At 65.3% G+C, this 57,319-nt stretch carries 54 protein-coding genes (2 of these 54 cut by a window edge); 31 read left to right on the forward strand and 23 right to left on the reverse strand.

The window, feature by feature from the left end; genetic code table 11:
- The 5 genes from MYCSP_RS06005 to MYCSP_RS06025 all read left to right on the forward strand — a co-directional run.
- Nucleotides 1–473, forward strand: partial view of a TIGR03564 family F420-dependent LLM class oxidoreductase gene (locus MYCSP_RS06005; protein ID WP_083013827.1) — the 3' portion only. The gene continues 466 nt to the left of window position 1, outside the view; only the last 473 of its 939 coding nucleotides appear in the window; the start codon falls outside the window, past its left edge; it ends in the stop codon at nt 471–473.
- A 27-nt stretch (nt 474–500) separates the two neighbouring features.
- Nucleotides 501–1,253, forward strand: a complete 753-nt coding sequence (locus MYCSP_RS06010) for an LOG family protein (protein WP_070913329.1) — start codon at nt 501–503, stop codon at nt 1,251–1,253.
- Entirely contained in the window at nt 1,250–1,792 is a 543-nt protein-coding gene (locus tag MYCSP_RS06015; RefSeq protein ID WP_083013826.1) for an LOG family protein, read from the forward strand. The genes MYCSP_RS06010 and MYCSP_RS06015 overlap by 4 nt, the downstream gene beginning before the upstream one ends.
- A gap of 103 nt (nt 1,793–1,895) precedes the next feature.
- Complete coding sequence (gene fadD6, locus MYCSP_RS06020) at nt 1,896–3,686, forward strand: long-chain-acyl-CoA synthetase FadD6 (RefSeq protein WP_070913331.1); 1,791 nt, start codon at nt 1,896–1,898, stop codon at nt 3,684–3,686.
- Between the two features lie 25 nt (nt 3,687–3,711).
- Complete coding sequence (locus MYCSP_RS06025) at nt 3,712–4,044, forward strand: HNH endonuclease (protein ID WP_083013825.1); 333 nt, start codon at nt 3,712–3,714, stop codon at nt 4,042–4,044.
- Here MYCSP_RS06025 and MYCSP_RS06030 read toward each other — a convergent pair.
- A complete protein-coding gene (locus tag MYCSP_RS06030; RefSeq protein WP_083013824.1) occupies nt 4,041–5,018 on the reverse strand; it encodes an NAD-dependent epimerase/dehydratase family protein in 978 nt (325 codons plus the stop codon). The two genes, MYCSP_RS06025 and MYCSP_RS06030, sit on opposite strands and share 4 nt — an antisense overlap.
- A 132-nt stretch (nt 5,019–5,150) precedes the next feature.
- Between MYCSP_RS06030 and folP the strand changes: the two genes are divergently transcribed.
- Both folP and MYCSP_RS06040 read left to right on the forward strand, forming a co-directional pair.
- Complete coding sequence (gene folP, locus MYCSP_RS06035; protein WP_083336294.1) at nt 5,151–6,026, forward strand: dihydropteroate synthase; 876 nt, start codon at nt 5,151–5,153, stop codon at nt 6,024–6,026.
- Nucleotides 6,023–6,946: a glucosyl-3-phosphoglycerate synthase gene (locus tag MYCSP_RS06040; protein WP_083013823.1), complete on the forward strand. Its 924-nt coding sequence runs from the start codon at nt 6,023–6,025 to the stop codon at nt 6,944–6,946. The genes folP and MYCSP_RS06040 overlap by 4 nt, the downstream gene beginning before the upstream one ends.
- Before the next feature lie 62 nt (nt 6,947–7,008).
- Here the strand turns inward: MYCSP_RS06040 and MYCSP_RS06045 are convergent, their stop codons facing one another.
- Nucleotides 7,009–7,500, reverse strand: a complete 492-nt coding sequence (locus tag MYCSP_RS06045) for a pyridoxamine 5'-phosphate oxidase family protein (protein ID WP_083013822.1) — start codon at nt 7,498–7,500, stop codon at nt 7,009–7,011.
- Nucleotides 7,501–7,519: 19 nt separating this feature from the next.
- Here MYCSP_RS06045 and MYCSP_RS06050 point away from each other — a divergent pair, with 19 nt between their 5' ends.
- The 3 genes from MYCSP_RS06050 to MYCSP_RS06060 all read left to right on the forward strand — a co-directional run bounded on the left by MYCSP_RS06050 (nt 7,520) and on the right by MYCSP_RS06060 (nt 8,733).
- Nucleotides 7,520–7,864 carry a DivIVA domain-containing protein gene (locus MYCSP_RS06050; protein ID WP_162266209.1) on the forward strand — a complete coding sequence of 115 codons (345 nt, stop codon included), beginning with the start codon at nt 7,520–7,522 and terminating at the stop codon, nt 7,862–7,864.
- A complete protein-coding gene (locus MYCSP_RS06055) occupies nt 7,854–8,444 on the forward strand; it encodes a DNA-3-methyladenine glycosylase I (RefSeq protein ID WP_070913337.1) in 591 nt (196 codons plus the stop codon). The genes MYCSP_RS06050 and MYCSP_RS06055 overlap by 11 nt, the downstream gene beginning before the upstream one ends.
- A gap of 121 nt (nt 8,445–8,565) precedes the next feature.
- Nucleotides 8,566–8,733, forward strand: a complete 168-nt coding sequence (locus MYCSP_RS06060) for a DUF3117 domain-containing protein (RefSeq protein WP_005059648.1) — start codon at nt 8,566–8,568, stop codon at nt 8,731–8,733.
- A gap of 19 nt (nt 8,734–8,752) precedes the next feature.
- Here MYCSP_RS06060 and glgA read toward each other — a convergent pair whose 3' ends face one another.
- Nucleotides 8,753–9,916, reverse strand: coding sequence for a glycogen synthase (gene glgA, locus MYCSP_RS06065; protein WP_207547429.1), 1,164 nt, complete (start codon nt 9,914–9,916; stop codon nt 8,753–8,755).
- A 207-nt stretch (nt 9,917–10,123) separates the two neighbouring features.
- Between glgA and glgC the strand changes: the two genes are divergently transcribed.
- On the forward strand, nt 10,124–11,338 hold the full coding sequence (gene glgC / locus MYCSP_RS06070) for a glucose-1-phosphate adenylyltransferase (protein ID WP_083013820.1): 1,215 nt from the start codon (nt 10,124–10,126) through the stop codon (nt 11,336–11,338).
- A 4-nt stretch (nt 11,339–11,342) separates the two neighbouring features.
- Here the strand turns inward: glgC and MYCSP_RS06075 are convergent, their stop codons facing one another.
- The 5 genes from MYCSP_RS06075 to MYCSP_RS06095 all read right to left on the reverse strand — a co-directional run bounded on the left by MYCSP_RS06075 (nt 11,343) and on the right by MYCSP_RS06095 (nt 15,929).
- Entirely contained in the window at nt 11,343–12,017 is a 675-nt protein-coding gene (locus tag MYCSP_RS06075) for a methyltransferase family protein (RefSeq protein WP_070913339.1), read from the reverse strand.
- A gap of 12 nt (nt 12,018–12,029) precedes the next feature.
- Nucleotides 12,030–13,652, reverse strand: a complete 1,623-nt coding sequence (locus MYCSP_RS06080) for an ABC transporter permease (RefSeq protein WP_088413398.1) — start codon at nt 13,650–13,652, stop codon at nt 12,030–12,032.
- A complete protein-coding gene (locus tag MYCSP_RS06085; protein WP_083013818.1) occupies nt 13,649–14,554 on the reverse strand; it encodes an ABC transporter ATP-binding protein in 906 nt (301 codons plus the stop codon). Before MYCSP_RS06085 ends, MYCSP_RS06080 begins: the two co-directional genes overlap by 4 nt.
- A complete protein-coding gene (locus tag MYCSP_RS06090; RefSeq protein WP_070913342.1) occupies nt 14,551–15,195 on the reverse strand; it encodes a TetR/AcrR family transcriptional regulator in 645 nt (214 codons plus the stop codon). Before MYCSP_RS06090 ends, MYCSP_RS06085 begins: the two co-directional genes overlap by 4 nt.
- Nucleotides 15,196–15,317: 122 nt before the next feature.
- Nucleotides 15,318–15,929 carry an O-methyltransferase gene (locus MYCSP_RS06095; RefSeq protein ID WP_234795600.1) on the reverse strand — a complete coding sequence of 204 codons (612 nt, stop codon included), beginning with the start codon at nt 15,927–15,929 and terminating at the stop codon, nt 15,318–15,320.
- Between the two features lie 209 nt (nt 15,930–16,138).
- Here MYCSP_RS06095 and sigE point away from each other — a divergent pair, with 209 nt between their 5' ends.
- From sigE to tatB, 4 genes are all read left to right on the forward strand, one after another.
- Entirely contained in the window at nt 16,139–16,909 is a 771-nt protein-coding gene (sigE, locus tag MYCSP_RS06100; RefSeq protein WP_083013816.1) for an RNA polymerase sigma factor SigE, read from the forward strand.
- 110 nt (nt 16,910–17,019) lie between these two features.
- On the forward strand, nt 17,020–17,463 hold the full coding sequence (rseA, locus tag MYCSP_RS06105; RefSeq protein WP_083336295.1) for an anti-sigma E factor RseA: 444 nt from the start codon (nt 17,020–17,022) through the stop codon (nt 17,461–17,463).
- Between the two features lie 9 nt (nt 17,464–17,472).
- Complete coding sequence (gene htrA / locus MYCSP_RS06110; RefSeq protein WP_070913345.1) at nt 17,473–18,951, forward strand: serine protease HtrA; 1,479 nt, start codon at nt 17,473–17,475, stop codon at nt 18,949–18,951.
- Nucleotides 18,951–19,361, forward strand: coding sequence for a Sec-independent protein translocase protein TatB (gene tatB, locus MYCSP_RS06115; RefSeq protein WP_070913346.1), 411 nt, complete (start codon nt 18,951–18,953; stop codon nt 19,359–19,361). The genes htrA and tatB overlap by 1 nt, the downstream gene beginning before the upstream one ends.
- Before the next feature lie 28 nt (nt 19,362–19,389).
- Here tatB and MYCSP_RS06120 read toward each other — a convergent pair whose 3' ends face one another.
- Both MYCSP_RS06120 and MYCSP_RS06125 read right to left on the reverse strand, forming a co-directional pair.
- Nucleotides 19,390–20,526 carry an Mrp/NBP35 family ATP-binding protein gene (locus tag MYCSP_RS06120; RefSeq protein WP_088413399.1) on the reverse strand — a complete coding sequence of 379 codons (1,137 nt, stop codon included), beginning with the start codon at nt 20,524–20,526 and terminating at the stop codon, nt 19,390–19,392.
- 23 nt (nt 20,527–20,549) lie between these two features.
- Nucleotides 20,550–21,833, reverse strand: coding sequence for a lytic transglycosylase domain-containing protein (locus MYCSP_RS06125; RefSeq protein ID WP_070913347.1), 1,284 nt, complete (start codon nt 21,831–21,833; stop codon nt 20,550–20,552).
- Between the two features lie 327 nt (nt 21,834–22,160).
- On the opposite strand from MYCSP_RS06125, the gene MYCSP_RS06130 reads away from it, so the two are divergent.
- Both MYCSP_RS06130 and MYCSP_RS06135 read left to right on the forward strand, forming a co-directional pair.
- Nucleotides 22,161–23,111 carry an oxygenase MpaB family protein gene (locus MYCSP_RS06130; RefSeq protein WP_083013815.1) on the forward strand — a complete coding sequence of 317 codons (951 nt, stop codon included), beginning with the start codon at nt 22,161–22,163 and terminating at the stop codon, nt 23,109–23,111.
- A gap of 36 nt (nt 23,112–23,147) precedes the next feature.
- Nucleotides 23,148–24,107 carry an HpcH/HpaI aldolase/citrate lyase family protein gene (locus MYCSP_RS06135; protein WP_088415475.1) on the forward strand — a complete coding sequence of 320 codons (960 nt, stop codon included), beginning with the start codon at nt 23,148–23,150 and terminating at the stop codon, nt 24,105–24,107.
- On the opposite strand, the gene MYCSP_RS06140 is transcribed toward MYCSP_RS06135, so the two are convergent.
- The gene (locus MYCSP_RS06140) at nt 24,104–24,745 is read right to left on the reverse strand and encodes a DUF4190 domain-containing protein (RefSeq protein ID WP_070913350.1); all 642 of its coding nucleotides are present in this window, start codon (nt 24,743–24,745) and stop codon (nt 24,104–24,106) included. The two genes, MYCSP_RS06135 and MYCSP_RS06140, sit on opposite strands and share 4 nt — an antisense overlap.
- A 157-nt stretch (nt 24,746–24,902) precedes the next feature.
- On the opposite strand from MYCSP_RS06140, the gene MYCSP_RS06145 reads away from it, so the two are divergent.
- The 6 genes from MYCSP_RS06145 (at nt 24,903) to MYCSP_RS06170 (ending at nt 30,545) form a co-directional block, all read left to right on the forward strand.
- On the forward strand, nt 24,903–25,412 hold the full coding sequence (locus tag MYCSP_RS06145) for a general stress protein (RefSeq protein WP_070913351.1): 510 nt from the start codon (nt 24,903–24,905) through the stop codon (nt 25,410–25,412).
- Between the two features lie 187 nt (nt 25,413–25,599).
- Complete coding sequence (locus MYCSP_RS06150; protein WP_088413400.1) at nt 25,600–27,015, forward strand: ABC transporter substrate-binding protein; 1,416 nt, start codon at nt 25,600–25,602, stop codon at nt 27,013–27,015.
- Nucleotides 27,012–27,911: a carbohydrate ABC transporter permease gene (locus MYCSP_RS06155; protein ID WP_088413401.1), complete on the forward strand. Its 900-nt coding sequence runs from the start codon at nt 27,012–27,014 to the stop codon at nt 27,909–27,911. Before MYCSP_RS06150 ends, MYCSP_RS06155 begins: the two co-directional genes overlap by 4 nt.
- The gene (locus tag MYCSP_RS06160; RefSeq protein ID WP_083013813.1) at nt 27,908–28,750 is read left to right on the forward strand and encodes a carbohydrate ABC transporter permease; all 843 of its coding nucleotides are present in this window, start codon (nt 27,908–27,910) and stop codon (nt 28,748–28,750) included. The genes MYCSP_RS06155 and MYCSP_RS06160 overlap by 4 nt, the downstream gene beginning before the upstream one ends.
- Before the next feature lie 2 nt (nt 28,751–28,752).
- The gene (locus tag MYCSP_RS06165) at nt 28,753–29,928 is read left to right on the forward strand and encodes an ABC transporter ATP-binding protein (RefSeq protein ID WP_088413402.1); all 1,176 of its coding nucleotides are present in this window, start codon (nt 28,753–28,755) and stop codon (nt 29,926–29,928) included.
- Nucleotides 29,929–29,939: 11 nt separating this feature from the next.
- Nucleotides 29,940–30,545, forward strand: coding sequence for a suppressor of fused domain protein (locus MYCSP_RS06170; RefSeq protein ID WP_088413403.1), 606 nt, complete (start codon nt 29,940–29,942; stop codon nt 30,543–30,545).
- A gap of 68 nt (nt 30,546–30,613) precedes the next feature.
- Here MYCSP_RS06170 and corA read toward each other — a convergent pair whose 3' ends face one another.
- Nucleotides 30,614–31,708 carry a magnesium/cobalt transporter CorA gene (gene corA / locus MYCSP_RS06175; protein WP_083013811.1) on the reverse strand — a complete coding sequence of 365 codons (1,095 nt, stop codon included), beginning with the start codon at nt 31,706–31,708 and terminating at the stop codon, nt 30,614–30,616.
- A 93-nt stretch (nt 31,709–31,801) separates the two neighbouring features.
- Here corA and MYCSP_RS06180 point away from each other — a divergent pair, with 93 nt between their 5' ends.
- The 5 genes from MYCSP_RS06180 (at nt 31,802) to MYCSP_RS06200 (ending at nt 37,259) form a co-directional block, all read left to right on the forward strand.
- On the forward strand, nt 31,802–32,413 hold the full coding sequence (locus MYCSP_RS06180) for a MarC family protein (protein WP_070913358.1): 612 nt from the start codon (nt 31,802–31,804) through the stop codon (nt 32,411–32,413).
- Nucleotides 32,414–32,497: 84 nt separating this feature from the next.
- On the forward strand, nt 32,498–33,640 hold the full coding sequence (locus MYCSP_RS06185) for an NAD(P)-dependent malic enzyme (protein ID WP_070913403.1): 1,143 nt from the start codon (nt 32,498–32,500) through the stop codon (nt 33,638–33,640).
- Nucleotides 33,641–33,646: 6 nt separating this feature from the next.
- Nucleotides 33,647–34,507 (forward strand): glycine betaine ABC transporter substrate-binding protein, encoded by an 861-nt coding sequence (locus MYCSP_RS06190; RefSeq protein WP_235629526.1) that lies wholly within the window; start codon nt 33,647–33,649, stop codon nt 34,505–34,507.
- 88 nt (nt 34,508–34,595) lie between these two features.
- Nucleotides 34,596–35,867 carry a serine hydrolase domain-containing protein gene (locus MYCSP_RS06195; protein WP_088415479.1) on the forward strand — a complete coding sequence of 424 codons (1,272 nt, stop codon included), beginning with the start codon at nt 34,596–34,598 and terminating at the stop codon, nt 35,865–35,867.
- A gap of 111 nt (nt 35,868–35,978) precedes the next feature.
- Entirely contained in the window at nt 35,979–37,259 is a 1,281-nt protein-coding gene (locus MYCSP_RS06200; RefSeq protein WP_083013810.1) for a serine hydrolase domain-containing protein, read from the forward strand.
- A gap of 26 nt (nt 37,260–37,285) precedes the next feature.
- Here the strand turns inward: MYCSP_RS06200 and MYCSP_RS06205 are convergent, their stop codons facing one another.
- From MYCSP_RS06205 to MYCSP_RS06215, 3 genes are all read right to left on the reverse strand, one after another.
- The gene (locus MYCSP_RS06205; RefSeq protein ID WP_088413404.1) at nt 37,286–38,119 is read right to left on the reverse strand and encodes an SDR family NAD(P)-dependent oxidoreductase; all 834 of its coding nucleotides are present in this window, start codon (nt 38,117–38,119) and stop codon (nt 37,286–37,288) included.
- Between the two features lie 45 nt (nt 38,120–38,164).
- Nucleotides 38,165–38,995 (reverse strand): SDR family NAD(P)-dependent oxidoreductase, encoded by an 831-nt coding sequence (locus tag MYCSP_RS06210; RefSeq protein WP_088413405.1) that lies wholly within the window; start codon nt 38,993–38,995, stop codon nt 38,165–38,167.
- A 97-nt stretch (nt 38,996–39,092) separates the two neighbouring features.
- Nucleotides 39,093–39,734, reverse strand: a complete 642-nt coding sequence (locus MYCSP_RS06215) for a class I SAM-dependent methyltransferase (RefSeq protein WP_088413406.1) — start codon at nt 39,732–39,734, stop codon at nt 39,093–39,095.
- Nucleotides 39,735–39,976: 242 nt separating this feature from the next.
- Here MYCSP_RS06215 and MYCSP_RS06220 point away from each other — a divergent pair, with 242 nt between their 5' ends.
- Complete coding sequence (locus tag MYCSP_RS06220; protein ID WP_088413407.1) at nt 39,977–41,131, forward strand: PucR family transcriptional regulator; 1,155 nt, start codon at nt 39,977–39,979, stop codon at nt 41,129–41,131.
- Nucleotides 41,132–41,138: 7 nt separating this feature from the next.
- On the opposite strand, the gene MYCSP_RS06225 is transcribed toward MYCSP_RS06220, so the two are convergent.
- The 4 genes from MYCSP_RS06225 to MYCSP_RS06240 form a co-directional block, all read right to left on the reverse strand.
- The gene (locus MYCSP_RS06225) at nt 41,139–42,455 is read right to left on the reverse strand and encodes a lipase family protein (protein ID WP_088415481.1); all 1,317 of its coding nucleotides are present in this window, start codon (nt 42,453–42,455) and stop codon (nt 41,139–41,141) included.
- Between the two features lie 335 nt (nt 42,456–42,790).
- Nucleotides 42,791–44,107, reverse strand: a complete 1,317-nt coding sequence (locus MYCSP_RS06230; protein WP_088413408.1) for a lipase family protein — start codon at nt 44,105–44,107, stop codon at nt 42,791–42,793.
- 99 nt (nt 44,108–44,206) lie between these two features.
- On the reverse strand, nt 44,207–47,899 hold the full coding sequence (locus MYCSP_RS06235) for a multifunctional oxoglutarate decarboxylase/oxoglutarate dehydrogenase thiamine pyrophosphate-binding subunit/dihydrolipoyllysine-residue succinyltransferase subunit (protein WP_083013807.1): 3,693 nt from the start codon (nt 47,897–47,899) through the stop codon (nt 44,207–44,209).
- 175 nt (nt 47,900–48,074) lie between these two features.
- A complete protein-coding gene (locus MYCSP_RS06240) occupies nt 48,075–48,830 on the reverse strand; it encodes a hypothetical protein (protein WP_083013806.1) in 756 nt (251 codons plus the stop codon).
- 287 nt (nt 48,831–49,117) lie between these two features.
- Here MYCSP_RS06240 and MYCSP_RS06245 point away from each other — a divergent pair, with 287 nt between their 5' ends.
- Together MYCSP_RS06245 and MYCSP_RS06250 are read left to right on the forward strand one after the other, a co-directional pair.
- Nucleotides 49,118–50,401, forward strand: a complete 1,284-nt coding sequence (locus tag MYCSP_RS06245; protein WP_083013805.1) for a Bcr/CflA family efflux MFS transporter — start codon at nt 49,118–49,120, stop codon at nt 50,399–50,401.
- A gap of 22 nt (nt 50,402–50,423) precedes the next feature.
- Nucleotides 50,424–51,890 (forward strand): DHA2 family efflux MFS transporter permease subunit, encoded by a 1,467-nt coding sequence (locus tag MYCSP_RS06250; RefSeq protein ID WP_088413409.1) that lies wholly within the window; start codon nt 50,424–50,426, stop codon nt 51,888–51,890.
- On the opposite strand, the gene MYCSP_RS06255 is transcribed toward MYCSP_RS06250, so the two are convergent.
- The 4 genes in view from MYCSP_RS06255 to MYCSP_RS06270 are tightly spaced (at most 36 nt apart) and all read right to left on the reverse strand, a layout consistent with a single transcriptional unit that may run on beyond the window.
- Nucleotides 51,840–52,193, reverse strand: coding sequence for a YybH family protein (locus MYCSP_RS06255; RefSeq protein ID WP_083013804.1), 354 nt, complete (start codon nt 52,191–52,193; stop codon nt 51,840–51,842). The two genes, MYCSP_RS06250 and MYCSP_RS06255, sit on opposite strands and share 51 nt — an antisense overlap.
- Nucleotides 52,190–53,518 (reverse strand): FAD-binding oxidoreductase, encoded by a 1,329-nt coding sequence (locus tag MYCSP_RS06260; RefSeq protein ID WP_088413410.1) that lies wholly within the window; start codon nt 53,516–53,518, stop codon nt 52,190–52,192. The genes MYCSP_RS06255 and MYCSP_RS06260 overlap by 4 nt, the downstream gene beginning before the upstream one ends.
- Before the next feature lie 5 nt (nt 53,519–53,523).
- A complete protein-coding gene (locus tag MYCSP_RS06265) occupies nt 53,524–56,964 on the reverse strand; it encodes a TM0106 family RecB-like putative nuclease (protein WP_088413411.1) in 3,441 nt (1,146 codons plus the stop codon).
- A 36-nt stretch (nt 56,965–57,000) separates the two neighbouring features.
- Nucleotides 57,001–57,319, reverse strand: the 3' portion of a protein-coding gene (locus MYCSP_RS06270; protein ID WP_083013801.1) for an LppP/LprE family lipoprotein. The gene runs 236 nt beyond the window's last position; the window shows 319 of its 555 coding nt (coding positions 237–555); its start codon lies off the right edge, out of view; the stop codon is at nt 57,001–57,003.

The following is a 57,319-nucleotide window of genomic DNA, read 5'->3' on the forward strand; positions in this document are numbered from 1 at the left end:
GCGGCGAAAACATCCCGGTGCTGGTGGCGGCCATGGCGCCGCAGGCGCTGCGTGCCACCGGGGAGCTGGCCGACGGCACGATTCCGTTGCACGCCGGACCGCGGGCGCTCGATCGGCAGATCGTGCCGGTCATCAACGAGGCCGCCGAACGCGCCGGGCGGCCCCAGCCACGCGTCATCGCCGGGGTCGCCGTCGTCGTCACCTCCGATCCGCAACGGGTGCGAGCACTGGCCATCGAGGACATGGCCTTCTACGAGAACATCCCGTCATATCGGAAAGTGCTTGATGCCGAGGGTGTTCAGCACACCGGCGAATTGGCCATCATCGGCGACGAGCAGCACGTGGCCACCGAACTGCAGCGGTACTTCGACGCCGGGGCCACCGAAGTCTTCGCCAGCCACACCGAGTTGGGTGGTCCGCAGGACGAGGCGCGCACCTTGGCGTTACTGGGCGAGCTGTCCCGCGGGAATTGAGTTGCCGGCGGCCCCTAGGCTGGCAACGTGCCCGAAAGTACCGAACCCCAGCTACACGGACCGGTTCAACTGCGCCGTGACCGCTGCGAGAACACCACCGCCGACCAACGTTTGTTGGACACCCGAGACACCACCACCTGGACGCACACCGACCCGTGGCGGGTGCTGCGTATCCAGGGTGAATTCGTGGAAGGATTCGACGCACTCGCGGAAACCCCCAAGGCGGTAACGGTTTTCGGTTCAGCCAGGACCAAGCAAGATTCACCCGAATACCGATTGGGGCAGGCACTCGGGACTGCCCTGGTGGATGCCGGATACGCCGTCATCACCGGTGGCGGACCCGGTGCCATGGAGGCCGCCAACCGCGGCGCCAGCGAATCGGGCGGCTATTCGGTGGGCCTGGGCATCGAGCTTCCCTTCGAACAGGGCCTCAACGAGTGGGTGGACCTGGGGATCAACTTCCGCTACTTCTTCGTCCGCAAGACGATGTTCGTCAAATACGCGCAGGCCTTCGTCTGTCTGCCCGGCGGATTCGGCACCCTCGACGAGCTCTTCGAAGCGCTCACCCTGGTGCAGACACGCAAGGTCACGCGGTTCCCGATCATTCTGCTGGGCACCGACTACTGGTCCGGACTGCTCGACTGGATCCGCGGCACGATGTTGCCCGCAGGCAAGGTCGGCGAGCAGGACATCGCGCTCCTCTCGGTGACCGACAGTGTCGAAGAAGCCGTCCAGATCATCGTCAAATCCGCCGTCAACGGGAACGGGAGCCACCGATGAGTTGGTCGGTTTGTGTGTATTGCGCATCGGGGCCGCGTCATCCTGAGCTGCTGGATCTGGCCACTCGTCTGGGCACCGCCATCGCCGAGCGCGGATGGACCCTGGTGTCCGGGGGCGGCAATGTGTCGGCCATGGGAGCCGTCGCCCAGGCCGCGCGGGCGGCCGGTGGACGCACCATCGGTGTCATCCCGAAAACGCTGGTTCATCGCGAAGTCGCCGACACCGACGCCGACGAACTGGTCGTCACCACCACCATGCGCGAACGCAAGCAGATCATGGAGGACCGCTCGGACGCGTTCATCACCTTGCCCGGTGGGATCGGCACCCTTGAAGAGGTTTTCGAGACCTGGACGGCCGGTTACCTGGGCTTACACGAGAAGCCTGTGGTCCTGCTGGACCCCGATGGTCACTACACCGGACTGCTGCGCTGGCTCGACGAACTGCAGGGCAAGGGCTACGTGGCGGCACCCGCCCGGGACCGGCTGCTGGTGCACACCGAGATCGCCGCAGCCTTGGATGCGTGTAAACCGACGGATTGACGGGGCCTTACCGTTCGTCAACAATGCGGTGAGCCAATTGCCTACTGGGCGGTAAGAACGTGGATGAGCCGCTAGCGGGAAGACCGAGTACAGGGAGAACCAGATGTCCGCAAGCAGCGCCATTCCGTCGAATCCCCGTGATCGGGTGCACCTGACCGAGGTTCTGGCGCAGCTACCGGGCATGGCGCTTGACCTGCCGATCCTGGCGCGCGGCATCCTCAGCGGCATCAAGTCCAACCCGAAGGGGCGTTGGTCGATCGGCGCGCTCTTCGCCGAGCGGGCCGCCAAGCACGCCGACCGTGTGTTCTTGCGTTTCGAGGGCAACGACATCACCTATGCGCAGGCCAACGCCACCGCCAATCGGTACGCCGCCACGCTGGCCTCACATGGCGTGGGGCGCGGTGACGTCGTCGGCATCATGTTGCGTAACTCGCCGCAGACCGTGCTGCTGATGCTGGCCACCGTGAAGCTCGGCGCCATCGCCGGAATGCTCAACTACAACCAGCGCGGCCACGTGCTGGCGCACAGCATCGGGCTGCTCGATTCCAAACTGTTGATCAGTGAGGCCGAGTTCGTCGACCCCATCAACGAATCCGGTGCCAACGTGATCTCGCTGCTGACCGGCGACGAGTTGGACCGCGCCTCGGTGCTGGCGCCGACCACCAACCCCGCCGCCACCGACGCCGTGATGACCAAGGATCGCGCGTTCTACATCTTCACCTCGGGCACCACGGGACTGCCCAAAGCCAGTGTCATGACGCACTACCGGTGGCTGCGCGGCATGTCCGGTGTCGGCGACATGGCGCTGCGGCTGCGTCCCAACGACGTGCTGTACAGCTGTCTGCCGCTGTACCACAACAACGCCCTGACCCTGGCCGTGTCGACCACCATCAATGCCGGTGCCACGCTGGCGATCGGCAAGTCGTTCTCGGTGTCGCGATTCTGGGACGAGGTCATCGCCAGCCGCGCAACCGCTTTCATCTACATCGGTGAGCTGTGCCGCTACCTGCTCAACCAGCCGGCCAAGCCCACCGACCGGCAGCACAAGGTGCGCGTGATCATCGGCAACGGGTTGCGGCCCGAGCTGTGGGGTGAGTTCACCCACCGCTTCGGTATCAAGCGAGTCTGCGAGTTCTACTCGGCCAGCGAGTCCAACACCGCATTCGTCAACGCCCTCAACATCGACCGCACCGTCGGCATCTGCCCGATGCCCATCGCGTACGTCAAGTACGACGTGGAAACCGGTGAACCACTGAGGAACTCGAAGGGCTACCTGACGAAGGTCGGCGCCGGAGAAGCCGGCCTGCTGATCAGCAAGGTCACCAACCTGGCCCCGTTCGACGGGTACACCGATCCGACTGCTTCCGAGAAGAAGCTGGTGCGTGACGCCTTCAAAAAGGGTGACACCTGGTTCAACACAGGCGATCTCATGCGCAACCTGGGCTGGGGGCACGCCGCCTTCGGCGATCGGCTCGGCGACACCTTCCGGTGGAAGGGCGAGAACGTCGCGACCACCGAGGTGGAAGGTGCGCTCGATCACGCCGACGCCATCGAGGAGGCCACGGTCTTCGGTGTCGAGGTACCCGGCACCGACGGTCGCGCCGGTATGGCAGCCATCAAGCTGCACGACGGCGCCGAGTTCGATCCAAAGGCATTGAGCGACATCGTGTACCAGTACCTACCCGCCTACGCGATGCCGCTGTTCGTCAGGATCGTGGACAGCCTGGAGCACACCACCACCTTCAAGAGCCGCAAGGTGGAACTGCGCAATGAGGCCTACGGCGAGGAGATCACCGATCCGCTGTACGTGCTTGCTGGCCGCGCGGAGGGCTACGTCCCGTTCTACCCCGAGTACGCCGGCGAGGTCGCCGGCGGCCAGCGTCCCAAGGGATAGGGGTTCGGCGGGTTAGTGTTCCCGCGTGGGAGTTAGCCGACGGGTTCGTGCGTCGCGGCGTCGTCAACGTCGGGTGAAGCTCGCCGACAACGACCTCACCGACCAGGAATGGTCTGCGCTGGTGCAGGCGTGGGGTGGCTGCGCCTACTGCGGCGCGACAGACGCGGCGCTGCAACGGGACTGCGTGCAGCCGATCTCGCGCGGCGGGCGCTACACCCGCTCCAATGTGGTGCCGGCGTGCCCGTCGTGCAATTCCAGCAAGTGCAACGCCGAGGTGACCAGCTGGATGCGGCGCAAGCGACTGGACGAGACGGCGTTTCTGCGTCGCTACCTGGAGATCAGCCGGGCGCCGGCTTAGGTGGTGTACACGCCGGTCGGCTCGTCGTGGTAGCCCTTGGCGCCGATCTCGCGGGCCAACGGACTGCGAAAATCCTCCTCTGCGGCAAGGCAATCGAGGATATGGCGATAGTCGTAGCGTGGCGTCCAGCCCAGTTCGGTGCGAGCCCTGGTGTTGACGTAGACCCGGTCGATCGCGGGAAACATGGACCATCCGCGCGCCGCGTACAGATTGGGCTGTTCGGGGAAGTGTTGAGCCACCACCGCCGGTGCATCGGTGCGTAGTTGCGCGATATCGGTGCGGGAGAAAGGCGTCGTCGCCGAGACCACGTACTTGGCCCAGCCGAGGTCGGGGGCGCGTTCGGCCGCCAGTAGGTGTGCCTCGACGACGTCGGCCAGATCCACCCGGCGATAGAGGTACTCGTTGGCCTTCAGGTTCTGGTCGCTGTAGGCCGCCCGCGCCTGGGTGTTGTCGTCCTGTTCGGGAAAGAACCGCGAGGTGCGCAGCACGATGACCGGCAGGCCGCTGCCTTGATGGACCACCTGCGCGATGTCCTCGGCGGCGGTCTTGGTGGCGCCGTAGATGTTCTTGGGCACCGGTGCTACGTCCTCGGTGATCCATGCCGCCTCCTGGGCGCCGATGAGGGCATGGCCGAACGCGCTGGTGGTGCTGGTGTAGACGAAGCCGCGCACCTGCGCGGCGACCGCCGCTTCCAGCAGCGTCAGCGTGCCCGCGATGTTGGTCTCTACGAAGTCGGCGCGTGCATGCGATCCGACATGCGGTTTGTGCAGGGTCGCGGTGTGCAGCACCGAGGTCACCCCGGCCATGGCGGCGCTCACCAGCTCAGGGTCGGTGATCGAACCGACGAAATCGGTGACCGGGCCCGCGGCGATGTCGATCCCGGTCACGTCGGCGCCACCTCGGCGCAGCGTGCGCACCAGGGCCTCCCCGAGATGGCCTGAGGATCCGGTGACCAGGAATCGGTTCTCGCTCATGTGCTCATACTGCCCAGGCTGGCAAGTCATTTCGCTCGCCCAGGGTGACGCGGCTGCGCGCAATGGGGCCAGATTTCGCTGTGGCCTCACACTCGGCGCGAGCAGGGCCGGATCGGCCTGCACAATGAGAACGTGCTGGAGACGTTCTGCGGGCGACCCGTCCGCACCGATCGTGCCCTCATCATGGCGATCGTCAACCGCACACCGGACTCCTTCTACGACCGCGGGGCCACCTTCACCGATGAGGCCGCGCAGGCCGCCGTGCACAAAGCGGTGGCCGACGGCGCCGATGTGGTGGACATCGGGGGCGTCAAGGCAGGCCCGGGGGAGAACGTCGATGCCGACGCCGAGATCGCGCGCGTGGTGCCCTTCATCGAGTGGGTGCGCGATGCGCACCCCGACCTGCTGATCAGCGTCGACACCTGGCGGGCCGAAGTGGCAGAGAAGGCCTGCGCGGCGGGGGCCGACCTGATCAACGACACCTGGGCCGGGGCAGACCCCGAGCTCCCTGCCGTGGCAGCCGCTCATGGTGCCGGACTGGTGTGCTCGCACACCGGTGGGGCGATACCTCGTACCCGGCCGTTTCGCGTCAACTACGGAGCTGAGGTCGACGGTGTTGTGCGGGCTGTGCTCGACGAGGTGACCGCCTCCGCCGAGCGTGCGGTAGCTCTCGGGGTATCCAAAGACGCGATTCTGATCGATCCGACGCATGACTTCGGCAAAAATACGTTCCACGGTCTCGCTTTGTTGCGCCATGTAAACGATCTCGTTAATACCGGGTGGCCCGTGTTGATGGCGTTGAGCAACAAGGATTTCATCGGGGAGACTCTTGGTGTGGGACTGACGGAACGACTCGAAGGCACTCTCGCCGCCACCGCGTTGGCGGCGGCGGCCGGTGCCCGCATGTTCCGGGTCCATGAAGTCGGGCCCACACGCCGCACGCTGGAGATGGTGGGTTCCATCGTCGGAACTCGCCCACCGGCGCGAACAGTGAGGGGGTTGGCATGACCTCGACAATTGGCATCGATCCGAGCTGGCTGGACACCCACAGCTGGAACCGGCCCGAGTGGACGGTCGATCAGCTCATCGCCGCGAAGAAGGGCCGCACCGTCTCGGTGGTACTGCCCGCGCTCAACGAGCAGGAAACCGTTGCGGCCGTCATCGACACCATCAGTCCGTTGTTGGGCGGTCTGGTGGATGAGCTGATCGTGCTGGACTCGGGCTCCACCGATGACACCGCGATCCGGGCCGTGGCCGCGGGAGCGCGGGTGGTCAGCCGTGAACAGGCGCTGCCCGAGGTGCCGCCCAATCCCGGCAAGGGCGAGGTGCTGTGGCGATCGGTGGCCGCGACCACCGGTGACCTCATCGCGTTCGTCGACTCCGATCTGATCGACCCCGACCCGATGTTCGTGCCGCATCTGCTCGGCCCGCTGCTGTTGGGTCAGGGCATTCACCTCGTCAAGGGTTTCTACCGGCGCCCGCTCAAGGTCAGTGGGTCCGAGGACGCCAACGGCGGTGGGCGGGTGACCGAGCTGGTGGCCCGGCCGATGCTCGCGGCTCTGCGGCCGGAACTCAGTTGTGTCGTGCAGCCGTTGGGCGGCGAGTACGCGGGTACCCGCGAGCTGTTGTCCTCAGTGCCGTTCGCGCCCGGATACGGTGTGGAGATCGGCCTGCTCATCGACACCTACGACAAGCTGGGACTGAACTCCATCGCCCAGGTGAATCTGGGCGTACGTAGCCACCGCAATCGGCCGCTGGTCGAGCTCGGGGTGATGAGCCGGCAGGTGATGGCGACCATGCTGTCGCGCTGCGGGATTCCGGACTCCGGGGTGGGTATCACCCAGTTCTTCGCCGACGGCGACGGGTTTACCCCGCGCAGTTCGACGGTCTCGCTGGACGACCGTCCGCCGATGAACACCCTGCGCTGAGTGCATACCGCACGCAGACATATCGGGTAGATCGCCCGCACCCGGTATGCACTCGAGGATGCTCAGGTCTTCTGGATCTCACGTTCTCCCGCGGCGGGTGACCACACGGTGACGATCATGTGGTCGTCGTCGAGACGTACCGCCGAGGCTCCCTGGATGTCCGCGACATAGAACGGTGCGAACCGTCGTCCGCGCAGATCGAATCCGATGGTGGCGTAGAGATGTTCGGCGAAGGCGGCGTGTAGGTCGATGTCCTGCTCGTCGTGCACGATGCCCCAAACCTTCGCGTCACCCTCGCCGATGTGGGTGTCGACGGTGGCGGTGTGCAGCTCGAAACGGGGATCACGGGCAAGATCTGCGAGCTTGGCGGTACCGGGCATGCCGCCGACGATGAGCCGACCTTGAAAGATGCGTGGTTCCATCGGGCTGATCCGCGGGGCCCCGCCGCGGCGGAGGGTCGACAGGAAGCACAGGTTGCGCGTGGCGGCGTGGCGGCGCCGAAACACTTCGGCGATGGTCGGAGCCTGCCGCGTGAACTCGTGCCAGGAGGTCATGGCCCCACGGTAGGTCGCGATGTCGGACCTCGCTGGCAAGATCGGTGTCGTGACGTTCGCACTGACGTATCTGCTGGTTCTCATCGCGGTGGCCGCGGTGTTGTTCGTGCTCGGCTCGATGCTGTTCGGTCGTGGGGAGGCGCTGCCCCCGCTGCCCAAGGGCACCACTGCCACCGTGCTGCCTGCCGAGAAGGTGACGGGCACGGATGTGGATGCCGTCAAGTTCTCCCTGGTGTTCCGCGGGTACAAGGCCAGCGAGGTCGACTGGGTGTTGGATCGGCTTGCCCGTCAGATCGACGAGTTGCGCGCCGAACTCGACGAGGCGCAGGGCGTGCGAGCCAGTGTTGAAGCCGATGCCCGGTAAGGAGCCCTCGCGCTGCTCCTGGGCCGTGGACCCGGCCGGGTCCACGTTGTATGCCGACTACCACGACAACGAATGGGGACGCCCCTTGTACGGGCGCGACGCCTTGTTCGAGCGGCTCTGCCTCGAGGCGTTCCAGAGCGGCCTGGCCTGGATCACCATCCTGCGTAAGCGCGAGGGCTTTCGGCGCGCATTCGACGGGTTCTCGCCGGAGAAGATCGCCCGGTATGGCGAGAAGGACGTGGCCCGGCTGATGGCCGATGCCGAGATCGTGCGGAACCGCGCCAAGATCGATTCGGCGATTTCCAACGCCCGCGTGGTGCTGGATCTGGACACCGATCTTTCGGACCTGTTGTGGTCGTTCGCGCCGAAACGCCGCGCCCGGCCACAGCGCATTTCGGATGTGCCGGCGGTGACCGACGAGAGCACCGCAATGGCCAAGGAACTCAAACGCCGTGGGTTCCGTTTTGTCGGCCCTACCACGGCATATGCGCTGATGCAGGCCACCGGGATGGTGGACGATCATGTGCGGTCCTGCTGGGTTCCACGGACCGAAACTGCACCCGCCGTACAGTCCAGTTGAGGGTCTGCTGTCCCCAGATGCTCGCGATAGGGAACAATGGTCCAGTGAAACGGCAGCTCAGATAGGGAACAATGGTCGGAGATGCCGAACACCCTTGGCTGGAATTTGGAGGGAGCACACGATGGCGGCCATGAAGCCCCGAACAGGCGACGGTCCTCTCGAGGCTACGAAAGAGGGACGCGGAATCGTCATGCGCGTGCCACTGGAAGGTGGCGGTCGCTTGGTGGTCGAGCTGACCCCCGATGAGGCTGCCGCGCTCGGCGACGAACTCAAGAACGTCACCAGCTAGGCCCACAGCCCTCCGGGCGCTAGCCGCAGACTTTTTGATAGATCTGCAGCGTCATTTCCGCGATGTGCGCCCACGAGAACTCTTCGATACACCGCGCTCTTCCGGCGTTGCCGAGTTCGGTGGCCCGCGCGGGGTCCGCGACCAATGCGTTGACCGCGTCGGCAAGACCCGCCTCGAAGGCCGCCGATTCGCTGCTTTCGTAAGCCACCAACGTGCCGGTGACACCATCGGCAACCACCTCAGGTATCCCGCCGACGCGCGAGGCCACGACGGCTGTACCGCAGGCCATGGCCTCAAGGTTCACGATGCCCAACGGTTCGTAGATCGACGGACACACAAAAACCGTTGCCGCGGACAGCACTTCCCGCAGCTTGGAAGCGGGCAGGAATTCCCGCACCCAGTGCACTCCCGGCCGGGTTGCCGCAAGTTCGGTCACGGCACCGGTGATCTGCTCGGCGATCTCTTGGGTGTCCGGCTCGCCTGCACACAGGATCAGCTGAATCTCGGGGGCGAAGCGGTGCGCGGCGGCCACCAGGTGCGCGAGCCCCTTCTGCCGCGTGATCCGCCCGACGAAGACGACAATCGGACGAGACAGATCCACGCCCAGCTCGGCGAGCACCGATCCTGGTTGGGTGATCGCCTCGGCCGGATCCACCGGATACCAGGTTGTGGTGTCGATTCCATTGCGCACCACGTGAATCCGCTCGGGATCCAGGTCGGGGTAGGTCTCCATGATGTCCTCGCGCATCCCGCTGCTGACCGCGATGACGGCGTCCGCGGCGTGTATCGCGGTGTGCTCCACCCACGATGACACCCGGTATCCGCCGCCCAGCTGTTCGGCCTTCCACGGCCGGCGTGGCTCAAGGGAGTGCGCGGTCAGCACGTGCGGGACGTCGTACAGCAGCTTGGCCAGATGTCCGGCCATGCCGGTGTACCAGGTGTGTGAATGCACCACCGTGGAGCCGGCGGCCGCCGCCGCCATCGCGAGGTCGGCCGACAGGGTCGTCAACGCGGGATTGGCGCCGTCCAGCGCCGGGTCGGGCCGGTGAACGAAGGCTCCGTCGCGCGGTGCACCCATGCAGTGCACGTCGACGTCGCACAGTGCGCGCAGCTGAGCCACCAACTCGGTGACGTGGACGCCCGCCCCGCCGTACACCTCGGGTGGATACTCCCGCGTCATCATCGCGACCCGCGTCTTGGATGTGCCGCTAACGCGAAGACCCTCGGTCGTGGATGAGCCGCGTGCGCGAAGACCGTCGGTCATAGCCACGACCGTAGTAGGTGGCCCCGACGGCCGCTGCCTCTGGCTCTTCACGCTAGCGGCTCATCGCCGGCCCGCCACGGGGTGTAGCGCTGGCCGCTTCTGCCGAGTGCCGATAGGTTGATTGCTATGAGGGCATCGCCACACGTTCTGGGGATCGTGCTTGCCGGCGGTGAAGGCAAGCGGCTCTACCCGTTGACCGCCGACCGCGCGAAACCGGCGGTGCCCTTCGGCGGCGCGTATCGCCTCATCGACTTCGTGCTGAGCAACCTGGTCAACGCGCGGTTCCTGCGCATTTGCGTTCTGACCCAATACAAGTCGCACTCGCTGGACCGGCACATCTCGCAAAACTGGCGGCTGTCGGGCCTGGCGGGGGAGTACATCACCCCTGTTCCCGCGCAGCAGCGGCTCGGTCCGCGCTGGTATACGGGCAGCGCCGATGCCATCCACCAGTCCCTGAATCTGATCTTCGACGAGGACCCCGAATACATCGTGGTGTTCGGTGCCGACCACGTGTATCGGATGGATCCCGAGCAGATGCTCGACTTTCACATAGAAAGTGGAGCAGCGGTGACCGTGGCGGGAATCCGTGTGCCGCGGACCGAAGCAAGCGCGTTCGGTTGCATCGACGCCGACGACACCGGACGCATCCGCGAGTTCGTCGAGAAGCCCGCGGATCCTCCCGGCACACCGGACGATCCCGATGCGGCCTTCGTGTCGATGGGGAACTACATCTTCACCACCAAGGAACTCATCGACGTCATCCGTGCGGATGCCGAAGATGACCACTCCGATCACGACATGGGCGGCGACATCATTCCCCGGCTGGTGGCCGATGGCCGTGCGGCGGTCTACGACTTCAACACCAACCTGGTGCCGGGAGCCACCGAGCGTGATCACGCCTACTGGCGCGATGTCGGAACGCTCGACGCGTTCTATGACGCACACATGGATCTGGTGTCGGTGCATCCGGTGTTCAACCTGTACAACCGGCGTTGGCCCATCCGTGGTGAATCGGAGAACCTGGCTCCCGCCAAGTTCGTCAACGGTGGTTCGGCCCAGGAGTCGGTGGTGGGCGCCGGCAGCATCGTGTCAGCGGCCTCGGTGCGCAACTCGGTGCTGTCCTCCAACGTCGTCATCGACGACGGCGCCGTCGTGGAGGGCAGCGTGCTGATGCCCGGCGTGCGGGTGGGCCGCGGTGCTGTTGTCCGGCACGCGATTCTGGACAAGAACGTGGTGGTCGGTGTGGGCGAGCAGGTTGGCGTCGACATCGAGCGCGACCGCGAACGGTTCAACGTCAGCGCGGGCGGCGTGGTCGCCGTCGGCAAGGGCGTATGGATTTAGCCGCTCACCACACCAACGGCACCAGACGGCTGCGTACCTTCTCGGTGTACTCGTCGTAGCCTGGCAGGTCGTGCCGCAGCATCTTCTCCTCGTCCAGGATCCGGACCACCAGCGAGGCCGCGGCCGGAATGACCGCTAGCAGGCCCCAATACGATCCCAGCGCCAATGGCATACCCACCATCATCATCAGCGAGCCGGTGTACATGGGATGGCGAACCAGCCCGTACAACCCGGTCGACGTGACGGTCTGTCCGGACTCGACGGTGATGCTGGCCGCCGCATAGTTGTTCTGGGCAACCACCAGCGTGGCGGCGCCCAGGCCGACGATCACCATCACCTCGCCGACGATCACGAGCCAGGTCGGTACGTGTGACCAACCGAACCGGTGATCGAAGGCGCTCACCACGACGAGTGCCAGGAACGAGCTCAGCAGCACCGTGACCGCCAGCTTCTGCACCGGGCGAGTCTCTGCGATGGGACCGCCACGTAAACGTCGCTGCAGCACTGCGGGATTCGAAGTGGCCAGGTAAATCGACGAGATCGCGGAGATGATCGCGAAGATCGCCAGGAAAGCCCAGGCCTGCCAGTAGTCGAATGTGCCCGCGGGCCAGAACAGTGCCGCACCGAAGACCGCGAGGCCGACGATGCCCGAAACAAATGCCTGTACACCAGTTTTCATGATCTTCCTTTCTCAGATCGCATCACGACGGTGGTAGATCTCGCCCGCGGCTGCGGTGAGCCCGGCGCCGATCGTTATGAGGACGAACATGGTCAGCCAGGGATACTCCACGGGTGCACTGACACGCATCACCGGGGACAGCGTCACGATCCAGGATGGGAGCTGCAGTATTCCGGCGTAGAGCATGCTGACGGAGAATGCCACCACGAGCCAGCCAATCCAGCTGTGCCGCAGGGCGACCCCGACGGCCGCGATGCCCGCGACCACCATGAGGGCGGGAACCTGTGCCAGTGCCGCGAGGGTGAGGCGCCACACCAGATCTGGATTGTGCAATGTCGCGGCAGCACCGAGCCCGCCGCCCAGACCGGCGATCAGCATCAGGAGTGCGCTGCCCATGACCGTTACCGCGACCGCGGACAGTATCCAGTTCCAGCGTGAGACCGCGCGCGCCAGTACTGCTTCGGTGATACCCGATTGCTCATCCTTGGCCAGCTTCACGATCGCCGAGACCACATACGCGGTTGCCGCGATGGCGAGCACCTGATTGAAGGTGGCGAAGATGCTATCGAGTCCGTGGGCCTGGAATGCACGAGCCAACAGTGGGTTGGTGTCGATCGAATCGCGCAGGCTCTTGGCCATCGATCCGAATGCCATACCGGCCAGAAAGATTCCGGTCCCCCAACCGGTGAGCAGTCCGCGCTGCAGCTGCAGGTTGAGGCCGAACACGGACTTGATCTCGGGTGCGTTCGCATTCTCGCCGCGCGAGGGCAGTACCCCGGCGTCGTATTGTCGATGCCCTTCGAGCATGTGTGCGGTCAGCATCAGCGCAACGGCGGCGCCCACCAGGAGCAGGAAGGGCCACCAGCGCAGGTCGACGAACGGCCGCATCTGCTGGGCCCATGCCAGGGGCGAGAACCAGCTCAGCGCGCTGCCCTTGTTGTCGATGATGTCGCCCACTCCTCGAACCAGGACCGCTGCTGCGAGCGCCGCCATCGCGACGCCGCTGGCTGCCCTGGCGGTGCGCCACAATTGCGACGTGACGGCCGCCACCCCGGCGAAAACCATGGAGGCGCCGGTGATTCCGAGGCTGATTGCAAGGCTGTCGGCAATATCGAATCCCGCCGCGGACAAGGCGATGGTCATCGCACCGGCGAGGACGGCATTCATCAGTCCGACCACGACGAGCGCCGCATAGGTGCGGGCCTGGTGGCCGATCACGGCCGACATCACCAGCTCGGCACTGCCGGACTCTTCCTCGGCGCGGGTGTGGCGGATGACGGTCAGGATGGACATGATGGCCGCGGCGGCGATCATGACCGTCATCAGTTCGTTGGCGACCATGACGCCCACATCGGTCTCGTTGACGCCGAAATTGGGCCCACCCATGATGATTCCAGCCGGGGTCTTCATCATGGTGACCCGTGCCATGCGATCGGCCGTTGTCGGGTAGATCGACGTGAACGCCAGCGGCGTATAGGTCATCAAGAGCGTCAACCAGCCCACCCACATACAGATCCGGAATCTGTCACGACGCAACGCCAACGCGATCAGCGTGCCGATGCCGGTCAGTGGCTGTCGAGGGCTGCCATCCGAAATGGGATGGCGGATGGGCAGGGTCGCGAATTCGGTAGTCACCGCGGGACACCCTGGTACTCGCGCATGAACAGCTCTTCGAGCGACGCGGGAGCCACGGTGAGGTCGACGATGCCGAGGCTTGCGAGTTGCTCCATGGTGCGGTCGAGGTCGCTGCGATCCACGGTGAATGAGGCTCGGTTGCCGCCGATGGCGACGTCGTGCAATTGCGGGATGGATTTGAGCCCAGAGGGGTTGGCCAGGGTGCGCACCGTGACGGACGTCCGCATGAAGTGTCGCAGTTCTGCCAGGGAGCCGGAGAGCACCGTGCGCCCGGCACGCACGATGGTCACCCGATGGCATAGCTTCTCCACCTCGGCCAGGATGTGGCTGGAAAGCAGGACCGCGCAGCCACGAGAGGCCACCTCGGCCACACACTCTTGGAAGACGGTCTCCATCAGCGGGTCGAGGCCAGATGTCGGCTCGTCCAGGATGAACAGCTCGGCGTCGGAGCAGAACGCGGCGATCAGCGCCACCTTCTGCCGGTTGCCCTTAGAGTAGGTCCGGGCCTTCTTGGAGGGGTCGAGCTCGAAACGCTCGATGAGTTCGTTGCGCCTGTGCAGGGAAACATGTTCGGCGCCGCGCATTCTGGTGAGGAAGTCGATGGCCTGCCCGCCGGTGAGGTTGGGCCACAAGGTGACATCCCCTGGTACGTAGCCGATGAGTCGATGCAGTTCCACCGCGTTGACCCAGGGGTCGCCCCCGAAGAGTTGCACCGTGCCGGCCTCGGCGCGCAGGAGGCCGAGTAGTACCCGGATGGTGGTGGACTTGCCGGCGCCGTTGGGTCCCAAGAATCCCGCCACCTCACCGTGCGCCACCGATAGGTCGAGCCCGTCGAGTGCCCTGTTCTTGCCGAAAGACTTGGTCAGTCCCCGTATTTCGACCGCAAGATGGGGGTAAGTCACTTCGAATCTCCTCCGTTGTGAGAGCTATCCTGTTGTGCGGCAAAGGCATCGAGCATGGTGGAGTCGGTCATCAGGCCCTCTGTGTAGATCTCGATGGCCGGGAACATCAGCTCCTCGGAGTACCGGCGCAAGATGGTGCGCAGGTCGTCGTTCGGAAACATCTGTACGTAGACGGTCAGTGCGCCGACGCCGGTCAGTGATACCCACAAGGCCCGCCCCTTGGGATCGCGGCTGGGTTTGATGGTGCCCGCGTTCACACCGTCGTCCAGATACTTTTCGGCATCGTCGATGGAGCGCTGCAGAAATGCGCGGCCGGGTTCTCCGCCCGACTGCACGCTGTGTAGCAGGTACCTGACCATCGGTGCGAAGGTCTCGATCTCGTCGATGGCGTCGAGCCAGACCTTGGGGTCATTTGAGGTGATGGTGCGGGACTTCTCCGAGCGGATGTACTCCAGCAGGTAGTCGTCCACGGACTGCCGAAGCCCGTCCTTGGATCCGTAGTGGTGAATGACCAGCGCGGGGCTGACTCCTGCCGCATCGGCGATGGCGCGGACGCTGGCGCCGAATCCCTGCTCGCCCCACAGCTTGATGGCGGCCTCTCGGATCCGGGCGACGGCGGTGAGGTCATCGACTGAACGCATGTTTAGGACACTAAACATGCGTTCAGTAGAAAGTCAAGCATCTACCACCTGAGCGCGAGAGCGAGCACAAAACACCGGGTGTGAGCAGCAGCGTGCTCACACCCGGTGGGAGAGTGGACTATCTAGTCGCGGGTGGCCGCCAGCAAGCCATCGCCCAGTGGGATCAGCACCGCGGTGAACCGGCCGTCGTCGGCGATGATGCGTGCCGCTTCGCGCGCGCCGACCACATCGGGATCGTTGGCACTCGGATCACCTGCGCGCCCACCGGCCGACACCCCGTGGATCACCACGGCGCCGCCCGGCCGCAGCAGCCGAATGCCCCCGGCCAGGAAGTCGGGTTGATCTGCCGGTGCGGCATCGATGACGAGCAGGTCGTAGGACTCGTCGGCCAGTCGGGGCAGGACTTCTTGGGCCCGGCCACCGATCAGCCGGGTGCGCGACGGCGCGATGGCAGCCTCCGAGAAGGCCTGCTTGGCGCTGCGCTGGTGCTCGGGTTCCAGGTCGATGGTGGTCAGTACGCCGTCCTCGCGCATACCTGAGAGCAGCCACAAACCGCTGACCCCCGCACCCGTACCCACTTCGACGACGGCCTTACCGCCGGATAGACGTGCGAAGACACTCAGGAGAGCGCCCACCGCGGGCGTCACCGGGCCAGCACCCAGGTCAACGGCACGTTCCCGCGCGGCGGCGACTATGTCGTCTTCGGAGATGGCGCCCTCGGCATGGCTCACCATCGCCTCGACGCGGGATCGATCTGCGCTGCTGGTCACGGTTCGATCCTGTCGAGCGGGAGTGAATCTGTCCTGCGACACGCCGAACTCCGAGACGATCGAGCGGGTTTCTTGTGCGGATATCCCCGGTGAGACCGGATCGAGACCGCATTCTCAGGAAGAGTTAAGTTAGCTCATAAGAGACCCACACCTCGGTGGTAGAGGGTCAATGCATGTCGCGATCCATCCTGAACCAGAGCCTGAGTGCCCCGCGTCTTTCCGGGAATAACACCGATGGCATCTGGGTTGACCAGGCTGACAGTCTCCCCATCGGGGGTGAGGCCGCCACAACCGAACAGGAGGAACACGCGATTTCGCTTACGCGTATCAGCGAGCCCGAGTACACAGACTTCGTCGAGGCCGTCAACCCTGACGAGCTATCCGGGACCGCAGTATTCGACGCCACCGGAGACCAGGCGGCCATGCCGTCCTGGGACGAATTGGTTCGTGAGCATGCCGACCGCGTGTACCGCCTGGCTTACCGCCTTTCCGGCAACCAGCAGGACGCCGAGGACCTGACTCAGGAAACCTTCATCAGGGTGTTCCGGTCGCTGCAGAACTACCAGCCCGGCACCTTCGAGGGTTGGCTGCACCGCATCACCACCAATCTGTTCCTGGACATGGTCCGTCGCCGCGGACGCATCCGCATGGAGGCCCTGCCCGAGGATTACGACCGCGTGCCTGCGACCGACCCTGATCCGGAGCAGATCTACCACGATGCTCAGCTGGGCGCCGACCTGCAGGCCGCGCTGGACTCGCTGGCACCGGAGTTCCGTGCCGCCGTGGTGCTGTGCGACATCGAAGGTCTGTCCTACGAGGAAATCGGTGCCACTCTCGATGTGAAGCTCGGCACCGTGCGTAGCCGTATTCACCGTGGCCGGCAGGCCATCCGTGAGTACCTGGCCGCACACTCCTCGACGTCCGCACTCGCGGCCGCCGAGTAGCGCGCGACACCATTGGTGCAGGTTGGTACGCAATGAGTACATTCGCGCGCTATCTTCGAGTTAGGTCGGCACGTGTCCGCCGGCCGTTCCGGATCGAAGGGAGCGTCGCCGTGGTGGATAGCGGCTCGTTCCGGCGGGCGTTCTCGAGTTTCTCGTCGTTCTCGCGGCTGCCCTCCCCGTTCGCCTCGCAGAGTGAGGCGCCGGTGGGCGCTCCGCGCCAGTTCGGATCGACCGAGCATCTGTCCACCGAGGCGATAGCGGCGTTCGTGGATGGCGAACTACGGATGAGCGCGCACCTGCGTGCGGCACACCACCTGTCGATGTGCGCCGAATGCGCACTGGAGATCGACGCTCAGCGCCAAGCACGCAGTGCACTGCGCGATTCCGGGGCTATCCGGGTGCCGGGCTCGTTGCTCGGGTTGCTCAGCCAGATTCCGCACATTCCGCATGAGGCCGCACCGCCGCAACCGTCAGCACACGATGGCGACTTGCCGCCCGCACTAGGAAATGACGCGGTGCGGCCAGATAGCCGAGTACGTCGTAAGCGCCGGTAGGGTGGGCCGGTGACCGCAAATCAGGACACCGCCCCCCGGTTGGCGCCGCGCCCGGTTGACCGGCCGCCCGTCGATCCGGCTTCGCAACGGGCTTTCGGCCGTCCTTCGGGGGTATCCGGTTCGTTCCAGGGGGCAGACAAGTACCGAGATCAGGGGGAGTACACACCGCGGGTCGGTCCTCCCGACCCGGTGCTGGCCCAGGCCTTCGGACGGCCCGACAACACCACCACGTCCTTGCAGCGCCACCCCGCTGACGCAGGCAAGCTCAATGCCGTCGACGAGGGGTCCGACGCCGCCGAAGATCCGTGGCGCGACCCCACGGCGCAGGTTGAGCTGGGCAGGCCCGCGGTCACCAAGGCCCCACTCGCCGTATCCGGTGCCCCGGCGCCGAAGTTGGGCGTTCGCGACGTTCTGTTCGGCGGCCGGGTGTCCATCCCGGCGCTGGCCATCCTTGCCGCCGTCGCCCTGCTGATCGGCTTGGTCGGTGGCATCATCGGCCGCAAGACGGCCGAGGTGGTGCAGGCTTTCACCACCTCGAAGGTCACCTTGACCACCGATGACAGCACCCAACCCGACGAGTCCCGCTTCACCGCTGTCGCCAACGCGGTCAAGAGTGCGGTGGTGACCATCGAGGCCAGCTCCGATGACGAGGTGGCACAGGGCTCGGGCGTCGTCATCGACCCCAAGGGCTACGTCATCACCAACAATCACGTGATCTCCGACGCCGCGAAGAACCCCGGAAAGTTCAAGATCGAAGTCATCTTCAACGACAGCAAGAAGGTGCCCGCCAATCTCGTGGGGCGCGACCCGAAGACGGATATCGCGGTGTTGAAGGTGGACAACGTCGACAACCTGACGGTGGCGCGTCTCGGTGACTCCGACAAGGTCGCGGTGGGCGCCGAGGTCATCGCCTTCGGTTCTCCGCTGGGTCTGCGCAGCACGGTGACCAGCGGCATCATCAGCGCGCTGCATCGCCCGGTGCCTCTCTCCGGTGAGGGCAGTGACACCGACACCGTGATCGACGCACTGCAGACGGACGCCGCCATCAACCACGGCAACTCCGGTGGTCCGCTGATCGACATGAAGTCTCAGGTGATCGGGATCAATACCGCTGGAAAGTCGTTGAGCGACAGTTCCAGTGGCCTGGGGTTCGCCATTCCGATCAACGAGGCTGCCGAGGTCGCGCAGACGTTGATCCGCGACGGCAAGATTGTGCACGCGACGCTGGGCATCAGCAGCCGCACGGTCAGCAATGCGACCGCCACCGGTGCCGAGGTGGCCAACGTCAAGGCCGGCAGCCCCGCCGAAAAGGGTGGCATGCTGGAGAACGATGTCGTCGTGAAGGTAGGCAACCGGACGGTGGCCGATGCCGACGAGTTCGTGGTCGCGGTGCGGCAGTTGAAGATCGGGCAGGAAGCCACCATCACGGTGCTGCGTCAGGGTCGTCCCGTCGAGCTCAAAGTTACTCCCGGTCCAGACGGCTCCTGATGTTCGGCAGTGTCGGCTGGGGCGAGCTGTTAGTCCTGTTGGTGGTGGGGCTGGTGGTCTTGGGGCCGGAGCGGCTTCCCGGGGCGATTCGGTGGACCACCGAGTCCCTGCGCAAGGTCCGCGATTACGCCAGCGGCGCGACGGCCTCCCTGCGGGAAGAGCTGGGGCCGGAATTCGACGATGTGCGCAAGCCGCTTGCCGAGCTGCAGAAGCTGCGCGGTATGACTCCTCGCGCCGTCATCACCAAACATCTTCTGGACGGCGATGATTCGGTGCTCGATTCATTGACCAGGCCGCTGGACGACGTGAAGAAGGCGGTCACCGAGCCGGTGACTTCGCCGGTCGCCAATCCTGAGCTCACCAAGCCGGCGGAGCCCGGTCCGACGCGTTACGACGCCGACGCGACCTGACGCTCCCGTTGCCCCCGGGTAGGTGGGGCTAGTTCCGGCGGGCGGTATCGATGTTCAGCGACATGCCCGCGAGCCCGCGGCTGCGCGTGGAGAGCTTGTCTGCGACCGCGCGAAGGGTCTGGCCTGCAGCCGAATCCGGCTGGCTGAGCACGATCGGCAAACCGTCGTCGCCGCCCTCGCGCACCGCGGGATCGAGCGGGATCTGGCCCAGCAGCGGCACTTTGGTGCCCACCACTCGGGTCAGGCTTTCGGCGACGGTGTCGCCACCGCCGGACCCGAACACCTCCATGCGGGTGCCGTCGGGCAGCACCAGCCAGGACATGTTCTCGACCACGCCGACGATGCGCTGACGGGTTTGGGTTGCGATCGCCCCCGCACGCTCGGCGACCTCGGCCGCGGCCTGCTGCGGTGTGGTGACCACCAGAATCTCGGCACCCGGGATGAGCTGGGCCACCGAGATCGCGACGTCACCGGTGCCGGGCGGCAGGTCCAGCAGCAGCACGTCCAAATCGCCCCAGAACACGTCGGCCAGGAACTGCTGCAGGGCACGGTGCAGCATCGGCCCGCGCCACACCACCGGGGTGTTGCCCTGGGTGAACTGGGCGATCGAGATGACCTTCACGTCATGGGCCACCGGGGGCAGGATCATCCGCTCCACCTGGGTGGGGCGATCCGAGGTACCCATCATGCGTGGTACCGAATGGCCGTAGATATCGGCGTCCAGCAGCCCGACCGAGAGTCCCTTCGCCGCCATCGCGGCCGCGAGGTTGACTGTGACGCTTGATTTTCCGACGCCGCCCTTACCCGATGCGACTGCGTACACACGAGTGAGTGAGCCGGGCTGGGCGAAGGGGATGACCGGTTCGGGGCTGTCGCCGCGCAACTGCTTGCGCAGCTCGGTGCGCTGCTCGTCGTTCATGACGTCGAGCTGCACCCGCACGGTGCCCACGCCGTCGACATCGGCGGCGGCCTGCGTTACCCGCTCGGCGATCTCAGCCTTCTTCGGACACCCGGAGGTGGTGAGGTAGATCCCGATCTCGACGTTGTGGGCGTCGTCGAACGTGATGTCCTTGACCATCCCCAATTCGGTGATGGGACGGCGAAGTTCGGGGTCGATTACCCCGGCGAGTGCGCTGCGCACGGCCGTGGTGAGCTCGGATGTCACTACCCGAGTCTAGGACGTGCCGTTTAGGGCTTTGGCGCTGCCGGTGCAGGCGCAGGTCCAGGGGCCGGTCCCAACTCCACCGGGGGCGGGGGCGGGGCAAACGGGTTGAACGGCTGCGGTGTCGGATTCGGTGCGAACGGATTGAACGGTTCGGCCGGGGGCGGCGGTGGCGCGAACGGGTTGAACGGCTCGGCGGCGGGGGGAGGCGGCGGTGCACAGAAGAACATGCACGGTGCCTGCGGAGCCTCGGGTGCCGGTTGTATTGCTCCGGGAGGGCCCACGACCCCGACCCGGTCGGGCGTCAGGGGGGTGACGATCGGCAGCTGGGCCAGCGGGTCATTAGGTGACAGGCTGGCGACGTCGGTGACCGAACCCGGGCCCAGCCCGCGGGACTCGCCCCCGCCCAGGTGGGCCTTGCGTTCGGGGGCCACATCGGCGGCGGTCAGCGGCGGCAGATTGAGGGGAATCACGCCGGTGGCGTAGCCGGCGGCCCAGGCGAGCACGTTCTGCGCGTAGGCCACCGAGTTGTTGTAGCGCAGGATGGCCGACATCGTTTGCGCGCGATCCCGCAAATTCAATCCACCGCTGCACAAATAGCGGGCGGCGGCCAGGCTGGCATCGAAAACGTTCTGTGGGTCGGCCTTGCCGTCGCCGTCGCCATCGGAGGCGTAGTGGTTCCAGGTGCTCGGCAGGAACTGCATGGGTCCCATGGCCCGGACGTACACCCGCGAACCCTGAGACAGGCTCTGCTCATGGTCGACGATGACCTCGTTACCCGGCAGGGAGCCGTCCAGGCTCGGGCCGTAGATGGGGCGAACCACGCGGCCCTTCACATCGGTCGCACCGTTGTTGGCGTGGCCCGATTCGATCCGCCCGATGCCCGCCAGCAGATTCCAGCTCACACCGCAGCCCGGTGCGGCCTTGGCCATCATGCGCTCGGCGTTCTGATAGGCGTCGAGCGCGATCTTCGGAATGCCAAGTCCCCCGGGAGCCATCACGATTCCCGGCGGCGGAGGAGCGATCGCGGCGCTCGGCGCGACGCGGTATTGGGTCGGCGGACGCACCACGGTGACCAGGTTCAGCTGACCCGTTTCGGCCTGTGCAGAGGCGGCGGCCGCCATCGGAATCGGAACGGGCACCACCGCCTGACCACTGACCTCGGCACTGCTTGCCGCCACCGCGGAGCCAACGATCACCAGGGCGCTGAGCCCACCAACCCGTATCCAGGGCACCGAGGTGGCTTTGACGCGCCGCGCCGCGCCGCGGGCATGGTTCACCGACGTCGCAACCCAACCCGGAAGCTCCACTCGGTCCCTCTCTTTGGGCCCCGTTTCTCGGGCCCCGGCCGTACTCCTGGGTCCCATCTGTCGGCACCCATTCTGACCTATGTAGTCGTGACGGATGTGACCGATGTGAACCGGAGCAACCATACCGGCGAGATGTCGGTCCGGTTGCAAAATGGGCAAACCCCAGTCAGCTTCGGGCCACCGACGAATCCGGCGTGAGCACGCCGCGTTCGTCCGGGTGCGCGGCGAAAAATGGGCGGGTGGCTATCTCGAGCCGCGCGAAGCCCTCGTGATCTGACTTACAGTCAGTATCTAGACGTAAACATAATCAATTGATAGCGTTACAGCATGACCGCATCACCGGACGTCGCCGTCCACTGGGAACTTGGTTCGGATCGCCCTCGCGAGGACCACGGCTTTTTCGGCCCCGGTTCGCCGACGTGGAAGGTGTGGACCAGCCCCACCGCGCTGATCGGGTTCCAGCGCTCGGTGGTACTGGAGCACTTCGAGCCTCATCTGGCCGCCGCGGTGGCCGATGCGGCCGGCATCTATCGGGATCCGCGCGGACGGATGGACGGGACTCTCGCCTACTTCCTGATCGTGGCGACCGCCGATTCGCGGACCGCCGTCGAGGCCTCTGAGCATCTGCAAAAGGTGCACGCGCGGTCCAAGGGCGTCGACCCGGTCACCGGAACGCGGTACAGCGCCAATGACCCGGCCTCGCAGCTGTGGATCCACGTCACCGGTTGGCATTCGGTGCTCAAGTGCTACGAGGTGTTCGGCCCCGGGCCGCTGAGCCCGGCGGAGGAAGACCGGTACTGGTCGGAGTGTGTGATCGCCGCCGAACTGCAGACCGTCAACCCGGCCGACGTCCCGCGCTCGCGCGACGAGGTGCGGGAGTACTTCACTCAGATGCGTCCCAAGCTGTGCACCTCGGAACGCGCGCAGCAGGCCATGCACTATCTGCTGCGCACCCCACGGTCGGGCAACAGCAATCTGCAGTTCTGGGCGATCAGCCGACTGCTGGCGCCGGCGACCATCGCGACCCTGCCGCGCTGGATGCGGGAGCTGGGTCAGTTCGACCAGCCGGGGATCGTCGACGCCGCCTACCGCCCGCTGGTGTCCGCGGGGATGCGCATCGCCAGTGTGCCGAAGGTGGAGACATCGATTCTGCGGCAGAGTCTTCCGATGACCCACACCGCGCTGCGTGACTTCTACAAGGCCAAGACACCCCTGCGTCCGATCACGCTCACACCGGTGGAGGCCAAGGAGAGATACGGGAGGCGCGCCACCGCGTAGAGCGGCGCTTTACGCTGGCTAGCTGTGGCAGCTCCCTTGCATCGTCCGTACCGTCCACGTCGGACCACCCTTGCCGTTCCCGGCAGCAGTCAGAAGATGATCGACAAGGCGAAAACCCTTGCCGCGGACGAGATCTTCCTGGACCTTGAGGACGCCGTGGCGGCTCCCGCCAAGGTGGAGGCTCGTCAGCGGATCGCCGACGCCCTGAACGCGCCCGGCTGGTCCGGGCAGCTGAGATCGGTGCGCGTCAACGACTGGACCACCGAGTGGACCTACGCCGATGTGGTGGAGGTTGTTTCGCGGGCCGGCGCCAATATCGACAACATCCTGCTGCCCAAGGTCACCGGCGCCTCACACGTGACGGCATTGGATCTGCTGTTGACCCAGATCGAGCGATCGCACGGGCTTGAGGTGGGCGCGATCGGCATCCAGGCACAGATCGAGAATGCCGAGGGGCTCGCCAACATCGACGCGATCGCCTCGGCCAGCCCACGCGTGCAGTCGTTGGTCTTCGGGCCCGCGGATTTCATGGCCAGTCTCGGCATGCGCACGCTGGTGGTCGGGGAACAGCCGCCCGGGTATGACGGCGAGGCGTATCACCACGTGCTGATGACCATCCTGGTTGCCGCGCGTGCCCAGGGAATCGATGCGATCGACGGCCCCTATCTGAAGGTGCGCGACGTCGATGCCTTCCGGGTCGCCGCGGGCCGCTCGGCCGCACTGGGTTTCGACGGGAAGTGGGTGCTGCATCCCGCGCAGGTTGAGGCGGGCAATGAGATCTTCAGCCCGCGCCAGGAGGACTACGACAGGGCGGAGCTGATCCTGGACGCCTATGAGTGGCATACCTCGGTTGCGGGCGGTGCGCGCGGTGCGGTGATGCTCGGGGACGAGATGATCGACGAGGCCAGCCGCAAGATGGCGCTGGTGATCGCGGGCAAGGGCCGGGCCGCGGGTATGACGCGGCAGGCGCCCCCTTACGCGCCGCAGACGGGCTAGTAGGACCCCGAGCTGCCGCTACCGCCGGAGGCGATGCCGATGACGATGATCAGCAGCCAGAACGCGATGACGGCGCCACCGATGATGATCCCGGCGATGGCCACACCCTTGCCGTCCTGCTGTGAGGTCTTGAGCTGGTTGAGCGCGATGATGCCCATGATGACGCCGGCGATCGATCCGACGCCGCAGAAGACGCCAGCGATCGAGGCGATCAGAGATCCGATGGCCAGTCCGTTGGTACCGCCGGTCTGCCCGTATGCGCCGTACCCGTAGGGGTCGGCGTAGCCGGGCGGCGGGTATCCGGGGTATCCGCCGGTGGCCGGATACCCCGCTGGCGGATACGCGCCCGGTTGCTGTCCCGACTGATACGGGGGATAGCCCTGGCCGTACTGCGGATAGGCGGGCGGCGCCGTCGGATACGGCGGTGGAGCCGTGGGGTACGCGGGCGGAGCGCTCGGGTAGGCGGGGTAGGCCGGAGGAGCTCCGGGGGTCTCCCAGGCCGGTGGAACGCTCGGAGGTACCGGGTTGGCGGCGGAAGTGGGATCGACCGGCGGGCTGGACTTCTCCAGGGACGGGTATTCGTACCCGGACGAGGCGTCAGGGCTGGTGCCGGAGGGTTCGTTGCCCGGGGTAGTCATGGCGCAAACCTAGCGTATCGAGGGCGTTCCCGGCCGCGCTGCGGCCGGGAAGTCGCAGGTAGCGGTCAAAGGGGCACCAACCGGTACCGTCGGGCGTTAAATGAGAGCTAGCTAGAGCGCCACCGTCCATCATCGACTCTCCAGGAGGACCCAACTCGTGGGACAACCGCTCACCCCCGGGCAATCGCAGCGCTCGACGTCACCGCGTTCCCCGTTGTCGTTGCCGACACCGCCGCAAGGCTGGCCCATCGGTTCGTACCCGACCTACGCCGAGGCTCAGCGTGCCGTCGACTACCTGTCCGATCAGCAGTTCCCGGTCGAAAACGTGACCATCGTCGGAGTGAATCTGATGCAGGTCGAGCGAGTGACCGGCCGACTGTCGTGGCCCAAGGTTCTCGGCGGCGGCATGCTCAGTGGGGCATGGCTGGGCTTGTTCATCGGTCTGGTGCTCGGAATGTTCAGCACAAACCTGGCCGGTTCGCTCATCGTGGGGCTCACCGTCGGGCTGGTGTTCGGATTGGTCACGGCCGCGGTTCCCTATGCGATGACAAGGGGCACAAGAGATTTCGCGTCGACGATGCAGCTGGTCGCGGGACGTTATGACGTGTTGTGCGAGCCGGGGCAGGCCGAGGCCGCGCGCGACATGCTGGCCAAACTAGCCATCTAGACCCCATCGGTTCTGCGCCGTACGGCGCTGGCCTGCGGCGTTGCCGGTGCCCCCGAGAATGGGACGCGCGCACCGAACATGTTGCATGTCACCTGGTTTTCGCTCTACGGTTGCCGCGCGGGACGGGTGTGCCCGCCGTGCCGGCACGCGGAGGTGCCGAGCCACGTCAACGGACCAGGAGGCGGTCGTGCTGGAGTCGTCGGCCGGATGGTTCCGACGGAAGGGCGTGGCGCTGGGCGTCGCCTGCCTGACACTGGCCGCGCTGACGGGATGCGCCCGCTCCGACGACGAGATCGTCATCCGCTTCTATACCCCTGCCAGCGAGGCAGCCACCTTCACCGCCGCGGCGCAGCGATGCAACAAAGAGCTCGGTGGCCGGTTCACCATTCGACAGGTCAGCCTCCCGAAGCGAGCCGACGAACAACGGCTGCAGCTGGCCCGCCGGTTGACCGGCAACGACCGCACCCTGGACCTGATGGGCATGGACGTGGTCTGGACCGCGGAGTTCGCCGAAGCGGGTTGGGCACTACCGCTTTCCGATGACCCGGCGGGCGTCACCGAGGCCAACGCGCAGCGCGACACCCTGGCCGGCCCGTTGGCCAGCGCCCGCTGGAAGGACAAGCTGTACGCGGCCCCGCTGAGCACCAACACCCAGCTGCTCTGGTACCGCAAGGACCTGCTCCCCGAACCGCCCGCCACCTGGGATCAGACGGTCCGGGAGGCCGAGGGGTTCGCGCGCTCCGGCGGTCCCAGCTGGATTGCGTTACAGGGCAAGCAGTACGAGGGCCTCGTGGTGCTGTTCAACACCCTGCTGGTCAGTGCCGGCGGCTCCGTGCTGGCCGACGACGGCAAGACGGTCACCCTCAGCGACACCCCCGAGCATCGCGCCGCGACGGTCACCGCGTTGCGGATCATCAAGTCGATCGCCACGGCCGACGGCGCCGATCCATCGATCACCCAGACCGATGAGGGGACAGCGCGATTGGCCTTCGAGCAGGGCAAGGCCGCATTCGAGATCAATTGGCCGTTCGTCATGGCCAGCATGATGGAGAACGCCATCAAGGGCGGGGTGCCGTTCCTGCGTCTGGACCGGCGGCCGGATTTGACCGGCGCGATCGGCGACGCGGGTCGCTTCGATCCGAGCGATGAGCAGTTCACCGCCGCGTACGAGGCGGCCAGTGCGGCGCTCGGTTTCGCTCCGTTTCCCGCCGCGGTCGAAGGACAGCCCGCCAGGGTCACGATCGGCGGGCTGAACATCGCGGTCGCCAGGACGACTCGATACAAGGCTCAGGCATTCGAGGCGCTGAACTGCTTGCGCAACCGGGAGAATCAGAAGGCGACGGCGATCGAGGGCGGCTTGCCCGCGGTGGACTCCTCGCTCTATGACGATCCCGAATTCCAGGCCAAGTATCCGGCCTACGCGATCATCCGCGAGCAACTCGCCAATGCCGCGGTACGACCCGCCTCACCGTATTACCAAGCCATCTCGACACGAGTCTCGGCGGCACTGTCCCCGATCACCGGGATCGATCCCGAGCGCACCGCCGACCTGCTCACCGATCAGGTGCAAAAGGCCGTTGACGGCCGGGGGCTGATTCCATGACCTCAAAGACGGACTCCGAGGGAAAGAAGGCCGAGCGTCGGCTCGGTCTGCTGCTCATCGCGCCCGCCGCCATCCTGATGCTCGCGGTCACCGCGTATCCCATCTGCTACGCCGTATGGCTCAGCCTGCAGAGGTACAACTTCGCCAGCCCGCAGGATCGCAAGTTCGTGTGGTTCGACAACTACATCACCGTGTTGTCCGACAGATATTGGTGGAGCGCGCTTCTCGTGACCCTTGCGATCACCGTGATTTCGGTGATCATCGAGCTCGCGCTCGGACTGACCCTCGCGCTGGTGATGCACCGGACCATCTTCGGTAGGGGGGTGGTGCGCACCGCCGTGCTGATCCCGTACGGAATCGTCACCGTGGCAGCGTCATACAGCTGGTACTACGCATGGACGCCGGGCACGGGATACCTTGCCAATCTGCTCCCGACAGGGAGTGCGCCGTTGACGCAACAGATTCCATCGCTTGCGGTGGTGATCCTGGCCGAGGTGTGGAAGACCACACCGTTCATGGCGCTGCTGCTACTGGCAGGTTTGGCGTTGGTGCCCGACGATCTGTTGAAGGCCGCTCAGGTCGACGGTGCCAACGGCTGGAGCCGGTTGATCCGCGTCACTATCCCGATCATGAAGCCCGCGATTCTGGTCGCTCTGTTGTTCCGCACCCTGGATGCGTTCCGGATCTTCGACAACATCTATGTACTCACCGGTGGCAGCAACAACACGGGATCGGTGTCGATATTGGGCTACGACAATCTGTTCAAGGCGTTCAACGTCGGACTCGGCTCGGCGATCAGTGTCCTGATCTTCCTGTGTGTGGCCGTCATCGCCTTCATCTTCATCAAGGGTTTCGGGGCCTCGGCACCGACCGCGGACGACGAGGACGCACGGTGAGCGCGCGCGATTCGCGCCGGGCCCGGCAGCTTTCGGGATGGGTGATCGCCGATGTGCTGGTGCTGTGTTACGCGCTGGTGCCGGTGCTGTGGGTGTTGAGCCTGTCGCTCAAGCCCACGTCGTCGGTCAAGGACGGCAAGTTCTTACCCTGGCCGGTGACCCTCGACAACTACCGCGGCATCTTCAGCGGCAACGTCTTCACCTCGGCGCTGGTCAATTCCATCGGCATCGGACTGATCGCGACGGTGATTGCCGTCGGTGTGGGCACCATGGCCGCTTACGCGGTGGCGCGACTGGACTTCCCCGGCAAGAAGGCGCTCATCGGGGCCGCCCTGCTCATCGCGATGTTCCCGCAGATCTCCCTGGTGACGCCGATTTTCAACATCGAGCGGTCCATCGGCCTGTTCGACACCTGGCCCGGTCTGATCATTCCGTACATCACGTTCGCGCTGCCCCTGGCCATCTACACGCTGTCGGCGTTCTTCCGTGAGATCCCTTGGGAGCTGGAGAAGGCAGCCAAGATGGATGGCGCCACTCCGGCACAGGCGTTCCGGAAGGTCATCGCCCCGTTGGCCACACCCGGCATCGTCACCTCCGCGATCCTGGTGTTCATCTTCGCGTGGAACGACCTCCTGTTGGCGATCTCGCTGACCGCCACCGACCGGTCCATCACCGCCCCGGTGGCAATCGCCAACTTCACCGGCAGTTCGCAATTCGAGGAGCCCACCGGATCGATCGCGGCCGGCGCCATCGTCATCACGGTGCCGATCATCATCTTCGTGCTCATATTCCAACGACGGATCGTCGCCGGATTGACCTCCGGCGCAGTGAAGGGTTAGCGATGGCTGAGATAGTGCTCGATCGGGTGTCCAAGACGTACGCGGATGGTTCGGCCGCGGTCCAGGACGTCAGCCTGAACATCGCCGACGGCGAGTTCATCATCCTGGTCGGTCCGTCGGGGTGCGGTAAGTCCACCACGTTGAACATGATTGCCGGACTTGAAGACATCTCCTCTGGTGAGCTGACCATCGCGGGCCAGCGGGTCAACGAGAAGGCTCCCAAGGATCGCGATATCGCGATGGTCTTCCAGTCGTACGCGTTGTATCCGCATATGACGGTGCGCCAGAACATCGCGTTTCCGCTGACCTTGGCCAAGATGAGCAAGGCCGATGTCAACGCCAAGGTCGAAGAGGCCGCCAAGATCCTGGATCTCACCGACTATCTGGACCGCAAGCCCGCCAACCTTTCTGGCGGTCAGCGGCAGCGGGTGGCGATGGGTCGTGCGATCGTGCGTAGCCCCAAGGCATTCCTGATGGACGAGCCGTTGTCCAATCTGGACGCCAAGCTGCGAGTGCAGATGCGTACCGAGATCGCGCGCCTGCAAAAGCGTTTGGGTACCACCACCGTCTACGTCACGCACGACCAGACCGAGGCGATGACGCTGGGGGATCGGGTGGTGGTGCTGCGCGCGGGAAAGGTCCAGCAGGTCGGTGCGCCCCAGGAGCTGTACGACACTCCGGCCAACCTGTTCGTCGCCGGCTTCATCGGTTCTCCGGCCATGAACTTCTTTCCGGCCACGCTCACCGATGTGGGTGTGCAGCTGCCCTTCGGTGAGGTGACGCTCGATGCCGGTGTGTATGCCGGCATCACGGCCAAGAAGCCTTCCGGTGACGTGATCGTGGGTATTCGCCCCGAACAGTTCGAGGACGCCGCCCTGGTCGACACGTACAAGCGGATCACCGGCCTGACGCTCACGGTCAATGCCGACGTGGTGGAGTCGCTGGGCTCGGACAAGTACGTGCACTTCACCACCGAGGGTGGTGCGGCCAAGTCCGCCGAGCTGACCGAGCTCGCGCAGGAATCCGAGGTCGGCGAGAACGAATTCGTGGCGCGGCTGGCCGCGGCGTCCAAGGTCGTGGAGGGCCAGCCCATCGAGCTGATCATCGACACAGGCAAGCTGGTGATCTTCGACGCGGCCTCGGGTGAGAATCTTTCTCTGGCCGCCGTCGGCGAGTGAACAGTGCAGGTATGAATTCGGACGAGATCGTCCGCCGGGTACTCGCGCATTTGGCCGGCTACTTCGCCGGGCGCGGTGCGGGCGAGCCGGATTCGGCATCCGTCACGTTCCTGGGATCCGAGCCCTACGAGCTGCTGCGTTACGGGCCCGACGATGCCGGGCTGACACATTTCGTGTCCGTGGGCGCCGCGCGCTACCCGATGTCCGATCCGGGGGAGATGTTGACATCCGATGAACGCGGCCCGCGCGCTGAGGTGCTGATCAGTCTGCGCGGCAACGTCTTTCCCGGTCTGGCCCGGTCCCTTGCGGTGCTGGCCGCCTCGCCTGCGGTGGAGGGGCTGGTGCTCACCGACGATGCGCTTGTCGACCTGGGACAGCCGCTCTGGGACGATCCGGACCGGCAGGCGTTCACCGCGGTACTGCTGCAAGCCAGCGAGGTGCCGGACCTCGTATTGCCCGAACCGCTCTCGCCCGTGCGGTTTTTGGCGGCGGTGCCCATCACCGCCAACGAGGCTGCTTGGGTGCGGCTCAAGGGTGCCGATGCGCTCCGGGACGCGTGGCGGCAGGCCGATATCGATGTGATGGACCCGTCACGGGCGCACGCGCAGCCATCCTGACGCATCGACAGTAACCACACGCACGAGAATCAGCGTTCGCGCGTGCATGTGGTTACGTTCGCGGAGGATTACAGCCAGCGGTTGCGCCGCAAGGTGCGGTACACGAAGGTGCAAGCGCTGACCATGACCAGCAGCACCGCCGGGTAACCCCAGGGCTGGTGCAGTTCGGGCATGAAATCGAAGTTCATGCCGTAGATCCCGGCGATCATGGTGGGCACCGACACGATGGCGACCCAGGCACTGATCTTGCGCATATCAGTGTTCTGCTGCATCGCCACCTTGCCGACCGCGGCGTTGACCAGAGAGGTGAGCATCTCGTCGTAGCTTCCGATCTGGTCGGCGGCATGGGTCTGGTGATCCAGGACGTCGCGCAGATAGCGGCGGACTTCCTTGGCGATGAGGTCGTTGTGGTCCTGGGTCAGCTTGCTCAGCGCGACCGAGAGCGGGCTGATCGCGCGGCGCAGTTCCACCACTTCGCGTTTGAGCATGTAGATGTGCTCGATGTCGGTGGCGGACCGTGGAGAGAACACGTTCTCCTCCATCGAGTCGATATCGTCCTCCACCAGATCGGAGACCTCGAGGTAGGAGTCGACGACACGGTCGGCGATCGCATGCATGACGGCGTAGGGGCCCAGCCGCATGTGGTCGGGGTCGGCGTCCATCTGTGCACGCACCTTCGCCAGGCCGCTGTGGTCGCCGTGGCGCACCGTCACCACGAAGTCGCCACCCACGAAGATCATGATCTCGCCGGTCTCCACGATTTCGCGGGCGGTTGAAATTGATTCGTGTTCAACATAATTGACGGTCTTGAGCACCAGGAAGAGGGTGTCGTCATAGCGTTCGAGTTTCGGCCGGTTGTGTGCGTGCACCGCGTCTTCGACGGCCAGCCGGTGTAATCCGAACGGACCCGCGACGGCTTCCATCTGATGTTCGTCGGGTTCATGCAGGCCCACCCAGACGAATCCGCGATCCAGCGAGCGCACCTTCTCCAGCGCGGCGGTGGGGGTGTACTTGCCCGGCAGACGTACTCCGTCGACGTAGACGCCGCAGTCCACGATGGCGCGGGCGAGGGGAACCGGGATGCGTTTGGCGTCGGTTTCCGGTTCACGGCCGCGGATGGGCGAACGCAACGACGACGGATTGACCGACGGAAATCGCGCCATGATGTGGGCTCCCTGCTCGCAAACCAATTCTGCGGAACCGTGCTGCGCGATGGTAACCCGCGAACCTGAAGGATCGCCTGGGACACTGATGTCGTGACATTCGATATCGCGGTGTTCACCTCGGTGTTCATCACTCTGGTGGTCATCATGGATCCGCCCGGTGCGGTACCGGTGTTTTTGTCGCTGACGGGACGGGCGCCGGCTTCCGAGCGTCATCGCGCCGCGTGGCAGGCCCCCGCGGTCTCGTTGACGGTCATCTCGATGTTCGCGATCGGTGGGCAGGCGATCCTGACGTACCTACATATAGGAGTGCCCGCGCTGCAGGGTGCCGGTGGCCTGCTGCTGCTCATCACCGGTCTGTCACTGCTGATGGGGGGTGCCACCAGCCAGAACGCCGACAGCGGTGTGAATGTGGCGCTCGTTCCGCTGGGCACGCCCCTCATGGCGGGGCCCGGCGCCATCGCGGCGACGATCATCGCGGTCCGTCAGGCGCAGGGACAGGTGGGCACCTATCTGGCCATAGCCGCCGCGATCCTGTGTGTGCACCTGGTGCTGTATCTCACGCTGAGGTTCTCGACGGTGCTGATCAGGGTGTTGCGGGAGGGCGGAATCATGCTGCTGGCGCGCGTCGCGGGCCTGCTCCTGGCCGCGATCGCGGTGCAGATGATCGCCGAGTCGGTGCGCGGATTCGTGGCGGGCTCGTAACGGGCTGCTCACAGTTCCTGAGTCGCCAGAAGTGACCTCCACGGGGGCCAGTAGTCTCACGCTGTGACCGCATCCGACGTTGTCGTGACAGATGAAGAGATTTTCGAAGCACATATCGATGGGAAGCTGTCGGTAGAGCTCAAGTCGCCGCTGGATACCCAGCGCGCACTCTCGATTGCCTACACCCCGGGTGTCGCACAGGTGTCGCGGGCCATCGCGGCCGACGCCAGCCTGGCTAAGAAGTACACCTGGGCGCATCGTCTGGTTGCGGTCGTGAGCGACGGCAGCGCCGTGCTCGGTCTCGGCGATATCGGTCCGTCGGCCTCGCTGCCCGTCATGGAGGGCAAGAGCGCGCTGTTCAAGACCTTCGCGGGCCTCAACTCCATCCCGATCGTGCTCGACACCAAGGATCCCGACGAGATCGTCGAGACGCTGATCCGTCTGCGTCCCACCTTCGGCGCGGTCAACCTGGAGGACATCTCCGCGCCGCGATGTTTCGAAATCGAGCGTCGCGTGATCGAGGCGCTGGACTGCCCGGTGATGCACGACGACCAGCATGGCACCGCCATCGTGGTGCTGGCCGCGCTCATGGGTGCGTCGCGGGTACTGGGCCGCGACCAGAAGTCTCTCAAGGTGGTGATTTCCGGCGCGGGCGCGGCCGGTGTCGCCTGCGCCAACATCCTGCTGGCAGACGGCATCACCGATGTCACGGTGCTGGACTCCAAGGGCATCGTGCATTCCAGCCGCGATGACCTCAACGAGTTCAAGGCAGACCTTGCGGCGCGCACCAACCCGCGTGGCCTCACCGGCGGACAGGCCGAGGCGCTCGCGGGTGCCGATGTCTTCCTGGGCGTTTCGGCCGGAAAGGTCGACGAGTCGCTCATCGCGACCATGGCGGACGACAGCATTGTCTTCGCCTGCTCCAACCCCGATCCTGAGATCCACCCGCATATTGCGGCCAAGTACGCCGCGATCGTGGCGACCGGACGCAGCGATTTCCCGAATCAGATCAACAACGTGCTGGCCTTCCCCGGTGTGTTCCGTGGCGCGCTCGACGCTGAGGCGACCAGGATCACCGAGCGGATGAAAGTGGCGGCAGCCGAGGCGATCTTCTCGGTTGTCGAGCCCGATCTGGCCCCGAACAAGATCGTGCCCAGCCCGCTGGATCCACGCGTCGGACCCGCGGTGGCGGCGGCTGTTCAAGCTGTCGCGCACGAGAGCGACTGATCCCGTTTGATTTTTCGTGCGTGGGCGGTGGGGCTGCTGATCGCAGTGGCCATGCTGGCTGGTTGTTCGGAGAATGGCGGCCCCGCGCCGTATTTGACGGTGGTCACCACGAAGGAACCGCAGTACCGAGTGCTCGCGCGCATCTACGCGGCGGTGGTGAGGGCGACCGGTATCGACACCAAGGTGCGTGAGAGTGCCGACCCGGTAGCAGAATTGGATACCGGTATCGCGAGCGTCGCGCCGGGATTCACGGGAAGGTTGTTGCGACAGTTCGCCCCGCAGCAGCGGGCCAGCGGAGACGAGGAAGTCACGTATAAGGCCATGATCGCCGCGCTGCCCGCAGGCGTCGCGGCCGCCGACTACGGGACGGCAGAGGATCGTCCGGCCATTGCGGTTCCGTCCGGAACGACGAGTGTCTCGGCCAAACCCACGCTTGCCGGGTTAGCGCGGCATTGCGATGAACTGGCGCGTGCCGGGCAGGTGGGGCCGGGGCCCGTTCCCGTCGCGCGCATAGGTTCTTGCTCGACGGGTAATCCGCGTCAATTTCCCAGTACCGGTGAACTTTTCGCGGCGCTCAAGCGCGCAGAGGTGGCAGTGGCCTGGACGTCCACCGCCAGCCCGGCCCTTCCGGCCGATGGGGTCACCTTGGTGGACGACGAAAAAAGCTGGCTGCCGGCCAACAACGTCGTTCCGCTGTACCGGCGCAATGAACTGTCCGAACCGCAGGTTTTGTCGCTCAATAAGGTGGCCGGCGAGCTGACCACCGGTGACCTGGCGGCGATGACCCGCGAAGTATCCGGTGGCGCGGATCCACAGCGAGTAGTGGACACCTGGCTTAACGATCATCAGATTCTGCTGCGCGGCTGACCCAAGCTCGCTGACCTGGGGTGACGCCGTCGGCAATCAGATTGTGACTTGACCCGATTATTTGACACGTGGTACCTAAATGTTCATTATGGCGATCCCTCTGGGCCCCAATGTTGCGGCCACAGCACCTGCACGCGGCGATGAGTTCTATTCGGGGGATCAGCCCGGGTTGCGGCTGCCCAACGGAGTAGAGGGGTGGGCGCGCCCCGAGCTCTCCTCCGTCGTCCGAACCTTCGACTGGATGTTCACCAAGTATCGGCTCGGTGGCGGTGGGCTCTGCGTCTACGTGGACGGTGAACCCGCCCTGGACATCTGGGCCGGTGCGGCCGCTGCCGGGCAGGGCTGGACACGCGATACCGGCGCGCTGGTGTTTTCGGCGTCCAAGGGTGTGGCCGCCACGGTCATTCATCGCCTGGTAGACCGCGGACTGCTTGCCTATGACGCTCCGGTGGCGCGCTACTGGCCGGAGTTCGGGGCCAACGGCAAGTCGTCGATCACGGTCCGCCAGGTTCTCGATCACCGCGCGGGTCTTTCCCGACTGGACGGGATCGCTTACCACGCAGAGGAAATCGCCGATCACGAGTTGATGGAGCAGCGCCTGGCCGCGGCCCCCGTCGACAAGTTCTACGGTAAGCGTGCCTATCACGCACTTACCTTCGGGTGGCTGCTCGCGGGGCTGGCCCGTGCGGTCACCGGGAAGGACATGCGCGAGCTGTTCCAGACCGAGATCGCCGAGCCGCTGGGGGTTGACGGGATTCACCTGGGCCGCCCACCGCGCACCTCGTCGACCAAGGCCGCCTCGATGTATCCCTTCCTGGACCCGGTGGCGAACCGGCCTGTGGTGGGGCGGGTACTGCCGACGGTCATCCGTGCCATCGACCGCATTCCCGGTTTCGAGGGCGCCATCGCCACGATGTACGAGCCGGGAATGGAGCGGATTCTCGCCGACGACGGAACGCTGAATTCGGCCTTGTACGACATGCAGGCCCCGGCTGCCAATGCGGTGGCGACAGCGCCCGCGCTGGCCAAGATGTACGCCGCCCTGGCCGGTGGTGGCAGTGTTGACGGTCGCGAGTTCCTCTCGCCGGAAATTGTTGCCGGGCTTGGCCGTAAGACCAATCTGACCATCGACCGGACCATCTTGTTCCCCATGGGCATGCACTTGGGCTACATGTCGCTTCCCATGAACGGATTCCGCGGCGGGTTCGGCCACATCGGCCTTGGCGGCTCGATGGGGTGGGCCGACCCCAAGCGCAAGATTGCCGTCGGCTTCGCACACAACCGGCTTCCGCTGACCATGGCCCTTGACCAGATCTCCTTCGCATTCTTGTGGCCTCAGATCGTCAAGGCGGTCGGCTAAAGCGCCGGGGTCGTGAAGCGCCCCCAATCGGTGCGCCCCGATTGGGTATCTGTCCGACATCTCACCGTCGCCCTTGCCTAGATGTTGAGTACCTGGTACTCACTGTTACTTATGGCACAACCTCACGGCCTCGACGACGCGGCTACGGAACCATCGCGACCTGCATCCATTCCCCTGGCTTATCCGCCGCTGGAACGCGGCATGGAGCTGCCGCCGGGGGTGAACGGTTGGGCGCGCCCCGAGTTCCGAGGGGTGGTCCGTGTCTTCTCGTTCGCCTTCACCCGGTATCGCGTCGGCGGCGGCGCCATCTGCGTGTACGTGGACGGCGAGCCCGTGCTGGATCTGTGGGCAGGGTTGGCGCAGAAGGGCGAGCAGTGGACGCGTGATACCGCTCCGGTGATCTTCTCGGCGTCCAAGGGCGTGACCGCGACGATCATCCACCGGCTGGTGGACCGCGGGCTGTTGGAGTACCGCGCGCCGGTCTCTCGTTACTGGCCGGAGTTCGCCGCCAACGGCAAGGAAGCGATCACGGTCGACGAGGTCCTCTCGCATACGGCCGGTCTGTCGCGGCTGACGGGGATCGCGCACAACTACGAGGAGATGTTCGATCCGGATCTGATGGCCGACAGGTTGGCCGCGGCCCCGGTGGACCGCTACTTTGGCCGGCCGGCGTACCACGCGCTGTCGATCGGCTGGCTGATGGGACGGCTGGCCAAGGTGGTCACCGGTAAGGATTTGGAAGAGCTGTACCGTACCGAGCTGGCCGAGCCGCTGGGTGTCGACGGCATCTACATGGGACGCCCGCCTGTCGGCGCTCCGTCGCAATCTGCCGCGCTCACACCATATTTGGACCGGGTCGCACGGTCTGGGTTCATCCGTCGCACGGCCCCTCCGGTGATGGGTGTGCTCGACAAGATGCCGGGCGCCAAGGGTGCCGCCTCGACGCTGTACCAGCCGGGTGCTGAAATGCTGCTCGCCGACGACGGGCACGCCAGCGCGCCCGTGATGGATTTGCGTTGCGGGGCAGGCAGCGCTTGCTGCACCGCGCCTGCGTTGGCCAAGCTCTATTCCGCGCTCGCGGGTGACGGCAGCGTGGACGGTGTGCGGCTGCTGTCACCGGAGATCACCCGTGGACTGGGTCGCAAGAACAGCTATCAGATCGACCACACGCTCGGGCTACCGATGGGCTGGCACCGGGGGTATCACTCGTTGACGGTCCCCGTGATCGGTGGCGGCTTCGGGCACATCGGCGCCGGCGGATCCTTCGGATGGGCCGACCAGAAACGCAGGATCTCGGTGGCGATCGTGCACAACCGGCTTCCCAGCACGATGGTGTTCGATCAAACCGTCATCGGTACCTTCTTGCCGTCGATCATTCGCGCCGCGCGGTAGTACGGCGCGCATGATCGATGCCGGGGTTACTTCCCCGGGCGGGGCAGGATGAAGCGGGTGACCAGCGAGAAGATGTCCTGGTAGCGGGCGCCGGTCAGTCGAACGATGACGTCCAGGATCTTGGCGTCGGGACCGACCAGCACGCGCGGCTTCTTCTTGCGCACCGCGGTGAGGATGATGCGGGCGGCAGCCTCCGGGCTGGTGTTCGCCAGGTACTTGTCGAACATCGCGGCCATCGCCTGCTGGTCGTAGCCCTCGGCGGTGGTGGAGTTGCGTGCGATGGCGGTTTTGATGCCGCCGGGGTGCACGCAGGTGACCGCGACCGGCTTCTTGCCGATGATCATTTCCTGGCGCAGCGATTCGGTGAAGCCGCGTACCGCGAACTTGGCGGAGTTGTAAGCACTTTGGCCGGGCATGGAGAGCACGCCGAACAGGCTGGACACGTTGACGACGTGGCCGTCGCCGGAGGCGATCAGATGCGGCAGGAAGGCTTTGGTGCCGTTGACGACGCCCCAGAAGTCGACTTCGATGATGCGCTCGATGTCTTTGAACTGGCTTTCCTCTACCTCGCCCTGGTAGGCGATGCCGGCGTTGTTGTAGATCTGGTTGACCTTGCCGAAGTGCTCCTTGATGGAGTCGGCGTAGAGCAGGAAGGCTTCGCGCTCAACAACATTGAGGCGATCGGAGCGAACCTCGGCGCCCAGCGCCTTTACCTGGCGCTCGGTTTCTGCCAGCCCCTCGGCATCCACGTCGCTGATGGCGACCTTGGCGCCCGAACGCGCCAGTTCGACGGCCAGTGCGCGTCCGATACCCGAACCCGCGCCGGTCACCACGGCGACCTTGCCGCTGAAGCCTTCCATAAGTGTCTCCTTGTTAGACGACTGTCAAATAGTCAGAGTAGTGGGTCAGTGGGAACGTTTGGGCATCAGGAACCGCTCGCCCAGCACGAACAGATCCTGGTACCGCGCACCCGTCAGCCGGACCAAGACGTCGATCACCTTCGCATCCGGCCCGACGAGCACGCGGGGCTTCTTCTTGCGCACGGCGGTGAGAATGATCCGTGCGGCGGCCTGGGGGCTGGTGCGCGCGAGCAGGTCGAACAACTTCGCGAACTCGGCGTGGTCATAGCCCTCGGCCATGGTGGCGTTGCGGGCCACATTGGTCTTGATGCCGCCGGGGTGCACGCAGGTGACGGCGACGGGCAACTTGGCGACGATCATCTCCTGCCGCAGCGACTCGGTGAAGCCGCGCACCGCGAATTTCGCTGCGTTGTAGGCACTCTGGCCCGGGCACGCCATCACTCCGAATATGGACGAGACGTTGACGACGTGGCCGTCGCCGGAGGCGATGAGGTGCGGCAGGAAGGCTTTGGTGCCGTTGACGACGCCCCAGAAGTCGACGTCGATGATGCGCTCGATGTCCTTGAACTGACTCGCTTCGACGTCGCCGTGGAAGTCGATGCCCGCGTTGTTGTAGATCTGGTTGACCTTGCCGAAATGTTCTTTGACGACATCGGCGTAGAGCAGGAAAGCCTCGCGTTCGGCGACATTGAGGCGGTCCGAGCGTACGTCGGCACCGAGAGCCTTGATCTGGCGTTCGGTCTCGGCCAGGCCCTCGTTGTCGATGTCGCTGATGGCGACCTTGGCGCCCGAACGCGCCAGTTCGACGGCCAGTGCACGGCCGATTCCCGAACCGGCACCGGTGACCACGGCGACCTTGCCGCTGAAACCCTCCATGGGGCACTCCTGACAGATTTACGTTGCGAGGCGGACGTCAATCAGTGAGGGTAATGGATGGCCGAACGGCTTGGTCAGGCTGCCGGGCAGGTAGTAGTCAGGTCTTGAGGCCCACACAGATCCAGTCGACGGAGACCAGCGGTGGTGTGACAGGGCGGGCCACCGGGCGGTGCACCACGACGTCAAAACCGGCACCCGCGAACAGCCGCTCCATTTCGCCCGCCGTCGGGAAATGCGCCGGGCCGCGTTCCCCGGTTCTGTTGCGCATCCAGCGGCGCTCCTTCGGGCAGATCGTGGCGACCGAGGCCATGCCGCCCGGGGCCAGCACGCGGTGGAACTCCGACAGCGCGGCGGGCTGATCGAAGAAGTGGAACGCGGAGGTGGTCACCACGGCGTCGAGGGCGCCATCCGCGAATGGGAGCTGCTCCGCGGGTGCCTTCTGCCACTGCACGTCGGCAGAGCGGGCCCGTGCCTTGGCAAGCATGCCATCGGACATGTCCACGCCGAAGACGGTCGCCGACGGCAGTTCACTCTGGATCCGTGATGCCAATATTCCGGTGCCACAAGCGATATCGGCGATGCGACGGGCGTCGTGCTCGCGCAACTGCCTGATGGTGTCCGTTTGTGCCGGGCTATAGATGTGACGCTGCACGAGCGGGAAGTTGTACACCCGCGACATCAGGGTCCAGTACCGGGTGACCAGCTCGTTGAATGAACGCCGTGGGGCGATGGCCGTCATCACTGAAATGTAGGAGGGGGTCTAGCCAGAAGTGTGTGACTCCGGGCGAACTTGGTGGATGACACGAGGCTCAGGGGTGAAAGCTATGACCGGTCCCAATAACCCCGGGCGTCCTGCGATGAACCTTCGAGCAAACCTCCGAACTCGTGTGCGGGCCGGTAGGGTGCGCAGTGGCCTCACGGATGTCATCCGTGGGGATACGGGTATTCCACGACGCGGTGGGAGAGGGTTGGAGTCCGCTGATGACGGCGTCACTCAGTGATCGGTTCATGCGTCGGCTGCCGGAGACGGCACGCCGCGCGGTGGACTGCTTCGCCGCGGAGGTGCCGTACTACGGAATGCTGCCACGTGAGGTTCTGGACGGTGAGATCACCGAGTTCACCAAGCAGCATTTCCGGATCTTCGCCCGGGTGATGCTGGAGTCGCGGGCGCCCACCGAAGAGGAGTTCGCGGTGTCGATCCTGGCCGCATCCCGGCGGGCACAGGAGGACATTCCGCTGCCCGCGGTGTTGGCCGTCTACAACGTCGCCGCGCGGGTCGGTATCGAGACCCTCCGGGAGCTGGCAACCGCCGATGAGGTCGACGAGGTGTTGGCGATCAGCGTGCAGCTCCAGCGTTACCTCCAGGTCATGCTGCCCGCGGTCACCGCAGCATATCTCGAAGAGCGCCAAGGTGTTTACGGCGCGGCGGCGGATGCCCGGCGTGATCTGTTCGACGCCTTGGTCAAGGGAACGCCGTGGGAGGAGGCGGCGGAGCGGGCGAGCGTCACGTTGGCGCTGTCGTACCACGTGCTGTTCCTCTACATGCCGGAGCCGGCCAACAACACCGTGGTGGCGCGGCGCCGTGCGCACCGGGTGCAGGACATCGTCGACGGGTATGCGCGCGAGCCCGTGCTCGCGGCGCTGGATGGCCGCGGCGGCACCATCTTGTTGCCCGCGACGGGCGCGGTGGAATCACTGTTGCCGATGTTCTCCGAAGTGGCCGGTGGGCCGGTCACGGTCGGGGTATCCCACGCGGCCGACCCCGCCGAGATTGCCGCCGCAGCCGACGAGGCGCGTGAATTGGCCTTGCTTGCATTGAGACTCGGTCGGGGGCCGGGGGCCTACCGGCTCTCCGATCTGCTTCTGGAATACCAGATCACCCGTCCGGGAAGGGCCCGCGATCTGCTCGCCGCGACGGTTCAGCCACTGGCGGCGCACCCGCACTTGCAGCAGGCGCTCAGTGCGTATTTGCAGCACGAGCATGGTCGACAGCTGGCCGCCAAATCGCTGCATGTGCATCCCAATACGCTCGACTACAGATTGCGGCGGGTCGCCGAGCTCACCGGCCTGGATCCCGCTCAACCCTCCTCGGCGCGGACACTGGCCGCCGCGCTCCTAGCCGTCAAGGCGCGCTGAGCCCCGTTCAGAGCCGTCCTGCGAAGAGCTTCGCAACCGCCACGATTTGCCGGGCGTACATGATCAGAGCGCGCGGTGATAGGACGGTCGAGAGCACTGTCCGGACATCGGGGTGCGTTGGCAATGCCTTGCCGCGCATGCGTTCATCAAGCCAGCCGAGTGCATCATGACCTCCTGAGAGGGCAAGTGAGATGCGCTCGCTGGCACGGTTGCGTCGGTACGTGACGTGTGCGCCGCCGGCCACGTAGTCCTCGGCGAGTTGGTCTGTACTGGAAATGGGCAGTAGCTCATCGTAGATCGAGTGGTACAGATAAATGGGTGCGGTGGGGGTACGTAGCCCCAGCGTCATCGAATCGGTGAGAGCGGCTATCTCCGGTTGGTCCATCACCTCTTCGAGGGGGCGGTCGAAGATCCTGTTGAAGTTGAGAAAGGGCCAGCGCAACACTGCCTCGAGCAGAGTCAGCCGCTCCGCCCTTTCGATCATTCGGAGACCTCGCTTGGTGAGGTGTTTCTCGAGGAAGTCTCGAATGGATGGGCTTACGCGCATCACCGCGGCGAGCAAGATGATGACGAGCCCTGACGTATATCGGCCGCTGAGTTGGTGCAAGAGAGGACCGGGTTGGGGTGCGGGTGCGCCGATCATCGCCCCGACCAGGTTGAGTTCGGGCGCGTATTCGCCCGCGAGCTCGGCGGCCCACGCGGTTGCGTTACCACCCGCGGAGTGTCCCCATGCTGCCGTGGGCGTGCGAGTCGTCAGTTGGGGAATGCCCTCCTCGCCCGATGCGCCGATAGTGGCGCGCAGCGCGTCCAGCACGTGGTACCCGGGTTGCTTCGGCGCCATCCAGAGGCCCTTGGGCCCCTCGTGGTCGCTCACGGTGACTATCCATCCGCGTTGGAGCGCGGCGACCGCCAGCAGGAACTCGTTCTGCGACTGGTTGATACCGAACGTGCGGTGCTGCAGGTAGTACGAGGGGAACCTCTTGGGGGTGACGGCGTCGATCGCGCTTTGGAAGGCCAGCAAGGGCGCCTTCTCCGTCGCGGTCTTGGGGACGAGCACCGTCGTCACGGTTGTTTCCGGTGCTCCGTGTAGATCCGTGCTGCGGTAGAGCACCTGCCAGGCACGCAGTTTCAGGGGGAGGATCCCGAACAGCCCGATGCGAACGCGCCTGCGCCGCAGGGGTGTACCGGGTGCTTCTTTTTCCCAGCCGTCAGGAGGGAGGAAGAAGGGGTCATCCGGGGATGGCAATGGCTTGCCGAGTTGCATGGGCCAGGCCTCGATCGGCCGAGTTGCCGGGGTCGACGCGGGCGCGGTGCCGGCTGTCATCGGGCTCCTGTCCATGTTCTGGTCTTCCCGTCCGGATTGAATGACATCGATAGTAGGAAACCGCGGATTCGCGCAGCGTATTCAACGGAAATGCTCCGTGGCAACGAATCGTCGGTGAATCGGGGTAACCCCCCAAGGCGTTCATAGGACCTTGTAGCTCGTCACCGATTAAGCAAACGGCCGAAGTCAATGTTTGGAGTATCGGCAATTCTACAGGCATCGTAATCGTCGCTGACCAGCGGGTTTCCGGCGAGTGGTCCAGTAGTAGAAATGAAATACAATTCTATTTCGTGGTTAAGTTGTGATGCCGGAGAAGTTGCGGTGCGGTGTAGCGGCTACAGGCGGCCGATGAGCAGCTTTGCGATGCCCCACTGCCAGCGCAGCTGACTCCACACCGCGCGAAGGGTAAGGGACGTCGAGAGCACCGTCCGGACGTCGGAATGCGGAGGCAAGGGCTTGCCGGCGATCCGTGCCGCCAACCAGCCGAGGGCATCACTGCCGCCGAGTACGGCCAGCAGGATGTGTTCGGTACTCCGGTCGCGCCGGTAGGTGACGTGTGTACCGGCGGCGATGTAGTCCCGCGCCAGCCTGTCGGAGGCTGCGATCGGAAGCAGCTGGTCGTGTACGGCGTGGTAGAGGTACACCGGCGCATGGGGTCCGCGTTGCCCCAGGCGCATTTCGTCGGTGATGCTGCTGATTTCGGGTGCCGCCATGATGCTGTCGAGCGGGCGGTCGACGAGTTTGTCGAAGTCCTTGCGGGGCCACCGGGCGACGGACTCCACCAGGCTGACACGCTTGGCCTTGTCGATGATGCGCCTGCCCTCGGGGGTCAGGTGCGCACTCAAGTAATCGCGCGCGGCGGGATTAGCCATCATGAATGCCGCCAGTACCGGCGGAATCAATCCCGAGGCGAACCTGCCGCTGTGGAATTGGACCAGTGGGCCGGGCAATGCGGCGGGACCGCCGACAAGTGCACCCACGAGGTTGAGGTCGGGCGCGTACTCCGGCGCCATCTCCGCTGCCCATGCGCTCGCGGTGCCGCCGCCGGAAAACCCCCATACGGCAACGGGGTTACTGGGACGCAGGGCGGGGATTCCCTCTTTTCCCGCGGAGGCCAGGGTGGCGCGCAGGGCGTCGAGAATGTGATAGCCCGGCTGTCGTGCGGCCATCCAGAGCCCTTGCGGCCCTTCATGATCGGGGATGGTGACAATCCAGCCGCGGGCCAGCGCGGCCACCGAGAGCATGATCTCGTTCTGTGTCTGACTCAGTCCGAGTGTGCGTGGCTGCAGGTAATACGAGGGGAACCGGCGGGAGGTGACCGCATCGATGGGGGCGTTGTGCGCGACCACCGGTGCCTGCGCTGTGGCATGGCGCGGAACCACCACCGTGGTGACTGTGGTCTCGGGACGGCCGTGCAGATCGGTGCTGCGGTACAGCACCTGCCAGGCACGCAACCTGGTGGGGATCATGCCGAACAGCGCGATGCGAACGTGCCTGCGCCGCAGAGGCGTCCCCGGTGCCGTGTCCTCCCATCCGACGGGCGGGAGATAGAACGGGTCCTCGGGACACGGGCGTGGCTTTCCGGAGGGCGGCGGCCATGTGTCCACCAACAGTTCGGTAACGGCTGGTACCGGCTCTGCGCTCGCAGTCATCAGCGCAGAGTACGAACCTCCGGGCACCCGGATCGGGCATCCGGCGCGAATACAGGGTGACCCCCTAAGGAGCCGCCCTCACCTTGTGACCACTCACTCCTACGGTGACGTGGGCGTGAAGGCCTCGTCGATGATCTCCTGCTGCTCGACGGCGTGCACCTTGGAGGAGCCGGATGACGGTGCCGACATGGCTCGCCGGGAGATCTTGGTCAGGCCGGTCAGGCGCGGTACCACCTCCGGCAGGTTCAGGCCGAAGGTCGGCCAGGCGCCCTGGTTGGCAGGCTCTTCCTGGACCCAGATGTACTGCGTGCCATCCGGATACCGCCCAAGGGTCTCCTCCAGGCGGTAGCGCGGGATCGGGTAGAGCTGCTCGATGCGCACGATCGCGACGTCCTCGCGCTTGTCGGCGTTCTTACGCGCCAACAGGTCGTAGTACAGCTTGCCGCTGGTCAGCAGGATTCTCTTGACCTTGCTGCGATCTCCGACGCCGTCCTCGTAGGTGGCCTCTTCAAGTACCGAACGGAACTTGCGATCGGTGAAGTCCTTGATATCGCTGACCGCCGCCTTGTTGCGCAGCATGGACTTTGGCGTGAACACCACCATGGGCCGGGTGATGCCGTCCAGGGCATGCCGACGCAATAGGTGGAAGTAGTTGGCGGGCGTCGACGGCATCGCCACCGTCATAGATCCCTCGGCGCACAACTGCAGGAACCGCTCGATGCGGCCGGAGGTGTGATCGGGGCCCTGTCCCTCATGGCCGTGGGGGAGTAGCAGCACCACTTCGGAGAGCTGGCCCCACTTGGCCTCACCGGATGAGATGAACTCGTCGATGATGGACTGTGCGCCGTTGACGAAGTCGCCGAACTGGGCCTCCCACAACACCATTGCATCGGGATTGCCGACGGAATAGCCATACTCGAAACCCAGTGCCGCGTACTCCGACAGCGCCGAGTCATGCACCACGAGACGTCCGCCGGTGGGGTTGCCCTCGGCGTCGACCCCGACCAGTTGTAGCGGGCTGAACTCGTTGCCGTTGTGTCGGTCGATGATCATCGCGTGGCGCTGGGTGAAGGTGCCGCGCTTGGAGTCCTGGCCGGACAACCGCACGACCTTGCCCTCGGCAACCAGCGTGCCGAAGGCCAGCAGTTCGCCGAAGGCCCAGTCGACCTTGCCTTCGTACGCCATCTCGCGGCGCTTCTCGAGCACCGGCTTGACGCGCGGATGCACGCTGAAGTCCTCGGGTACCGCCAGGAAGGCGTCACCGATGCGCTGCAGCAGTGCCTTGTCGACGGCGGTGACCAGCTTCTGCGGCAGCTGCTGATCCTCTTCCACCGACTCGCTGGGGCGCTGCTGGTACTTCTCCAGATCTCGTACCTCGTTGAACACCCGCTCCAGTTGGCCCTGGTAGTCGCGCAGGGCGTCCTCGGCTTCCTTCATCGAGATGTCGCCGCGGCCGATCAGGGCCTCGGTGTAGGTCTTACGCACACCGCGCTTGGTGTCGATGACCTCGTACATCTGCGGGTTGGTCATCGAGGGATCGTCACCCTCGTTGTGGCCGCGCCGGCGGTAGCAGACGAGGTCGATGACGACGTCCTTGTTGAACTTCTGCCGGAAGTCGACCGCCAGTCGCGACACCCAGACGCATGCCTCCGGGTCGTCCCCGTTGACGTGGAAGATCGGTGCGCCAATCATTTTGGCGACATCGGTGCAGTACTCGGTGGATCGGGAATGCTCCGGTGCCGTGGTGAAACCGATCTGGTTGTTGACCACGATGTGGATGGTGCCGCCGGTGCGATACCCGGGCAGGTTGGCCAGGTTCAGGGTTTCGGCGACCACGCCCTGGCCCGCGAACGCTGCGTCACCGTGCAGCATCAGCGGGACGACAGTGAAGCGGCCGCCGTCGGTGCCCACGTCGAGGACATCTTGCTTGGCGCGTACCAACCCTTCCAGCACCGGGTCGACGGCCTCGAGGTGTGACGGGTTGGCCGTAAGAGAGACCTCGATGTCGTTGTCGCCGAACATCTGGATGTAGGTGCCGGAGGCCCCGAGGTGGTACTTGACGTCTCCGGAGCCGTGGGCGAGCGCCGGATTCAGGTTGCCCTCGAACTCGGTGAAGATCTGCGAGTACGGCTTGCCGACGATGTTGGCGAGAACGTTGAGGCGGCCGCGGTGCGGCATGCCGATGACCACCTCGTCGAGTCCGTGCTCTGCGCTCTGGTCGATGACGGCATCCATCATCGGAATGACGCCCTCGGCGCCCTCCAGTGAGAAGCGCTTCTGCCCAACGTATTTGGTGGCAAGGAAGGTCTCGAATGCCTCGGCCGCGTTGAGCTTGGACAGGATGTACTTCTGCTCGGCGACGGTGGGCTTGTCGTGCTTGACCTCGATGCGTTCCTGCAGCCACTTCTGCTGCTCGGGCTCAAGGATGTGGGTGTATTCCACCGCGGCGTGCCGGCAGTACGCGTCGCGCAGCACCGAGAGCACGTCGCGCAGCTTCATGTACTCCTGGCCCTTGAACCCGGAGACCTTGAACTCGCGGTCCAGGTCCCACAGCGTCAGGCCGTGGCTGAGTACATCCAGGTCGGGATGGCTACGGAAGCGCGTCTTGTCCAGGCGCAGCGGGTCGGTATCGGCCATGAGGTGGCCCCGGTTGCGGTATGCCGCAATCAGTTCCAGCACGCGGGCGTTCTTGTCGACGATCGAGTCCGGGTTGTCGATGCGCCAGCGCACCGGCTCATACGGGATGCCCAGCTCGCGGAAGATGTCGTCGAAGAAGTCGTCGGAAAGCAGCAGCTGATGCACCGTGCGTAGGAAGTCGCCCGATTCGGCGCCCTGGATTATCCGGTGGTCGTAGGTGGACGTCAGCGTCATGTGCTTGCCGATGCCCAGATCGGAGATGCGTTCCTCGCTGGCGCCCTGGAACTCTGCGGGGTACTCCAGCGCACCGGCGCCGATGATGGCGCCCTGGCCGCGCATGAGGCGCGGCACCGAATGCACGGTGCCGATGGTGCCGGGGTTGGTCAGCGAGATGGTGACCCCGGAGAAGTCCTCGGCGGTCAGCTTGCCGTCCCTGGCCCGGCGCACGATGTCCTCGTAGGCGGCGATGAATTGGCCGAAACCCAGTTCTTCGCAACCCTTGATGGCGGCCACCACCAAGGTGCGGTTGCCGTCCTTGCCGGGTAGATCGATGGCCAGGCCGAGGTTCACATGTGCCGGGGTGATGGCGACCGGCTTGCCGTCCACTTCGGCGAAGTGCCGATTCATGTTCGGGAAGTCCTTGATGGCCTGGACGATGGCGTAACCCAGCAGATGGGTGAAGGAGATCTTGCCGCCGCGGGTGCGCTTGAGGTGGTTGTTGATGACGATGCGGTTGTCGATCATCAGCTTGGCGGGAATGGCCCGGACGCTGGTGGCCGTCGGGATTTCCAGTGAGGCCGACATGTTCTTGACGACGGCGGCCGCAGCGCCCCGCAGCACCTGGGTTTCGTCACCCTCGGCAGTCGGTATGGGAGCCGCGGCGGGTTTCGGCGTCGCCGGGGCCGGGCTCGGCGCGGCGGCGGCCTTGGGAGCTGGTGCGGGGGCGGCCGGTGCCGTTGGCGTTGGTGCCGGAGCGGGCGTGGGTGCGGGTGCGGCGGTCTGGCCGTTGGAAACATCGGTCGCCGGCTCGGCCACGTAGTCGGCCAGGAATTCGTGCCAGCTGGAGTCCACCGAGGACGGGTCTTCCTTGAATCGCCGGTACATTTCTTCGACCAGCCATTCGTTCTGCCCGAATTGTGGATTTGAACCGTTCACGGCAGTCTTCGCCTCGCTCCGTCTCGTTCGATATTCAGTCCGTGTAGCGACCGGTACCAGGCTAACGCGTCGCCATTTGGGCTGAGGTGTCACGGTGATATGACAGAGGCGACATCTTCGGCGCCACTGATGGCCCGGGGGTGGCTGCTCGGTGAACAGCCGCTGCCCGGCCTGGCTAGCTGTTGGGTGCCACCAACCGCAGCTGCACCGGCCATGCCGTGGGGGGCCGGCCAAAGGCATTGCGTGCATTGGTGATTATTCGTTTGCCGATAAATCGGTTGCCACCCGCGCCGATGACGGCCCCGATGCCGGCCGGCAACAGCTTGCCGGCGGCCATGGCGCCCCGCTTCAGCGCGAACTTCTTGGTGAACCGTTTGAGCAGGGTTGCATTCAAGTGGCTCAGGGCGGGCATCGGCAGCGTCGAGGTGGCTTCGGCGAGCCAGCCACCGCCGATGGTGCGCTCCTTGCCGAGCACGTCCGAGACCGTCGTCTCGCCGTCTTCGCCCAATAGGACCGCCAGCACGAGAGTGTGCCGGTGCTCGATCTTGGCGAGCTCGATGTCGTGAACTGCCGCGAGTGCCAGAGTGAACAGCGACGTCGCCTCCAGGAACAGCACCGCCTCGCCGGCGGTGGCAGACAGCGCGGCCAGAGTGCCCACGCCGGGGAAGGCGGCGGCGGCACCGACCGCCGCGCCGCTGCCCATCACGGTCGCCAGGTATCGTTTCTCCAACATCGTGATGATGTCGCCGGGCGTCGCGCCGGGATGGGAGGCCCGCAGCTTTTGCACGTACGCGCGAACCGCGGGCTCCTGCACTTTGGTGCTCTGATCCAGGATGAGCGAGAGCAGCTTGCCCGAGGCTCCGAGCTTGGGTTCCTTGCCCTTGCCTCCCAGCGCTAGCTGTCGCTGCGGTTCGGTGATGCGAGTGCTCATCGGTGTGTTCCTTCAGTGCGGTGGGCTGGGTTGGTCCACTGGTTGTGAGCGAAGTTTCATCCTCACAGTAATGAAGACGAATGGCCCCCGTGTTTCGTTCCTTCTGACCGGACAAACGAGGGTGTTTTGCGCAACGTTTTGAGTGCTCGACATACTTATTCGCGCGGCGACATGGCTGGTTGGCAGGTCGACACCCGCGCATGCGGCGAGCAAAGGCGAGCAGCCGCATCGGATGCCGTTGGGTGAGATGCAGCTCACATTTGTTAGGAAAGGGAAGGTTTTGCGGCGTGCGCGTGCTGAGCACTGAGATGACTGCTGCCCGGAGTGAGACGACGACGGATGAACCGACGGACGCCCCCGCGCCAGTCGGTTCGGTGTCTCCCCCTGACACCCGGCTGGGCAAGGCATGGCTGATCACCGTGTTGGGGGCCATGGTCGCCCTGGGGCCGCTCACCATCGACATGTACCTGCCGGCCCTGCCCGACATCGGGTCGGATCTGCACGTCAACTCCACGCTTACGCAGCTGACGCTCACCGGAACGCTCGTGGGGCTGGGCTTGGGCCAGCTCCTCGTCGGCCCGCTGTCGGATTCACTCGGTAGGCGACTGCCGCTGATCGCCGGCGCGGTTCTGCACGTCCTGGCGTCGCTGGCGATCACCGTTGCCCCGAACATCGTGGTGCTGGGCGTGCTGCGGGCAATCGAAGGTATAGGTGCCGCGGCGGCCATGGTGGTGGCGATGGCCGTGGTCCGTGACCTCTATGCCGATAAGGCTGCCGCCACCGTGATTTCGCGGCTCACGCTGGTAATCGGTATCGCGCCCATTCTGGCGCCGTCCCTGGGCGCGGCCGTGCTGGTGCACGGCTCGTGGCATCACGTCTTCGCGGCGCTGTCGGGATTGGGTGTTCTGCTTTTGATCCTTGCCGTCGTGGCACTGCCGGAGACGCTGCCCCCGGTCGCGCGGCGTCCGCTACGGGTGGGGGCCATTCTGCGCACCTACCGCGATCTGCTGCGCGACAAGGTGTTCGTGGTCCTGGTGCTGGTTGCCGGGCTCTCGCTGTCCGGCCTGTTCGCTTACATCTCGGGCGCTTCGTTTGTGCTGCAAGGTCAATACGGCATGAACCAGCAGGTGTTCGCGATCGCATTCGGTGCGGGTGCGATCGCCTTTGTAGCGGCCTCGCAGCTGAACGTGGTGCTGCTCAAACGATTCGAACCGCAGCAGATCGTGCAGTGGTGCCTGTTGTCCGCGCTCATCCCGGCGGTGGTGCTGCTGGTGCTGTCCTGGCTCGGAATCGGCGGTTTGGTCGGCTTCGTGGCCCCGGTGTGGACATTGATGGCGCTGATGGGATTTGTCATCCCGAACGCGCCTGCGCTGGCCTTGTCCCGTCACGGTGAGGCGGCAGGCACCTCGGCGGCGGTGCTGGGTGCCGCTCAGTTCGGGGTGGGAGCGTTGATCGCTCCACTCGTCGGAGCCCTGGGTAACAACGCGCTCGCCGTGGCCGTCGTCATGATGATCGGGGTGGTACTGGCTCTCGTGGGGCTGGCCGTCGTGAGAAATCGTGTCTCTGCCTGACCGACCGCTAGATTCCGTAGCCGTGCAGGCCGAATACCCGCGACCGTGGACGACGTTGTGGGTGGTGCTGTTCGGACTGTTCATGATCTTGCTCGATTCGACGATCGTGTCGGTCGCCAATCCGGCGATCAAGGCCGGTTTCGACGCCGACTATACGGCGACGGTGTGGGTGACGAGCGCTTATCTGCTGGGTTATGTGGTGCCGCTGCTGGTCACCGGGCGACTCGGCGATCAATTCGGCCCGAGGTCCATGTACCTGGCGGGGCTGGCGGTCTTCACCGGGGCCTCACTGTGGTGCGGGTTGGCCGGATCGATCGGCTGGCTGATCGCGGCACGGGTGGTGCAGGGGATCGGGGCTGCGATGCTGACCCCGCAGACGTTGACGGTGGTGCAGCGGGTGTTCCCGCCGGAGCGGCGCGGGACCGCCATGGGGGTGTGGGGCGCGGTCGCCGGGATCGCCACGCTGGTGGGCCCGGTCGCCGGTGGTGTGTTGGTCGACGGGTGGGGTTGGCAGTGGATCTTCTACGTCAATGTCCCGGTGGGTGTACTGGGAATGATTCTGGGCGCCATCTACATTCCACGCATGCCGACGCATCCGCATCGGCTGGATCTGCTGGGCATGGCGTTCTCGGCGGTGGGCATGTTCGCATTCGTCTTCGCGCTACAAGAGGGCGAGAGCTTTCACTGGGCGCCGGGGGTGTGGGCGATGATGGCCGCAGGCCTGGCGGTGCTGGGTGTGTTCGTGTGGTGGCAGTCTGCCAACAAAGGTGAGCCGCTGATTCCGTTGCGGTTGTTCGCGGATCGCAACTTCTCACTCGCCGGTGTCGGCATCGCGTCGATGAGCTTTTGCGTGATCTCCACCGGGCTGCCGATGATGTTCTATACCCAATTGGCGCTGGGCTTTTCGCCGACAAAGGCGGCGCTGACGCAGGCCCCGACGGCGATCGTGAGTGGAGTTCTGGCGCCTCTGTCCGGTTGGCTCGTCGACCGGGTGCGTCCGTCGGTTCTGATCGGCGGCGGCATCTCGTTGATGATCGTCTCGACGGTGTGGTGGACCGCGCTGATGAGGCCCGATACGCAGATGTGGCAGCTCATGCTGCCCGCGGTGGGCATCGGTGCGGCCATGGCGTTCATCTGGGGCCCGCTGGCCACCACCGCCACCCGGAACCTGCCGCCGGCGGTGGCCGGCGCCGGCTCGGGTGTCTACAACACGCTGCGGCAGGTTGGTGGCGTGGTGGGCAGCTCGGCGATGGGTGCGGTGATGACGGCGCGACTGGCCGCCACGATGCCGGCGGCGCCGTCCGGTTCCCTTCCCAGTGGCGTGCTGCCTGCCGCATTACGCGCGCCGTTCGCCGCGGCGATGTCCGAGTCGATGCTGCTGGGCATCGCCGCGTTGGGCATCGGTTTGGTGGCTGCACTGTTCATGCGGCCTACCGGTTCACAGGTAGGTGCCGTGCCCCTCCACCACGTGGTCTCCGTCGAAGATTAGGACCTCGTTGACGAGGCCGCCCTTGTGGTTTCGGTAGTTGATGACGATCGCCGTGGCTCCCACGTAGGTGCCGACGGGCTCGAAATGCAGATCCGGATTGCGGGTCAGCGCATCGGCCCAATAGCTGCGGATGGCGTCCTTGCCCGTGAAGACGCCCCCGGTTTCCGGGGCGATCTGGGCGCCGTAGGCGGAGGTGAAGACCGCGTCCTGATGAAAGTGCGCCAGTACGGCGTCGATATCGTGCGCGTTCCACGCGGCGAACCAGTCTCTGCTGAACTTCTCGGGGTCGACGGTGAGTGTCATGCCGGTGCGCCGAACAGCACGGCGGGATTCAGGAATCCGGTGGGGTCGAAGGCCTCTTTGACGGCACGCATGGCCGCGATGTCACCAGGTGTGCGCGCCATGCCGAGGTAGTCGCGTTTGAGAGTGCCGACGCCGTGCTCGGAGCTGACATTGCCGCCCAGCTCGGCGATGAGCGTCATCATGGGCTGATACAACGCGGTGGAGTCGGGGCAGCGCAACACGTTTAAATGCAGGTTGCCCTCGCCGACGTGGCCGAATAGTACCGGTATCGCCTCGGGCACCTTGTCCGCGATCAGTGCGGTGGCGCGCTTTTCGAATTCGTCGATGTGCGTCAGCGGCAGTGCCACATCGAATTTCAACGGCGGGCCGTAGGTGCCGAGTGCCTCGGCGATGGATTCGCGTACCTGCCATAGGCGTTCACGTGAGGTGACGTCCAGGCCGACGGCAGCCTGCTCGGCCACACCGGCGGCTTCGAGTGCCTCGGCCAGATCTTCGGTGGGGTCGTTATCTCGGGCCAGTTCGATGAGCAGCTGCCATGGGCCGTCGACCGGGCTGGGTATCCCCAAGCGGGCGTCCATCAGCTCCAGTGCGGCGATGCCGTTGAGATCGCGGAAGATCCGGCTGGCCTGTACCAGCTCGTCCAGATCGGCGAACCCGGTGATCGCGGCGACGCTCTGTTTCGGGACCGGGTGCAAGCCCAGTTCGAGCGCGGTGATGACGCCGAGGGTGCCTTCGGCGCCGACGAACAGGCTGGTGAGGTCGTAGCCCGTGTTGTCGGCGCGGACATCGCTGTGGCGCTCCATGATTGAGCCATCCGGCAGAACGACCTCGAGTCCGATGACCTGTTCGCGCATGTTGCCGTACTGCACGGTGCGTAGGCCGCCTGCGTTGGTGGATGCCATGCCGCCGAGGGTGGCTGAATCGCGTGATCCGATGTCGACCCCGAATTGCAGATTCTCTTTGGCCGCGGCCTGTTGCAGTGCGGCCAGGGTGACGCCGGAGCCGACGCGGACGCGTCGGTCGACGGTGTCGATGGGTCCGATCTCGGCGAGGCGTTCGGTGGACAGCAGCACGTCGTTGCGCTCTGGCACGGTTCCGGCGACCATCGAGGTACGTCCGCCTTGAGTGGTGACGGCTTGTCCCTGTTCCTTGCAGACCATCAAGATCGCGGCAACTTCCACGGCCGATCCGGGGCGCGCCAGTACGCTGGCCGCGCCGCTGTATCGGCCGGTGTGGTCGACGACCCGTCCGGCCAGCACGTCGGAATCTGTGCTCACATATCGTTCACCGACGATCTGGACGAGGGCTTCGACGAGCGCGGACATGGACCTCAGTGTGGCACGGCGTCATTGGTCGGGGCCGGACTTAGCGCCAAGAACGCCCCCAACTCCACCAGTCCGTCGGGCGTGGCGGGCAGATACTCGGTCAGCGCCGGGGAGCGCACGATCACCGCCTGAAACTTCGCACGACTGATCGCGACGTTCAACCGGTTCCTGTTCAGCAGAAAGGACATCCCGCGCGGTACGTCGTCGACGGCCGAGGCGGTCATCGAGACGAACACCACGGGCGCCTGCCTGCCCTGGAACTTGTCGACTGTTCCCACCAGTACCTCACCCAAACCGGCGGCGGCGAGGGCGGCCCGCACGGTCAACACCTGTGCGTTGTACGGCGCAACCACCAACACATCGGACTGCGCCAGCGGCCGCGTGCCGGATTCGTCGGTCCAATCCGAGCCGATCAGCGACGCGATCTCCGCGGCGATGGCCTCGGCTTCCTGGGGGCTGCTGGTGGCATTCCCCTCGTGATCGACCAGCAGCGTGCGCACTCCGGGCGCCTGCCCGGTCAGGGCGCGCTCGGGTGCCGCGGACTCGAGCTCTCCGTCGTAGGAAAGTCGCGAAACATGTTGGCAAAGTGCGGGGTGCATCCGGTATGAGCGTTCCAGGAAGTATCCGCGCTCGGCAGGGAGCGCGCCATGGCCCTCGACGAGCCAGCCCAGCGCGGAGGTGTCTACCGGCTCGGGATGCACGCCCTGCGACACCTGCGGCAGCTGCTGTGGATCTCCGAGCAACAGCAGGTTCTGCGCCCCCCGTGCGACTGCCAGGGTGTTGGCCAAACTGAACTGTCCGGCCTCGTCGACGACCAAGAGGCGTAGCATGCCGTCGGCCACCCGGGTCGTGTTCGCGAAATCCCATGCGGTACCGCCGATGACAGCGCCCTCACCTGCATGAGAGACAAGGAATCCTGCATAGTCGCTATCGCGAATCTGGGTCCACGCGGCATCGCCGCTGTACGGTGACGCCTTCTTGGCGACGCGCTCGCACGGTACGCCCGCCGCGACAATCTGGTCGAGAAGGTGTTCCACGACCGCATGAGACTGGGCCACCACACCGACAAGCCAGCCGTCTCGCGTCACAAGCTCGGCGATCACCCGCGCCGCGGTGGAGGTCTTGCCGGTCCCAGGGGGGCCGTGCACGGCAAGGTAGGACGAGTCCAGGCTCCGCAAGGCTGAGGTGATGGCGCCCGCATAACCGTCCTCGCCCACAGGGGGCAGCGGGCCACCACGCGGGTTGCGGCGCAACAGGATATCGAGGGAGGCGGTCCGCGGCATCTCGGGAAGTCCGTGGGCGACCTCGGCGGCGACTTCTTCGATGGCGGCCTCGAGCGCCTTGGTCATCACCGGCGCCCCGGGTGCCAGCGCCATGGGCATTTCCGAGAACACCTCGCCGTTTTTGGGAGTGAGCTCCTGAATGGTCACATCCACCGGGACACCACCGGATTCGGTGACTTCCACCACGGTGGCCGACCCGGATGCCCGGCGGTCGGGATCTCCGTCACCGAGCCCGCTGGGCGCGGGCGGTTCGTAGAGTGCGTAGACGCTGTCGTCGAGTACGCCCCCGGCGAGATCGCCCGTCACCTTCACGTGTCGTCGGAGCTTGCGCTGGCTGCCCGATTTGTGCCAGTCCTGGACCAGCTCGGCACCCTCGACGATGAAAACTCCGGCGGTATCCGCCCATTCGTCGACGGGATTGTTCAGACGGTCGAAATGGCTCCACCAGAATGGCTTTCGTTCTCTGGTGTGATACCCGCGTGCCGCCGACACCATTGCCGCCGCGGTTTGCTCTGGGGTTCGATCGGCAGGCGAGGCGTCCCCGGCGAACCCGGCGAGCGCCAGTCCCACCTCATCGGTTTGCGCCTCTTCCACATCACCGGTGGCGGCATGCGAGGACAGATGGGTGATGCCGTGCTCGAAGGCCCGGACCAACAGCCAATCCCGGAGCTTGCGCGTCGAGGCGCAGTCGTATCGGTTGTATTCGGCGATGGAGTCCAGCACCTCTTGTGCGGTGGGGTCGCCGTTGTCGCGCAGTGTGCAATAGCGCGCGTATTCGTTGATGGAGTCCACCGCGGTGGTGACCTCGCCGGAACGCTTGCCGGATTCGATGAACAGCGGTTCCAGGGCCTTGAGTCCATAGCCGCTGGAACCGGAGCGAATGCTCTTGCGTACCAATGGATAAAGATCGACAAGGACGTTGTCGCGCAATAGGTCGTCTATCTGATCCTCGCCGACGCCGTATCGGCCGGCAAGGCGTAGCAGTGCGGTCTTCTCGTAGGCTGCGTAGTGATAGACGTGCATTCCCGGATGCCGCCGACGGCGCTTGGCCACCAAATCGAGGAAGGCGATCAGCGCCTTGCGTTCGGTGCGGCGATCATGAGCCCAGATCGGCCGGAATTTCTCATGTCCTGACCGGTCGTACTCGAGCACGCCGAACAGATACTCCAGCCCCCATTGCACACCGTCCTCGGTCCACAGCGGATCGCCTTCGAAGTCGAAAAAGATGTCACCGGGATTCGGCGCGGGCAGTGTGCCCAGCGGAATCGGGTCGGCCACTTCGAACTGCGGTGTGCCGCTATCGCGTTGGCGTACCTGCAGCTCGGCCTGCGCGGCCAACTGTCTCAAGCTACGTGCCGAGAGATCCGCGACGGGCTCACGGTGCCCCGCCAGTTGCTCCACGGTGCCGACCCCAGCGTCCAACAGGGCCGCACGTTGACTGACCCGCATGCCCGCGACAAGAAGCAAGTCGTCTGTGCGTTCGACCTCGGGCTCGCAAGCCGGACAGCGGAAACAGGCACGCACATGGTCATCGGACCACTGGACGGGTACTCCACCGGCCATGTGGCGATCGAGTAAGTCCTGCAACTGGATTCGCCGTTGTCGGTACACGCCGACAAGATCGGCCACCGGGTAGTCGACGACCGACCGGTCGCCCAGTATCAACCGAACGTCCGGGGACACCGGGACACCCGTTGCCGCCAAACTGTCGGCGTAGGCCGCCAATTGCAACAACGCGGTCACCTTGGCGCTGCGGGCCAGTTTGGTGTCACACACCCGGTACGTCTGCCCCTCCCGAACCACGAAGTCCGCGAAACCGACGAATCGGCCGTCGAACATGGCGGCCTGATACACCACCGGGTGTCCTTCTTCGAAAGCCCGTGTGGTGGCGGTGGCGACAGCGTGCAGGCCATCGAGGGTAAACATCGGGGGGAACGGAATGCTGGCCACTCCGGAACCGAAACGCGCCTGTAGCTCCGCAAGATGATGTGCCTCATGCGCATCGCCCAAAGTCGCGGTGCGCGCCAGCAGTTCATCATCGCGCGGTGCCGCTGGCCCCCAGCCGAGCTTGGCGTCAAAGGCCCTCAGCAGGGCGTATTCACAGCGTGCCGCGGACGCGAGATCCGAAGCGCTGTAGACCACCCGGTCGTCGAGGACGAACACTCGATCACTGTAGGTGTTGGCACCGACGAACGGGCCCTACTGCCCGGCCTGTTGCACCTTTTCCACGCCAGTTCCGTTCCAGCGGAACGACACCACGCTCTCCAGCCCAGGAATGCCGTTGGAGAAGTTCAGTACCACGGTGTCCAGGGTGCTCGCCGACAAGTCGATGGCGTTGTAGCCATACGTGTCGGGTACGCCGTGCGAGATCACACCGCCGAGGTGGAAGAACACCGCGCGGGTGGGAGGCTGGGGTTCGTGCGTATCCGCCGCGACGATGATGGCCGAGAGCGGTGCGCACTTGTTGTAATTGCCCGCCACCGGCACCGAGTTCCACTTGGCCTCGCTGTTGGGCCCG

Source organism: Mycobacteroides saopaulense, assembly GCF_001456355.1.
GTDB classification, from domain to species: domain Bacteria; phylum Actinomycetota; class Actinomycetes; order Mycobacteriales; family Mycobacteriaceae; genus Mycobacterium; species Mycobacterium saopaulense.

Coding starts and splice junctions, on each gene's coding strand:
- MYCSP_RS06210 (WP_088413405.1), bottom strand. CDS start 38,995: ATGGAGGGTTTCAGCGGCAAGGTCGCCGTGGTCACCGGTGCCGGTTCG.
- MYCSP_RS06045 (WP_083013822.1), bottom strand. CDS start 7,500: ATGACCTCCTGGCACGAGTTCACGCGGCAGGCTCCGACCATCGCCGAA.
- MYCSP_RS06230 (WP_088413408.1), bottom strand. CDS start 44,107: ATGACTGCGAGCGCAGAGCCGGTACCAGCCGTTACCGAACTGTTGGTG.
- glgC (WP_083013820.1), top strand. CDS start 10,124: ATGAGGGCATCGCCACACGTTCTGGGGATCGTGCTTGCCGGCGGTGAA.
- MYCSP_RS06155 (WP_088413401.1), top strand. CDS start 27,012: ATGACCTCAAAGACGGACTCCGAGGGAAAGAAGGCCGAGCGTCGGCTC.
- sigE (WP_083013816.1), top strand. CDS start 16,139: ATGTCGCGATCCATCCTGAACCAGAGCCTGAGTGCCCCGCGTCTTTCC.
- MYCSP_RS06205 (WP_088413404.1), bottom strand. CDS start 38,119: ATGGAAGGCTTCAGCGGCAAGGTCGCCGTGGTGACCGGCGCGGGTTCG.
- MYCSP_RS06140 (WP_070913350.1), bottom strand. CDS start 24,745: ATGACTACCCCGGGCAACGAACCCTCCGGCACCAGCCCTGACGCCTCG.
- MYCSP_RS06130 (WP_083013815.1), top strand. CDS start 22,161: ATGACCGCATCACCGGACGTCGCCGTCCACTGGGAACTTGGTTCGGAT.
- MYCSP_RS06225 (WP_088415481.1), bottom strand. CDS start 42,455: ATGACAGCCGGCACCGCGCCCGCGTCGACCCCGGCAACTCGGCCGATC.
- MYCSP_RS06255 (WP_083013804.1), bottom strand. CDS start 52,193: ATGACACTCACCGTCGACCCCGAGAAGTTCAGCAGAGACTGGTTCGCC.
- MYCSP_RS06240 (WP_083013806.1), bottom strand. CDS start 48,830: ATGAGCACTCGCATCACCGAACCGCAGCGACAGCTAGCGCTGGGAGGC.
- MYCSP_RS06220 (WP_088413407.1), top strand. CDS start 39,977: ATGACGGCGTCACTCAGTGATCGGTTCATGCGTCGGCTGCCGGAGACG.
- MYCSP_RS06260 (WP_088413410.1), bottom strand. CDS start 53,518: ATGTCCGCGCTCGTCGAAGCCCTCGTCCAGATCGTCGGTGAACGATAT.
- MYCSP_RS06030 (WP_083013824.1), bottom strand. CDS start 5,018: ATGAGCGAGAACCGATTCCTGGTCACCGGATCCTCAGGCCATCTCGGG.
- MYCSP_RS06060 (WP_005059648.1), top strand. CDS start 8,566: ATGGCGGCCATGAAGCCCCGAACAGGCGACGGTCCTCTCGAGGCTACG.
- MYCSP_RS06075 (WP_070913339.1), bottom strand. CDS start 12,017: ATGAAAACTGGTGTACAGGCATTTGTTTCGGGCATCGTCGGCCTCGCG.
- fadD6 (WP_070913331.1), top strand. CDS start 1,896: ATGTCCGCAAGCAGCGCCATTCCGTCGAATCCCCGTGATCGGGTGCAC.
- MYCSP_RS06055 (WP_070913337.1), top strand. CDS start 7,854: ATGCCCGGTAAGGAGCCCTCGCGCTGCTCCTGGGCCGTGGACCCGGCC.
- MYCSP_RS06040 (WP_083013823.1), top strand. CDS start 6,023: ATGACCTCGACAATTGGCATCGATCCGAGCTGGCTGGACACCCACAGC.
- MYCSP_RS06015 (WP_083013826.1), top strand. CDS start 1,250: ATGAGTTGGTCGGTTTGTGTGTATTGCGCATCGGGGCCGCGTCATCCT.
- MYCSP_RS06170 (WP_088413403.1), top strand. CDS start 29,940: ATGAATTCGGACGAGATCGTCCGCCGGGTACTCGCGCATTTGGCCGGC.
- MYCSP_RS06165 (WP_088413402.1), top strand. CDS start 28,753: ATGGCTGAGATAGTGCTCGATCGGGTGTCCAAGACGTACGCGGATGGT.
- MYCSP_RS06200 (WP_083013810.1), top strand. CDS start 35,979: ATGGCACAACCTCACGGCCTCGACGACGCGGCTACGGAACCATCGCGA.
- corA (WP_083013811.1), bottom strand. CDS start 31,708: ATGGCGCGATTTCCGTCGGTCAATCCGTCGTCGTTGCGTTCGCCCATC.
- tatB (WP_070913346.1), top strand. CDS start 18,951: ATGTTCGGCAGTGTCGGCTGGGGCGAGCTGTTAGTCCTGTTGGTGGTG.
- MYCSP_RS06195 (WP_088415479.1), top strand. CDS start 34,596: ATGGCGATCCCTCTGGGCCCCAATGTTGCGGCCACAGCACCTGCACGC.
- MYCSP_RS06090 (WP_070913342.1), bottom strand. CDS start 15,195: ATGCGTTCAGTCGATGACCTCACCGCCGTCGCCCGGATCCGAGAGGCC.
- MYCSP_RS06095 (WP_234795600.1), bottom strand. CDS start 15,929: ATGGTGAGCCATGCCGAGGGCGCCATCTCCGAAGACGACATAGTCGCC.
- MYCSP_RS06215 (WP_088413406.1), bottom strand. CDS start 39,734: ATGACGGCCATCGCCCCACGGCGTTCATTCAACGAGCTGGTCACCCGG.
- glgA (WP_207547429.1), bottom strand. CDS start 9,916: ATGATGACGCGGGAGTATCCACCCGAGGTGTACGGCGGGGCGGGCGTC.
- MYCSP_RS06050 (WP_162266209.1), top strand. CDS start 7,520: ATGTCGGACCTCGCTGGCAAGATCGGTGTCGTGACGTTCGCACTGACG.